The organism is Pseudarthrobacter sp. HLT1-3 (assembly GCF_059383535.1).
Genome location: NZ_JBWZCJ010000003.1, coordinates 1 through 55634, shown reverse-complemented (window position 1 = coordinate 55634; position 55634 = coordinate 1). Strand labels below are relative to the sequence as shown.

The window sequence follows — 55634 nt, the reverse complement described above, 5'->3', positions numbered from 1 at the left end:
TGCGGGCCGCCACGGCGGCCCCGCCCTGGGCGAGTTCCTGCACTTCACCGGCCGGGATCACGGCGGTGTGGCCGCCGTCGAGCACTCCGGCAGCGAGCTGCATCAGCAGCGGCTTCAGCTCTTCCCCGGCCCCGTCCCAGGCGAGCACGCCCGTGGTGTCCGTGATTGCCAGCGCGTCGCACCCCAACAGGCTGCGCAGCTGCCGGCTGGCCTTGGCGGCACCGGCCGGGTTTAGCCCAGTCCGCAGATGCTGACCTGCACGCGACGCCGTGTGCAGGGTCTTGTAGGTGGCCCGTTCCGCATCGGTGCCAAGCTCGCGGAAGGACCGGAGCACCTTCAGCCCCACGGCGACGACGACGGCGATTGCCGCCGCGATCACGGCGATGGCGGCGGCGATGAACAGGGGAGAGTCGGGCATGGGCCCAGCGTATCGCGGCGCCCGCAGCCACGGGAGCGAAGGGTGCTCGACGGCTGCCCCGGCTATGCAGATCGTGCCGTTGAGCGCAGCATCGCGACCGTTGAGCGACGCAGAGTGCGGCGGTTATGGAATGTAAGTCCCATCACGCGAGACAGTGATTGCAGTCACATTGGCCGGTGGGCTGTTGGGAGCAGGCCAAGGCAGCCGGTGTGGACACACAACTCTCAATGAGGAGGAACGATGGGTAACGAAGCCCAAGAACCGGACGCTGCGGCGGCCGTGGACTTTAAAGCAGTCCAGTCGACGAAGCGGTTCCAGGAACTGCGCAAGCGTCACCGCAGCTTTGTCTTTCCGATGGCCGTAGCATTCCTGCTGTGGTACTTCGCCTATGTCCTGCTGGCCGACTACGCGGTGGAGTTCATGTCCATCAAGGTCTGGGGCAACATCAACGTCGGCCTGATCATGGGCCTGGCCCAGTTCGTGTCCACCTTCGCCATCACGGGCGCGTACGTCAGCTACTCGAACCGCAAGCTTGACCCGATCGCAGCGGAAATCCGCCACGAAATCGAAGGCCACGAATTCGACCAGCATGGCAACCAGATCAGCGGGGTTAAGAAATGACGTTTATGGTTCCCGCAGTCAACGTTGCGGCTCTCAAGGAAACCACGCTGCTGAACATGGCCATCTTCGGCTTGTTCGTGGCTATCACGATGATCATCGTGGTCAAGGCAAGCAAAAACAACAAGACGGCCGCCGACTACTACGCCGCCGGACGGTCCTTCACCGGATCTCAGAACGGCACCGCCATCGCAGGCGACTACCTCTCGGCGGCCTCGTTCCTGGGGATCACCGGCGCCATCGCCATCAACGGCTACGACGGCTTTATGTACTCCATCGGCTTCCTGGTCGCCTGGCTCGTCGCCCTGCTGCTCGTGGCCGAACTGCTCCGCAACACCGGCAAGTTCACCATGGCCGATGTCCTCTCCTTCCGGCTCAAGCAGCGCCCCGTGCGCATCGCGGCGGCCATCTCCACCCTCGTGGTCTGCTTCTTCTACCTCCTGGCCCAGATGGCCGGAGCGGGCACCCTGATCTCCCTGCTTCTGGGCATCAGCGACTGGGGCGGACAGGCGCTGGTCATCATCGTCGTCGGCGCCCTGATGATCATGTATGTACTGATCGGCGGCATGAAGGGCACCACCTGGGTCCAGATCATCAAGGCCGTCCTCCTGATTGCGGGAGCAGCCGTGATGACCCTCTGGGTCCTCGCCATCTACGGCTTCAACCTTTCCTCCCTGCTGGGAGGCGCGGTGGAAGCCTCCGGAAACCAGAACCTCCTTAACCCGGGCCTGCAGTACGGCAAGACTGAAACCTCCAAGATCGATTTCATGTCCCTGGCCCTGGCCCTCGTGCTTGGCACCGCGGCCCTGCCCCACGTGCTGATGCGCTTCTACACGGTTCCGACCGCCAAGGAAGCCCGCAAGTCCGTGGTCTGGTCCATCTGGCTGATCGGCCTGTTCTACCTGTTCACCCTGGTCCTGGGCTTCGGTGCCGCGGCGCTGGTTGGCGCTGACACGATCAAGGGTGCCCCGGGCGGCGTCAACTCCGCCGCGCCCCTGCTGGCGTTCCACCTCGGTGGGCCGCTGCTGCTCGGCTTCATCTCGGCGGTAGCCTTCGCCACCATCCTGGCCGTCGTCGCCGGCCTGACGATCACCGCGGCGGCATCGTTCGCCCACGACATCTATGCCAGCGTTATCGCCAAGGGCAAGGCCGACGCCGCCACCGAGGTCAAGGTGGCGCGGCGCACCGTGGTCGTCATCGGCCTACTGGCCATTGTCGGCGGCATCTTCGCCAACGGCCAGAACGTGGCGTTCCTCGTGGCGCTTGCCTTCGCGGTGGCGGCCTCGGCCAACCTGCCCACCATCCTGTACTCGCTGTTCTGGCGCAAGTTCACCACCCAGGGCGCCATCTGGAGCATGTACGGCGGGCTCGGCTCCGCGATCCTCCTGATCGCGCTGTCCCCGGTGGTCTCGGGTGCCAAGACGTCCATGATCCCGGGCGCCAACTTCGCGATTTTCCCGCTCAGCAACCCCGGTATCGTCTCCATCCCGCTCGCATTCTTCCTGGGCTGGCTCGGTTCGGTACTGGACAAGCGGCTGGAAGACACCACCAAGCAGGCCGAAATGGAAGTCCGCTCCCTCACGGGTGTGGGCGCCGAAAAGGCCACCGACCACTAAGCACCAACCGCTGCAACAACAGCAGGTGATCCCCGCCGGCTGACCAACAGCAGGAGCCCCCGTGCAACCGCACGGGGGCTCCTGCTGTTTTTCCGTTCGAAGGTGCCCGGCCGAGCCGCCATTCCAATCCTTCCGGCCCGGCCCGGCCCATCATGCCGCCGTTAGCCGTTAGCCGTTAGCCGTTAGCCGTTAGCCGTCAGCCTTCGGCCGAGCCGCGTTCCAGCAGCGGCTGGAGCCGGAACGGGATCATTTCACTCATGGCCAGGGCGGTATCCGTCCGGTCCACCCCGCCGCAGGCCAGGATCTTGCCGTTGATCCGGAACAGATCCTCGGCGTCGAGCGCCACCACCCGCAACAGCAGATCCGCCGAGCCGGTCAGGCCGTAGCCCTCCAGGATCTCCGGAATATCAGCCAGTTCCACCGCCAGCGTGCCAAGCTTCTGCTGCTGGACGTGCACCGAGATGAAGGCCATCAGCGGGTAGCCCAGCGAGGCCGGGTTGATGCGGCGCTCGAAGGACAGGAAGACGTGATTCTTCTCCAGCTGGGCCATCCGGGCCTGCACGGTATTCCGCGATAAACCCAGCTTCTGCGCCAGGGCCACCACCGTCCGGCGGGGGTCCCGGGCCATGGCTGAAAGCAGTCGGGTGTCGGTGCCATCCAAGGGTTGCATAATGCGCAAGATTAGCACGGTGCACCGATGCCGGACAGTGCAGAATGCTCAACTTTTGCGCGGGTGGTTGTACCCAATGAGCATTGTGAGTAGGGTCACAACTATCCGGGGCAACGGCGCCCGGTCGGCCGGTGCGCACCGGGATCACGAGTCCCGCGAGTTCCGGTCAGACGACGTCAGAAGGTGCGGACAACAGTGTTTACCGACGACGCGGGCAAGGGCGGCATTGCCGCCGGCGGGCCCGGGAACAGTGCAGAATCAAACAGGCGGTCGGGCGGGGATCTCGTCCAACTCATCACCCCCGGGGGTGAACGCGTAAGCCATCCCGAGTTCGACCCCTGGGTCCAGGACGTCACTGACGAGCAGCTTGGCGCGCTTTACGAAGACATGGTGGTCATCCGCCGGATCGATGCCGAGGCCACCGCACTGCAGCGCCAGGGTGAACTTGCCCTCTGGCCGCCGCTGCTGGGCCAGGAGGCCTCCCAGATCGGTTCGGCACGGGCCCTCCGTGACGACGATTTCGTTTTCCCCAGCTACCGCGACAACGGGGTGGCCTATTGCCGCGGAGTCCAGCCGGAGGCCATCGTTAAAGCCTGGCGGGGCAACGCCCTGGCGGGCTGGGACCCCTTCACGGTCAACGTCGCAACCCAGCAGATCATCATCGGCGCCCAGACGCTGCACGCCACCGGCTATGCGATGGGAATCCAGAACGACGGCGCCGATTCGGTCGCCGTGGCCTACTTCGGCGACGGCGCAACGAGCGAGGGCGACGTCAACGAGGCCCTGGTGTTTGCTGCCAGCTTCCAGGCCCCGGTGGTCTTCTTCTGCCAGAACAACCACTGGGCGATTTCCGAGCCGGTCCGGCTGCAGTCCCACATTCAGATCGCGGACCGTGCGGCGGGCTTCGGCATTCCCAGCATGCGGGTGGATGGCAACGACGTCCTGGCCGTGATGGCAGCGACCCGCATCGCCCTCAACCGGGCACGCCATGGCGGCGGCCCGACCTTCATCGAGGCCGTCACCTACCGCATGGGACCGCACACGACGGCGGATGATCCCACCCGCTACCGGGACGCGAACGAACTCGAGGACTGGGCCGCCAAGGACCCGATCGCGAGGCTGAAGACCCTGCTGGACCGCAAGGGCCTGCTCACCGACGAACTCGAAGCCGCCGTCGCCGCCAAAGCCGACGCCGTCGCCAAGGTGCTGCGGTCCGGCACCATCAACATGCCCGATCCGCAGCCGCTGGACACCTTCAAGCACGTCTACAGCACGCCGCATGCCCCGCTGGACCGCCAGCAGGACCACTATTCCCGTTACCTGGCCTCCTTCGGCGATCCCGCGGAAGCCGCTACTGAAGAAGGTGCACGCTGATGACACAGATGACCTTTGCCCGAGCCATCAATTCGGGCCTGCGCAAGTCGCTGGAGAACGACCCCAAGGTAATCCTGATGGGGGAGGACATCGGCGCCCTCGGCGGCGTCTTCCGGGTCACTGACGGATTGCAGAAGGACTTCGGCAAACACCGCGTCGTGGACACGCCGTTGGCCGAGTCCGGCATTATGGGGACCGCCGTCGGCCTCGCCTACCGGGGTTACCGCCCCGTGGTGGAGATCCAGTTCGACGGCTTCATCTACCCCGCGTTCGACCAGATCGTCAGCCAGGTCGCCAAGATGCACTACCGCACCCAGGGTGCGGTCAAGATGCCCATCACCATCCGCGTGCCCTTCGGCGGCGGCATCGGCTCCCCGGAACACCACTCCGAATCACCCGAGGCCTACTTCACCCACACCTCGGGTCTGCGCGTCGTCAGCGTCTCCAACCCGCAGGACGCCCACACGATGATCCAGCAGGCCATCGCCTCGGATGATCCGGTGCTCTATTTCGAACCCAAGCGCCGCTACCACGACAAGGGAGAGGTGGACGAGTCCCTGGACCTCAGCGCCGCCCTGTCGCTGGAGAAGGCCCGCGTCGTCACCGAAGGCAAGGACGTGACGCTCCTGGCGTACGGCCCGCTCGTCAAGACCGCCAAGGACGCCGCGCTCGCCGCCGCCGACGAGGGCATCTCGATCGAGGTCATCGACCTGCGCTCACTCGCGCCGCTGGACTTCGCGACCCTGGAGGCCTCGGTCCGGAAGACCGGCCGGCTTGTCATCACGCACGAGGCCTCCCAGACCGGCGGCCTCGGCGCCGAGGTTGCCGCCAGCATCACCGAGCGCTGCTTCTACCACCTCGAGGCGGCCCCGGTCCGGGTCACCGGCTTCGACGTCCCGTACCCGTACTCCAAGGTGGAAATGCACCACCTCCCGAGCCTGGACCGGATCCTCGACGGCGTCGACCGTGCCCTCGGCCGCCCCAACTCCCTGAGCGGGCTGGAAGGATGAGCGCCACCATGATCAAGGAATTCAGGCTGCCGGACCTCGGCGAGGGTCTCACCGAATCGGAAATCGTCGCGTGGAAGGTCGCGGTGGGTGACACCGTCGCGCTCAACCAGATCATCGCCGAGGTGGAAACGGCCAAGGCCGTCGTCGAGCTTCCCTCCCCGTTCGCCGGTGTCGTCGCGGCCCTGCACGAACAGCCCGGCTCCGTGGTGGAGGTCGGGAAGCCGATCGTTTCCTTCGAAGTCGAGGGCGACGACGGCGGCCCCGGCTCCGCTGCCGGGTCGGCTGCCGGGTCCGCCTCGGACGGGGCTGCCGCCAAGCGCGAACCGAACCTCGTCGGTTACGGCGCCGTTCTGGAGAGCTCCGGCCGGCCGGCCCGCCGCGCCCGCAGCTTCGCCGCCCCGGTGCCAGCCGTGGCGGCGACTACCGTGGCTGTTCCGGTGGCACCTGCTGCTCCGGCCGTTCCTGCTGCTTCGGCCGTTCCGGTGGTCGAGCGCGTCACCACCGAGCCCGCGCCCGAGCCGGCGGAGCGCCCGCGATCCACACCGCCGGTGCGAAAGCTGGCCAAGGATCTCGGCGTCGACCTCGCGTTGGTCACCGGCACCGGGGAGTTCGGGCTTATCACCCGGGAGGACGTCAGCAACTTCGTCGGCGGGGGAGACCTTCCGGCCGCGCCCCGCGACCTCGCGCGCGTGTCCGCACCGGCGCCGGCCCAGGGTGAGCGGGAAACCCGGACGCCGATCAAGGGCGTGCGGAAGTTCACGGCCGCAGCCATGGTCTCCAGTGCCTTCACCGCGCCGCACGTCACGGAGTTCCTGACCATCGACGTCACGCCGACCATGGAGCTGCTGGACCGGCTCAAGTCCAGCCGGGCGTTTGCCGGGTACAAGCTGACGCCGCTGACCATCGTCTCCAAGGCCGTGCTGATTGCGCTGAAGAACCACCCCACGCTGAACACGCGGTGGGATGAGGCGAACCAGGAGATTGTCCAGTACAACTACGTGAACCTGGGCATCGCGGCCGCCACCCCGCGCGGGCTGACCGTGCCGAACATCAAGGACGCCGACCGGAAGTCCCTGATGGAGCTCTCCACGGCACTGACCGAACTGACGGACACGGCGCGCGCGGGCAAGACCAGTCCGGCCGAGCTCTCGGGGGGAACAATCTCCATCACCAACATCGGCGTTTTTGGCATCGATGCGGGGACGCCCATCCTCAATCCGGGCGAGGCCGCCATCCTTGCCCTCGGTGCGGTGCGGAAGATGCCGTGGGAGTACAAGGACGAGGTGGCGCTCCGCCAGGTCATGACGCTCAGCCTGTCCTTCGACCACCGCCTGGTTGACGGCGAGCAGGGCTCACGCTTCCTGCAGGACCTCGGCGCCATCCTGTCCGATCCGGGCATGGCCCTCGCCATGGTCTAGCGAACCTGAACGCACAGATGCTGCCGGCTGCCCTTCCAAAAGGGGCGGCCGGCAGCTGTGTTCTTCCCGGCTTTCCGGGCTGGATGGTCTCCGGGTTGCCTGGTCTGCAGAGGTTGCATCCGTCCGGGGGCACTTTGGGCGCGGAAATCGACTTCGGCGGCATACTCGACGGCGTGTCCGAGCCAATGTGCCCCCGGAGCGCGCTGGGCTCGCGGCTCTGGAAGGAATTAAGGGGCGGCGGGTCCGCAAGGGTGCCACGGGGTTCCTGGCCGCGGGTGCTGAATGCCAGGGCGGTGCCGGCGGCCTTGTTCCCAGGGCCGGGTTCCTCTCCGGGCTATGGCTGGCGGCTGGCAGTATCCGTCCGGGGGCACTTCGGGTTGATAGTTCGACGCCGGCGACAGTATTCAGGGCGTGTCCGAGCCAATGTGCCCCCGGAGCGCGCTGGGCCCGGGGGTTGGGCTGGATTGCGGGGCGTTGGGTCCGCGGGTTGGGCTGGATTGCGGGGCGTCGGGCCCGGGGGTTGGGCTGGATTGCGGGGCGTTGGGCGCGCGGGGTGGCTGCCCGGGGTCGAGTCAGTAGAGCGGAGTGGTTGCCCCGGGGATAGGTTAGCCGAGCGGGGCGGCGGGGGCCATCAGTGCCGCGAGGGCCATGCTCTGCAGCAGCGGCCGGGCCCGCCTGACCGTGATCCGCCGCCCGTGGCTGCGCACCGAGTGCGGGGTGGAGTTAATCAGGCCGAAGGTGGCGTGCGCGCGCATCCGGAGCTCGGCGGCCTCGGTGTCGGGGTGCAGCCCGGCAAGGATTTCAACCCAGAGTTCCACATAGTTCCTCTGCAGCGTGCGGACCTCGGCCTGGTCGTCGTCGGCGAGGTTGCTGAAGTCCTGGTCCTGAACGCGGATGACGTCGGGGTTGCTGAGCGCGAAGTCCACGTGGAACTCGACCAGCCCGCGCAGCGCAACGCCGGCGCCGTCGGAAGCGGCGATCACTTGCCGGCCGCCGTCGAGCAGGTCCTGGCTGACGCTGAGCAGCAGGGCGCCCAGAACGGCCTGCTTGCCGACGAAATGGCGGTAGACCGCTGGGCCGCTGACTCCGGCGGCCGCGCCGAGGTCCTCCAGGGACACGCGGTTGAACCCGTTGGCGGCGAACAGCGTGGCCGCCGCGGAGAGCAGCGCCTGGCGGCGGATCTCCTTGGCTTGGCTGCGCTGGGTGGCGAATACCGGGGCTGCTGAAGAGTGCGTGCCGGTCTGGCCCGCCTCGCTGGGTTCGGTCACCGACACATCCCTCTTCTCAAATATCTGCCCCCGTGGTGGACATCACAGTTAATAGAGACTAACCTAAATCTCAGTTATGCGGTACTAACCGAAGTGGCTGGAACGGCCGCACTACAGGTCACCAGCATGAAGGCCGAGAACGGAAGCAGTCAATGGAGACAATCGCCAGCCAGGTGGACGCCACGAGCGCCGGCTTCGCCGCGAACCGCGAGGCCCAGCTGGGGCTGGCCCGGGAGCTGAAGGAGCGGCTTGCCACGGCAGCCCTGGGCGGGCCCGAGAAGTCCCGGGAACGCCACGTGGACCGCGGGAAGCTCCTGCCCCGCGAACGCATCGACCAGCTGCTGGACGAGGGCAGCCCGTTCCTGGAAATCGCGCCGCTGGCCGCCAACGGCATGTACAACGACGACTCGCCCGGCGCCGGCGTGATTGCCGGAATCGGCCTGGTCCACGGCCGGCAGGTGCTGGTCATCTCCAACGACGCCACGGTCAAGGGCGGCACCTACTACCCGATGACGGTGAAAAAGCACCTCCGGGCGCAGGAAATCGCCCTGGAAAACCGGCTGCCCTGCATCTACCTCGTGGACTCGGGCGGGGCGTTCCTGCCCAAGCAGGATGAGGTCTTCCCGGACAAGGAGCACTTCGGCCGGATCTTCTTCAACCAGGCCAAGATGTCCGCGGCCCGGATCCCGCAGATCGCCTCCGTGATGGGATCGTGCACCGCCGGGGGCGCCTACGTTCCCGCGATGAGCGACGAGACCGTGATCGTCCGCAACCAGGGCACCATTTTCCTGGGCGGACCGCCACTGGTGAAGGCCGCGATCGGCGAGATCGTCACAGCTGAGGAGCTCGGCGGCGGCGACGTGCACGCCAAGATCTCCGGCGTCACCGACCACCTGGCCGAGAACGATGAGCATGCCCTCCAGATCGTCCGGGACATCGTCTCCACCCTGCCCCGCCCGGCCGCCCCCGCCTGGGAGATCGACACCGTCGCCGAACCCCTGGCGGACCCCTCGGAGCTCTACGGCGCCGTCCCCACCGACGTGAACGCGCAGTACGACGTCCGCGAGGTCATCGCCCGCATGGTGGACGGCAGCCGTTTCCACGAGTTCAAGAAGAATTACGGCACCACCCTGGTCACCGGCTTCGCCAAACTGCACGGCCACCCGGTCGGCATCGTGGCCAACAACGGCGTGCTATTCAGCGAGTCCTCGCTCAAGGGCGCGCACTTCATCGAGCTCTGCGACCAGCGCGGCATCCCGCTGATCTTCCTGCAGAACCTCTCCGGCTTTATGGTCGGCAAGGACTACGAGCAGGGCGGGATCGCCAAGAACGGCGCCAAGATGGTCACCGCCGTCGCGACCGCCCGCGTGCCCAAGCTGACCGTCGTGATCGGCGGGTCCTTCGGCGCGGGCAACTACTCGATGTGCGGCCGGGCCTACTCGCCGCGTTTCCTCTGGATGTGGCCGGCGTCCCGGATCTCGGTGATGGGAGGCAACCAGGCCTCCAGCGTCCTCGCGACCGTCAAGCGGGACCAGTACGAGGCCCGCGGCGAGGAATGGTCCGCCGCGGACGAGGAAGCGTTCAAGGCCCCGATCAAGGCCCAGTACGAGGACCAGGGCAGCCCCTACTACTCCACCGCCCGCCTCTGGGACGACGGCGTGATTGACCCCGCGGACACCCGCACCGTCCTGGGACTGGCGCTCGACGTCGTCTCCCGCACCCCGCTGCCGGAGACCTCCTTCGGCCTGTTCCGGATGTGAGCCAGCAATGACCTTTTCCTCCACACCCCAGCCGGCGCCCGTGATGCCCCGGGCCGCCACACCGCTCTTCGGCACCGTGCTCGTCGCCAACCGCGGCGAGATCGCCTGCCGCGTCATCCGCACCCTGCGCGCCCTCGGCATCCGCTCCGTCGCCGTCTATTCCGACGCCGACGCCGGAGCCCGGCACGTGCGGGAGGCCGACGTCGCCGTCCGGATCGGCCCGGCGGCCGCGGCCGAGAGCTACCTCAAAATCGAGGCGATCATCCAGGCCTGCCGCGAGACCGGCGCCGACGCCGTGCACCCCGGCTACGGCTTCCTCAGCGAGAACGTCGACTTCGCCCGCGCCCTGGAAACGGCCGGCATCACGTTCATCGGTCCCGGCGTCGAATCCCTCAATGTCATGGGGGACAAGATCCGCTCCAAGAACCACGTCATCGGCTACGGCGTGCCGGTGGTTCCGGGCATCGCCGAACCCGGGATGACGGACGCGCAGCTGGTCGAGGCCGCGGCCGGCGTTGGCTTCCCGCTGCTGATCAAGCCCTCCGCCGGCGGCGGCGGGAAGGGCATGCACATCGTCGAACGGCCCGAGGACCTCGAGGCGACGCTGGCTACCGCACGCCGGGTCGCGGCCAGCGCCTTCGGCGACGACACGCTGTTCCTGGAACGCCTGGTCCTGACCCCGCGGCACATCGAGGTCCAGGTCCTCGCGGACAACCACGGCAACGTCATCCAACTCGGGGAACGCGAATGCTCGCTGCAGCGCCGCCACCAGAAGGTCATCGAGGAAGCCCCGTCCCCGCTGCTGGAATCACTGCCCGACGGCGCCAGCGTCCGCGCCCGGATCGGCGAGGCCGCGTGCAACGCCGCCCGCAGCGTCAACTACAGCGGCGCCGGAACCGTGGAATTTCTGGTCTCCGACGACGCCCCGGACGAGTTCTTCTTTATGGAGATGAACACCCGTCTGCAGGTCGAGCACCCGGTCACCGAGATGGTCACCGGCGTCGACCTGGTCGAATGGCAGGTACGGATCGCCGCCGGCGAGGAACTGACCGTCCGCCAGGACGACGTCGTCCTCCGCGGCCACTCCGTCGAGGCACGGGTCTACGCCGAAGTCCCGGAACGGAACTTTCTGCCCTCCACCGGACATGTCCTCCTGCTGGATGAACTGCCCGGCCCCGCACCACGGCCCAGCGCCCCGGAAAGGACCGAGGTCGTGGCCGGCCAGGGCCGCGTCCGGGTGGACTCCGCCCTGGTGCAGGGCCTCGAGATCTCGTCGAGCTATGACCCGATGATCTCCAAGGTCATTGCGTGGGGAGAGGACCGCACCGCAGCCCTGGACGCCCTGGACGGAGCGCTCGCCGGGTACACCGCGCTGGGCGTGGACACGAACGTCGAATACCTGCGTCTGCTGATCAACGACGCCGACGTCCGGGCTGGCCGGCTGGACACCGGCCTGATTGAACGCAAGATGCCCGACTTCGGCTTCCGGCGCGTGGACGACTTCGAGCTGGTGGCCGCGGCTGTTTATGCGCTGGCCATGGAAGAGCACAACACCGCCGCCGCTGACGGTCCCTGGCAGCGCCGCGACGGCTGGCGTCTCGGCGCGCAGGCGCCACGCCGGATCAGCCTGGGAACACCCGACGGCGGCGTCGCCTCCGTGTACGTGCACGGCAGCGCAACCTCGGCCGAAGTGACCGTGGCGGTCGGCGGCGGCCCGGAACGCCGGGCGTCCCTGCAGTTCAACAGGCGCAACGACATTGTGCTGACCCTGGACGGTACGGCCCGGGTCTACCGTCTTGCGCCCGTCTACACCGGACCCGTCACACCGAGCTGGGACAACCCGGTGCCCGGCGTGCCCACGGAACTCTTCCTCGGCAACGAGGGCTGGTCCTGCAAGCTCGAAGTGCTCACCCGCGAGACCCGGCTGGCCCGGGTGCTCGCCGCCGTCGAGCGCGAGGAGGGCGCAGCCGACCCGGCGGTGCGCTCGCCGATGCCCGGCACCGTCGTCTCCGTCTCCGTCAGCAACGGCGACACCGTGGAGGCCGGCCAGGTGCTGCTCTCCGTGGAGGCGATGAAGATGGAACACCAGCTGGTGGCGCCGCTGGACGGGACCGTGCACATCAGCATCAGCTCCGGCGACCTCGTGAAGGCGGACCAGGTCCTCGCGACCATCCACCCCGCCGTGCCGGCAGAACAGTCGAAAGCCGAGGACACCATCGAGGAAGCCGTCATCGCCATGGGCGCGGCGGAGTAACACTCAGCAGCTTCAGCACCAGAAGTGGGTTCCGCAGTTCTAAGACAGCAGCACCGACAGCAGAACAGACATCACCACAGACAAAGGAGTCACCATGCCGGATTTTGAACTCAGCGAGGATTACCAGGACCTCAGCAACACCGTCCGCGAATTCGCCGACGAGGTCGTGGCCCCCGTTTCCGCCAAGCACGACGAGGAACACAGCTTCCCCTACGAGGTCGTCTCCCAGATGGCCGACATGGGCCTGTTCGGCCTGCCGTTCCCGGAGGAATTCGGCGGCATGGGCGGAGACTACTTTGCCCTGGCCCTCGCCCTGGAACAGCTTGGCCGGGTGGACCAGTCCGTCGCCATCACCCTGGAGGCCGGCGTCTCGCTCGGCGCAATGCCGATCCACCGCTTCGGCACCACCGCCCAGAAGGAGGAGTGGCTGCCGCTGCTGGCCTCCGGCAAGGCGCTCGCCGGCTTCGGCCTGACCGAACCGGAAGCCGGATCGGACGCAGGCGGCACCAAAACCACTGCCAAGCTGGGCGGCGGTGAGTGGGTCATCAACGGCAACAAGGAGTTCATCACCAACTCCGGCACCGACATCACCCGCCTCGTCACCGTCACCGCGGTCACCGGCCAGGAGGAACGCCCGGACGGCAGCATCAAGAAGGAAATCTCCACCATCCTGGTGCCTACCAATACCCCCGGCTTCAAGGCCGAGAAGGCCTACAACAAGGTCGGCTGGAACGCCTCGGACACCCACCCGCTGACGCTAGACAACGTGCACGTCCCCGAGGCGAACCTGCTTGGTGCCCAGGGCCGCGGCTATGCCAACTTCCTCTCCATCCTCGACGAGGGCCGGATCGCGATCGCGGCGCTGGCCGTCGGCGCGGCCCAGGGCTGCGTGGACCAGTCGGTGAAATACGCCAAGGAGCGCAGCGCGTTCGGGCAGAACATCGGCAAGTACCAGGCCATCGCGTTCAAGATCGCCCGGATGGAAGCCCGGGCCCACACCGCCCGCCTGGCCTACTACGACGCGGCCGCCCGGATGCTCGCCGGAAAGCCGTTCAAGACGCAGGCGGCCATCGCTAAGATGGTCGCAGGCGAGGCAGCCATGGACAACGCGCGGGACGCCACCCAGGTGTTCGGCGGCTATGGCTTCATCAACGAATTCACCGTGGCACGGCACTACCGCGACTCCAAGATCCTTGAAGTCGGCGAGGGCACCACGGAGGTCCAGCTGATGCTGATCGCCCGCGAACTGGGGCTCTAACCGGCCCGCTGGCCGCAACCGTCGAACGAAGGATCAACGATGATTAACAAAGTTGTTGCCAGCGCAGCCGAGGCCGTCGCGGACATCCACGACGGCGCCTCGCTCGCCGTCGGCGGTTTCGGCCTCTGCGGCATTCCGGTCGCCCTGATCGATGCCCTGCACCAGAGCGGCGCCACAAACCTGGAGACTGTCAGCAACAACTGCGGCGTCGACGACTGGGGACTCGGGATCCTGCTCCGGGACGGCCGGATCCGCCGCACGGTCAGCTCATACGTGGGGGAGAACAAGGAATTCGCCCGGCAGTACCTCGCCGGGGAGCTCGAAGTGGTCCTCACCCCGCAGGGCACCCTCGCCGAGAAGCTGCGCGCCGGCGGCGCCGGCATCCCGGCCTTCTACACCCCGGCCGGCGTCGGCACCCAGGTGTCCGACGGCGGCCTGCCGCAGAAGTACGACGCCGACGGCAGCATCGCGATCGCTTCCGCCGCGAAGGAGGTGCGCAGCTTCAACGGCGCCGACTATGTCCTCGAGGAGTCGCTGACCCCTGATTTCGGCCTGATCCACGCCTGGAAGGGCGACCGCCACGGCAACCTCGTTTTCCACGCCACCGCGATGAATTTCAACCCGCTCTGCGCGATGGCGGGAAGGATCACCATCGCCGAGGTCGAGGAACTCGTGGAGCCGGGGGAACTGGACCCCGAACACGTCCACATTCCGGGCATCTTCGTCCAGCGTGTGGTGCTCGTGGCCGACGTCGAGAAGCGGATCGAAAAGCGCACGGTGGCACTCGCCTCAGCGCCCACGCCCGGCACGTCAGCCCCAGCCACAGCAACAGACCAGTCAGGAGCCTAGGCCATGGAATCCAACAGCCTGCAGGGTGCGCCGCCCCGTCCCGAAGCGGTCCGCCACGAATACCGGCCGGCCGCCGTCGAGCACCCTGCCGGGGTTGAGAGCAAAGGTTGGACGCGCAACGAACTGGCCGCACGGGTGGCGAAGGAACTGCGCAACGGGCAGTACGTCAACCTCGGCATCGGCATGCCCACCCTGATCCCCAATTACATTCCCGCCGGCGTCGAGGTGGTGCTGCACTCCGAGAACGGCATCCTCGGCGTCGGGCCGTATCCGGGGGAGGACGGGGTCGATCCGGACCTGATCAACGCGGGGAAGGAAACCGTGACGGTCAACAAGGGCGCGGCATTCTTTGACTCCGCCACCTCCTTTGGCATGATCCGCGGCGGCCACGTCGATGTGGCCGTGCTCGGCGCGATGGAGGTGGCCCGGAACGGTGACCTCGCCAACTGGATGATCCCGGGCAAGATGGTCAAAGGCATGGGCGGCGCCATGGACCTGGTGTTCGGCGCCAAAAAGGTCATCGTCATGATGGAACACGTGGACCGGAACGGCAGGCCGAAAATCGTGGAACAGTGCACCCTGCCCCTGACCGGCAAGGCCTGCGTGGACCGGATCATCACCGACCTTGCGGTCATCGACGTCGTGACCGAAGCCGGACAGTCCCGGCTGGTGCTGCGCGAACTCGCCCCCAACGTGACGGCCGAGGACGTGGCCGCGGCCACCGGCGCCGAACTTTTCGAGGAAGACCAGGAACTGACCGTATGACGGCGAACCCCCAGCACATGGCTGCAGCCCGTGTCATTGAACAGCGCGGACTCTACTTCGACGAACTCGAGGAGGACGTGGTCTACGCGCACCGGCCCGGCCGGACCGTCACCGAGGCGGACAACGTCCTCTTCACCACCATGACCATGAACACCCAGGCGCTGCACCTCGATGCGGCCTGGAGCGCGGAGCAGCCGTTCGGCCAGCGCCTGGTGAACTCCATGTTCACGCTGGCCACGGTGGTGGGGCAGTCCGTGCCGCAGCTGACCCAGGGCACCATCATCGCCCAACTGGGCCTCACCGACGTGTCCTTCCCGCACCCGATGTACCACGGCGACACGCTCTACACGGAGACTGTGGTGACCGGGAAGCGGCTGTCCTCCTCCCGCCCCGGCCAGGGGATAGTCACCATGAAGCACACCGGCCGGAACCAGAACGGCGACGTCGTTGCCCTGGCCACCCGCAGCTGCCTGATGTGGACCCGGGAAGCACACACCGCCGCGCAGCCGGCAAATCAGACCCAGAAAGAACGCGCGCAGAAGGGCAGAATAGAGACATGAGTTTCCTGATGGGCCCCGCCCTGCTGTTTTGCCCCGCTGACCGCCCCGAGCGCTACCAGAAGGCGGCCGAGCGCTCCGACGCCGTGATCGTGGACTTGGAGGACGCCGTCGCCCCGGCGGACAAGCAGCGCGCCCGCGGCGCCATCCTCGCCCAGCTCGGTGCCACCGGGGACGTCCCCGAGCTGGACCCGAGCCGCACCATCATCCGGATCAACCCGGCCGGCACCGAGGAGTTCGAGAAGGACCTGCACTGCCTCAAGCACACGCCGTACCGCCACGTGATGCTCGCCAAGGCCGAAAGCGCCGCCCAGCTCAAGGAGCTTGAGGGCTACAGCGTGATCGCGCTGTGCGAAACGGCGCTGGGGATCGTGAACGCCGCCGCGATCGCGGCCGAACCCAATGTGGTCGGGCTGATGTGGGGCGCCGAGGACCTGATCGCCTCGCTCGGCGGCACCTCCAGCAGGACCGACGACGGCGCCTACCGCGCGGTTGCGCTGCACGCCCGTTCGACGGTGCTGTTGGCCGCCCGTGCCTTGGGCAAGGAGGCCGTCGACTCGGTGTACGTCAATATCCCCGATCTGGAGGGTCTCGGCGTCGAATCCCGCGACGCCGTCGCCTCGGGCTTCAATTCCAAGGCCTGCATCCACCCGAACCAGGTGTCCGTGGTCCGCGGGGCCTACGCGCCGTCCGAGTCCGAGGTCGCGGCAGCCACCCAGCTGCTGGCCGCCGCCGCCGCGGCAGGCTCGGGTGTGTTCCAGTACCAGGGCAAGATGATCGACGGCCCCATCCTCAAGCACGCCGAATCCACGCTCCGCCGCGCGGTGCACTAGGACAAAGGGGCGGAACCAGCCGCTTGCAGCAAAGCCGCAGGCCGGGAGTCGTTGGACTCCCGGCCTGCGGCTTCTTGTTGTTGCCTGCTGTTGTGGTTTTCCGGCCCCCGCCTGCTTCGCGGCGCTTAGGGCTGCTGGCCTGCCTTAACGGCAAGCACGGGGCAGTCCGCCTCAAGGAGGATGTGCTGGGCGGTGCTCCCCATAATCAGTTTCCCTACGGGCGTGCGCCTCCGCAGGCCTATGACGATCAGGTCCGCGCGGTGCCGTTCGGCTGCCTGCAGGACCTCGTTGGCTGCGTCGTTTCCACGAACCGGTTGCTGGACGAGGTGCTCGATGCCTTCCTTCTTGAGACGCTCTTCGATGCCCGAAATTTCCTCGTCCACGGCATAGCGCTTGTCCACGAGGGCGTCGCCCCGTGAGGAATTAATCACCACCAGAAGCTTCGCGTTCTTGCGTGCCTCAGTAATGGCTGCTTCCAGTGCCGCCGTCCCTTCCGGAGAGGGAAGGTAGCCAACGATAATGCTCATGGGTGCTCCTGTCGTCTTGCGGGTGTCTTCTGGCTGGTGTCCGCCCCGCGGTCATCCAGGGCTCGGGTGTCCGCGCTTTCAGCGTCTGTTCTGTCAGCGTCCGTCTCCCTCATGGTGTGCATGCCGGCAAACGCCGGCACCGCCTGCGGGCGGGCCTTGCGCCAGAGACGCATCAGCAGCGGCCAGAGCAGGATGATGGTCACAATGAAGTAGATCCCGACGGCGATCGGTTCGCTCCACAGCCCGGCCGGGTTGCCGGCGCTGAGCTGGAGGGTCTTGCGCAGCTGCCCTTCGAGACGCGGCCCCAGGATCACACCCAGGACCAGCGGCAGCACGGGGAGCCCGAAGCGCCTCATCATGAAGCCCAGCGCCCCAAGCACCAGCAGAAGAACCAGGTCGAACGCCTGCAGGTTGACCGAATAGGCGCCCAGCGTGGCGAAGAACAGGATTCCGGCGTAGAGGTAGGGCCGCGGGAGCTGCAGGAGCTTCGCCCACACCGGTGCCAGTGGAAGGTTGATGATCAGGAGCAGCAGGTTGCCAATGAAGAGGCTGGCAATCAGCGCCCAGACCAGCGGTCCTTCGGTTGCGAACAGCTGCGGTCCGGGCTGGATGCCGTAGGACGTGAACGCTGCCAGCATGACGGCGGCCGTGGCGTTCGTGGGAAGGCCCAGCGCCAGCATGGGAGTCAGCGTGCCCGCCGCCGCGGCGTTGTTGGCGGCCTCCGGTCCGGCAACGCCCTCAATGGCGCCATGGCCGAATTCCTCGGGATGCTTGGAGAGTCTCTTTTCCGTGACATAGGACAGGAACGTGGGGATCTCCGCGCCGCCGGCGGGAAGGGCCCCGAACGGGAAACCGAATGCTGTTCCGCGGAGCCAGGGTTTCCAGGACCGCTTCCAGTCCTGTTTCCCCATCCACGGGCGGCCCACCGGAATGATGTGCAGGGGAGTGCGACGCAGGTGCGCGGCAACCCACAGTGCCTCGCCGACGGCGAAGATGGCCACGGCCACAACAACGATGTCCAGGCCGTCGGCCAGCAGCGGTGCGCCGAAGGTGAGGCGCTGCTGGCCGGTAACGGAGTCCATGCCAACGAGTCCGATCCCAAGGCCGAGGCCAAGGGATGCGAACCCGCGCAGCCGGGAGGAACCCAGCACCGCAGTCACAGCCAGCAGGGCGAGCACCATGATCGCGAAGTAGCTAGGGGAGCCCAGGCTGACGGCGAACTGGACAACGATCGGCGCGCAGACCGCGAGCAGCGTTGTACCGATGGTGCCTGCAATGAATGAACCGATGGCGGCGGTGGCCAAAGCCTGCGCCGCCCTCCCGGCTTTCGCCATCTTGTTGCCTTCGATGGCCGTGACCACCGAAGAGGACTCGCCAGGGGTGTTGAGCAGGATGGAGGTGGTGGAGCCGCCGTACATGCCGCCGTAGTAGATGCCGGCGAACATGATGAAGGCGCTGGTGGGCTCCAGGGCGTAGGTGACCGGGAGCAGCAGGGCCACGGTCATTGCCGGGCCGAGGCCCGGGAGGACGCCCACAGCCGTGCCGAGGACCACGCCGATGACGGCGTAGAGGAGATTCATGGGGGTCAGGGCGGTGGCGAATCCGTCCATGAGGGAGGCGAAGACATCCATTAGAGAACTCCTTCCAGCAAGCCTGCGGGTAGTGCGATGCCCAGGCCCAAGAAGAAGCCGTAAAAGGTCAGTATGGACAGGGCCAGGGAAATGAGGCCGTCACGGACGTAGTGCCGTCCGCCGAGGGCCCATACACTGCCCCAGAACAGCACGGTTCCGGAAATCACCCAACCGGCCCAGTCGATGAGCAGGATGTTGGCGATGAAGGCGCCCACCAGCGGCAGTACCGTCTTCCAGTCCGTGGGGTGCGTCAGGTCAACGTCCTCGCCGCCTTCCGCCTCGCCCTTGCCACCGCGGAGTACGTTTACTGCAAGCAGCACGGCGCAGACGATGAGCAGGCCGGCCACGATGAAGGGGACTGTCTTGGGACCCACCGGGTCTGACCGGGAATAAGGTGTCGCCAGGCCGTTGGCGTCGAGGAAGACCACGACCCCGGCCGCCCCGAGCAGGAGGGCTACCCCCAGCTCGGAGCGGCCTTTGAGCCGAGAGCCCATTAGTGGAGAAGAGCTCACGCCAAGCCGAGCTTCGTGAGGACGTCCGCCACGCGCTTGTCCTGCTCCGTCAGGAAGGTCTTGAATTCGTCACCGGTGACAAAGGCGTCGCTCCAACTGTGCGTCTTCAGCGTCTCCTTCCAGGCCGCGGTGCCGTGCATCTTCTCGAGGGCTGCAATGAGGTTTGCCTTGTCGGCGTCGCTGATTCCCGGAGGGGCGACGACGCCGCGCCAGTTCGTGAACACCAGATCGATGTTGGATTCCTTGAGGGTGGGGGCGTCAACGCCGTCCAGCCGCTCTGCTCCACTGGTCGCCAATACGCGGACCTCGCCCGATTCAATCTGCTTGAGGTACTCACCGGCACCCGAGGCCGCAAAGCCGAGCTTGTTGCCGAGGATGGCCGGGAGCAGGTCGCCGCCGCCGTCGTAAGAGACAAAGTTGACCTTGGTGGCGTCGATTCCCACTGCTCCGGCGAGCTGCATCGGCAGCAGGTGGTCAGGGCCGCCTGGCGAGGACCCGCCTCCGACGGCGATTGAACCCGGATCGGCCTTCCAAGCCGTCACGAGGTCGTCGATGGTCTTGAAGGGCGAATCCTTGCCGACCATGATGGCGCCGGGCTCTTCAATGAGCTTGGCCAGCGGTGTGGTGTCCGTCAGCTTGGAGGTGGACTTGTTGGTGTAGCTGGCGCCCACCACGCCCAGACCCATCAGCATAGTGAGGTCGCCGTTGCCCTTTTCGTTGACCACGCGGGCGAGTCCAACGGTTCCGCCGGCGCCCGCGAGGTTGAAGACTTCGGTGTTGGTGGCGATCTTCTCGTCTTCGAGGACCTTCGCGGCAGCACGTGCGGTCGTGTCGTAGCCGCCCCCGGCCGTATTCGGGACCAGGATCTGCAGCCCGGTGACGGGACCGGCGGCAGCGCTGGAGTTTCCGCTCGTTGTGCTTTTAGCGGTTGCACCGCAACCGGTGGCCATCAGGGCGATGCCGGCAGCGACGGCGGCAATTCGCAATGCGCGGTTCTGGCGCATGGTGTTCCTCTTCTCGATAAAACTGATCAGCAAAACTGACTGGTGCTTTGATGCTAGGCGGCGAAGTGACGGGCATCACTCTTGTGTAAGCAGAGAAAGTTAAGTTCATTTCGTTCACGTTTCCGGCCGCTGACCATGCCGGAACCTGCGCCGGAAGCGGTAGCCGTGGTGGGGTATAGTTCACCCCACCGCGAGGGATTGGGACCTTTGCGGACGCACCTCAGCTTCCGCCTCAAGGAAGCAAGCTTAACCATCACCAAGAATTAGGAAAGACGGCACGTGACTCGACGAAGAGGAATGTCCCTCGCCGGGCAATATCTGGTCCTGCAGTTGCTGATTGTCCTGGCCGTCCTCGTCGGCGTCGTCGCCATCTCCCTGGCCCAGTCGGCCGCCGCGTTCGAACGGATCGAGGGGCGCCGGGCACTGTCCGCGGCTGAAGCGCTGGGCAGCAATCCAACCGTCCGCGCGATGCTTCCCTCGGCCGAACCGCGCGGCAGTGCGGCATTGCCCGCCGTCGCCGAGTCGGTCCGCACCGTCTCCGGGTCCGCGCAAGTGGCCCTCGCCCGGCTCGACCGCACCGTGGTGGCGTCGTCGGACCCCGGGCTGTTGGGCGGACCGCTGGAACTGGGCGCGAGCCGGGTGATGGAGGGCCGGGCCTGGACAGGAGTGGTGGGCGGCACGGCGACTCCCGTGCTTTCGGCCCACGTACCTGTCCTTGACGACTCCGGGACAATGATCGGTATTGCATCCATCAGCCGGAACTATCCGTCCACGTGGGAGCGGCTGGGGGATGCCGTCCCGAACCTGTTGACCTATTTGGGAGTGGCCAGCGTCCTGGGGGTTGCGGGCTCCCTGTTGCTGTCGCGCAGGGTCAAGCGGCAGACCCTCGGCATGGAGCCAAGCGAAATCTCGGGCCTGGTGGAGAACCGCGAGGCGATGCTGCATGGACTCAAGGAAGGAGTCGTGGCGCTGGACCTCCACGGACGGATTACCGTGGCAAACGACAGCGCCCGGGCGCTGTTGGGCCTGCCCGCGGACTGTGTGGGCAAGGATCTGACCGGGCTGCCCGTTGAACCGGCGCTCAAGGAAGTCCTGACCGGGGAACAGCCCGGGCAGGACCAGATGGTGCTGGTAGGGGAGCGACTGGTGGTGTTGAACCGGGTACCCATCCGTTCCAAGGGCCGGGTGATGGGTTCCGTCGCCACCCTGCGTGACCGGACTGAGCTGTCATCCCTGGAGCGCGAATTGGGTGCAACGCGCACAGCAACGGACACGCTCAGGGCGCAGGCCCACGAGTTCGCCAACCAGCTGCACGTCATTTCGGGCTTGATCCAGATTGGCGAATACGACTCCGTGGTGCAGTTCGTCAACGGCGTCACGGTGGACCGGACGAGGCTCAATGACGACGTGACCAGCCGCATCCAGGACCCGGCGCTCGCCGCCCTCCTGATCGCCAAATCAAGCCTTGCAGCGGAGCGGGGAGTGCCGTTGCAGCTGGACCCCGCTTCGTCACTGTCGCCGGTGGGAGACGAACTATCCCTGGATCTGACCACCGTCGTAGGAAACCTCGTGGACAACGCGCTCGACGCCGTCACGGGAGCTGCAGATGCCTCTGTCCGGGTCCTCGTGGAGGACCGTCACGACGAAGTTGTCATCACCGTCCGGGACACCGGCCCGGGCATCGACAGCGCAGCGGCCGATAAGATCTTCCGGCAGGGGTTCAGCACCAAGCAACCCGGGCCGGCTGGGGGACGGGGCTTTGGCCTGGCCCTCTCGCGGGTGGTCTGTCGGCGGACCGGCGGCGCGCTAGAAGTGGCGAACGACGGCGGGGCCGTCTTTACCGCGCGGTTGAAGAGGATGCCGCTGGAACGGGCCCCGGCGGCACAGGCACAGGCCACGGCTAAGGTGACCCAGCTATGATCACTGTTCTGATCGTCGACGATGACTTCATGGTGGCAAAAGTCCATGCCGGCTTCATCCAGCGCACCCCCGGCTTCGCCGTCGTCGGGGTTGCACACACGGGAGCCCAGGCCATGGCGGAAACCGCCCGTTTGCAGCCTGACTTGGTCCTTCTGGACATTCATCTGCCCGACATCAACGGCCTGGATCTCATGGCCAGGCTGCGGGAAACTGCGCCGGATCTGGACGTTCTTGTGATCAGCGCGGCCCGCGAGGTCGAGACCGTGCGCCGGGCCCTGCGCGGCGGAATTGTCCATTACCTGATCAAGCCGTTTTCGCAGTCGGACCTGCAGGAGCGGCTGGAGCATTATCGCAGTGCTTACCAGGGCCTGGACCTGTCCAAGGACGTTGCCGAGCAAGCGGACGTAAACCGGGTCTTTGGGCTGGAACGGACCGAGAGTGCGGAACGGACGGAGGTCCGCCTTCCCAAGGGGTGCAGCGCCGAGACGCTCCGCAGGGTGGTTGATGTGCTGCAGTCCGCCGAGGCGGATCTGTCAGCGGCCGAAGTAGCGGACCTGCTGGGCACGTCCCGGGTCAGCGCTCGCCGCTACCTCGAATACCTCCACGATGAGGCGAGGGTTGAGGTGCGCCTCAAATACGGTGCGGGCCGTCCCGAGCGCCGCTATGAGCTCAAGCCCTTGTGACATCGGCGGGGCATCAGTGCACCATCAGGCCTCCGGCGGCAGGGATAACGGCGGAATGGACTCGTGCAGTGGGATCCGGATCCAGCGCTGGCCCGTGGCACGGAATTCCTGCCGGGTGGCGAAGCGGTAGAGGTAGCTGCGGGCCCGCACCCAGCGGGGCCGGACGCCGTCGAACGGGTCATGCCGCAACAGGCGCAGGGTGGCGCGGTCGGCCTCCAGCAGCTTGGCCAGGAAAGCGTAGAACCATTGCTCGTGCACGGTGCGCAGCGGCAGGAACCACATCAGCCAGTCCAGGCGCAGGTGGTACGGCGCCCACTGCCGTGGGATCCGGTGGACCTCGCCGGGCTTGCCGCGGAAGCCGTATTCGCGCCAGTCGGCAGTGTCGTCGGGCTCCGCATCCAGGGTCCCTTCCACCACGATTTCGATCCGCTGCTTCGTGACCGTGCCGAACGCCCCGTAAGTGTTCCCCAGCTGCCAGCGGTTGAAGCTGGCGTTCATGAGCTGATAGTGGGAGAACAGGTTCTCGACCGGGCGGTAGCTGAGCACCACGAGCAGCACGGTGGCGAGCAGTACCACCACGAGCCACGCCACTGGCGCCTGGCTGCCCGTCGCCGCGGCTCCTGCGGCACCGGCACCCGTGCCGATGCCTGCGGCGGCGGGGTGCCAGTCCAGCGGAATGGCCGGGAGAACGGCATGGGCCACCGGGTCACTGACAGCCGCGAAGGCGAGCAGGATCGCCATCCAGTTCAGCCAGGCGAAGTTCCCTGTTGCTACCAGCCAGAGCTGCGTGAAGATAACGATCCCCGCGGCCGCGCTGGCCAGCGGCTGCGGGGCGAAAAGGAAGAACGGAACCACCAGCTGGGCGAAATGGTTGCCCAGCACTTCCACCCGGTGCCACGCCTTGGGCAGCAGATGTGCCTGCCGGCTGAGCGGGCCGGGCATCGGCTGGGTCTCGTGGTGGTAGTACAGGGCTGTCAGGTCACGCCACTCCCGGCCGCCGCGGATCTTGATCATGCCGGCGCCAAACTCCAGGCGGAACACCAGCCAGGCCAGCAGGATCAGGATGGTCCGCGGCGGGGGAGTCTGGTCGGAACCGAGGAAGGCCACAATGAAGCCGGCCTCGAGCAACAGCATCTCCCAGCCGAAGCCGTAGAAGGTTTGCCCGACATTGACGATCGACATGTACAGCAGCCAGAGCGCCAGGAACGCCAGCAGGGGAACCCACGGCGGGCCAAGCTGCGGAAGGCCGACGACGATGGCCGCCGCAATCCCCATCCCGGCCCAACAGACGGTCCGCAGCAACCGGTCCGAGTAGCGCCAGCTGAAAAGCGTGGGCTTGCGCCGCCGGCCGGAGCGCGCCAGGAAATCCGGCACCGGCAACAGCCCGCGCTCGCCGAGCAGGGCCGGGAACTGGTTCAGCGATGAGAGGAAGGCCACGAAGTAGATCGTGGCGATGCCGCGCTGCAGCACCTGCCGGGCGAACTCGTACTCCGGCGCGTCAAACCAGGCCGTCCACTCCACGATCCCCACGTTACGCCTGCGGTCGGCGGCGTCAATCAGCGGCGGCCCGCCCCGCCATTGAGCCGCGGCACTGGCCACGTTGCTGAGGTGATGAAGGACCGGGAGCGGAACCATGCGAGCGCCGTCGCAGAACTTGGTTCTTGGGCTTGGCAACGACCGCGTCGTCCACCACCCAGAGCCGATGGATGCGCAGTCCTCGCGTTGCTTGAGCCGGGGCGGCGCGGCGCGGCGCATTCCACCCATGATGGCGTGGTCAGGGCGGCTGTCCGGGGCTAGTTTGAGGCCGCAGTTAGGGGACTTTCCGGCCAATTGACGGCGTGTCCGCGGCCAAAGTGCCCCCGGAGGGTTGGGTGTCACTGGTTGGCGGCGGCTGGGGCGGCCATCGCAGTGTCTGGCCGGGGTGCGTTCCACCCGTGATGGCTGGGTCATGGCGGCCGCGCGGGGCTACTTTGAGGCCGCAGTAGGGGACTTTCCGGCCAATTGACGGCGTGTCCGCGGCCAAAGCGCCCCCGGACCGCTGTGCGGCCGCACTGCCGAGGCCGTCTTCAGCACCATGCCGCGCCGGCGCGCTGAACTAAGCCGGCCGGGGCAGAGCCATGAAATCGCTTGGCTCCAGGACGCAGCTGGTGTCCAGACTTCCGCGCAGGGGGAACCACCCCGGCCCGTTGCCAAAGTTGAATACGCGGACCAGATGGTAAACGTCGGCGCGGTCCCTGGACACCTTCAGTTCATTGCGGCTGACGAAGAAGGGCGTTTCGGCCCGCGACCTCGTCGTCTTCACTTCGATCAGCCGCTCCTCGCCGGTCTCCTCGAAGGACAAGATATCGAAGCCGTGCCCGTCACCATCCGTCAGGCTGACGTGATCAATCCGCGCCGCGAGCTTGGCCTTGCCCGCTTTCACGAGACGCCGGTACTCCAGGTCGGCCACGGCGAGTTCGCCGGCCAGACCCAGGGCACGGTTTCGAGCCTCAATCGCGGCGTAGTCAGGGCGGCCCACTCTGGCTTGGGAGGCTCCGGAATGCTCGGGGAAAATGATGGTCGGAGTGCCGGCGCTGGTGAAATCCAGAACCCCATCAACTGCCCGATCGGGGGCCCGCAGCGCCTCGGCCAGGATCAGCTCAACGAGCGAAGGGCTGGAGGACAACTGACGCTGCACTTCCGGGACCAGCGACTTCTGGTAGTTGTGTGCGGGCTGGTAGCCCCGGATAGGTCGGAGTCCCAGTTTCATCAGCACGGCCGAGATGTTCTGGTGTTTGAACTCAATGGCCGACTCGGACCGTTTGGAGAGCTGCGGCAGGAGTGATTTCCTGAACTGGCTCTTCACGTATGGCTGGCCGGAGACCTCGCGCCGCAGCATCTCCAGGTAGCTCGCCACCGTGGCCGCGACTTCGGAGTTCGACCACGCCGTCTGTTTTTCGGCCACAGCCGCCCCCCAAGTTCTCAATTGCCCGCTTTCGGCCCAGGCTACAACACCAGACTGTGTCTGCCCGCCGTCTGGCCGACGTCTGGCGCCGTCTGCCGGCCGCGCGCCGTCGCGCGGCGCAGAGCACGGAACGCGGTGCGGGATACTGGAATCATGCAGCCGCGCAAGATCGTCCTCCTCGGGTCCACCGGTTCCATTGGCACGCAGGCGATTAACGTCGTCGACGGCGCCCCGCACCTTTTCGAGGTCGTGGCGCTCAGCGCGGGCGGCGGCAACCTCGAACTCCTGGCCCGGCAGGCCGTCCACACCCGCGCCCAGGCCATTGGCGCCGCGTCCGGCGACCCAAAAGCCCTTCAAGCGCTGGTCGACGACGCCGCCAGCGCGGCCGGCGTCACGGGCTACCGTCCCGAGATCTTCACCGGACCGGACGCCTCCACCCGGATCGCGGAGATCGAGGCCGATGTGGTCCTCAACGGCATCACCGGGTCCATCGGCCTGGCGCCCACCCTGGCCGCGCTCAAATCCGGCGCAACCCTGGCCCTGGCCAATAAGGAGTCCCTGATTGTCGGCGGCGCCCTGGTCAAGGCCGCGGCCCGCGAAGGGCAGATTGTCCCGGTCGACTCCGAACACTCCGCCATCGCCCAGTGCCTGCGCTCCGGCACCGCGGCGGAGGTGGACCGGCTGATCCTTACGGCGTCTGGCGGACCCTTCCGCGGCATGACCCGTGAGGAGCTGCACGACGTATCCCCGCAGGACGCCCTGGCCCACCCCACCTGGGACATGGGCCTCATGGTCACCACGAACTCCGCCAGCCTGGTCAACAAGGGGCTGGAGGTCATCGAGGCCCACCTGCTCTTCGACATCCCGCTGGAGAGGATCGACGTCGTGGTCCACCCGCAGTCCGTCGTCCACTCGATGGTCCAGTTCATCGACGGCTCCACGATCGCCCAGGCCTCCCCGCCGGACATGCGCCTGCCCATCGCCCTGGGACTGGGGTGGCCGGACCGCGTGGCCCAGGCGGCCAGGCCCTGCGACTGGAGCAAAGCCACCAGCTGGACCTTCGAGCCGCTGGACACCGCGGCGTTCCCCGCCGTCGGGCTGGCGAAGGATTCCGCAAAGCAGGGGAGCACCTACCCGGCGGTGTTCAATGCCGCGAACGAGGAGGCAGTGATCGCGTTCCACGCCGGCCGGATCCGGTTCACCGACATCGTCGATACCATCGAAGCAGTCCTCAGCGAACACACAGGATCCTCCCGGCTGACGGTGGAGTCCGTGCTGGATGCTGAAAGGTGGGCACGCGCCCGCACCCACGAACGTTTAGCCGTCAGAAGCGTCTAGGAAGCAGCAGATCAAAGCATGAGTCCCGTCCTCCTCTTTATCCTCGGTGTCGTCTTTGTGGCGATCGGCATCGCCGTGTCCATTGCCCTCCACGAGGTGGGCCACCTGCTGCCGGCCAAGCTGTTCAAGGTCCGCGTCACCAAATACATGATCGGCTTCGGGCCCACTCTCTGGTCCCGCAAAAAGGGTGAGACCGAATACGGCTTCAAGGCCATCCCGCTGGGCGGCTTCGTCTCCATGATCGGAATGTATCCGCCGAACAAGGAGGACGGCACCGTACGGACCTCCAGCACCGGCATGTTCCAGTCCCTGGCCTCGGACGCCCGCTCCATGGCGCACGAGGAGGTCGGCCCCGCCGACGCGAACCGGGTCTTCTACAAGCTGCCGGTCTGGAAGAAGATCATCATCATGCTCGGCGGCCCGGCCATGAACATGCTGATCGGACTCGCGCTGACGGCCGTGCTGCTGATGGGCTTCGGCATCGCCACCCAGACCACCACCATCGCCGACGTCTCCAAATGCCAGGTCAAGGCCGGCGAAACCGTGGACCCGGAATCCGCCGACTGCAGGCTCACCCCCGCCGCCGCCGCCGGACTGCTGCCCAACGACGTCATCACCTCCTTCGACGGAAAGGCCGTGACCAACTGGGATGAACTCACCGGCTGGATCCGCGCCTCCGCGGACCGGCAGGTCAGCATCACCGTGGAGCGCGACGGCGTCCCGGTCACCACCACCGTCACACCCGTCCTCTCCGCGCGCCCGGTCGTGGGCGACGACGGCCGCCAGGCCAAGAGCGCCGACGGCACCCTGCAGTACCAGGACGTCGGTTTCCTGGGCATCGGTGCGCAGACCGCGCTGGTTCCGCAGCCGGCGTCGACCGTTCTGCCGATGGCAGGCGAAAACATCAAGCAGATCGCCGGCGTCGTCGTCAACCTGCCGGCCCGCGTGGCCGGCGTGGCGCAGGCAGCATTCAGCGAGGAACCCCGCGACCCCAACGGGCCGATCAGCGTAGTCGGCGTGGGGCGGGTGGCCGGCGAGGTCGCCGCGATGGAGGAAGTGCCGATGCAGTCCCGGGTGGCGACCCTGGTGGGGCTGCTGGGCGGACTCAACTTTGCCCTGGCCGTCTTCAACCTCATTCCGCTGTTGCCGCTCGACGGCGGCCATGTGGCCGGCGCGCTGTATGAAGGGGCCCGCCGCAGGATCGCCAAGCTGTTCGGCCGCCCGGACCCCGGCGCGTTCGACATCGCCAAGCTGCTTCCGGTGACCTACGTGGTGGCGGTGCTGCTGATGGGCATGGGCGCCCTGCTGATCTACGCGGACATCGTCAAGCCGGTCAACCTCTTCGGCTGACGCCGAGGCGGCCCGGCCTGCTGTGTCCCGCAGCGTGGGCCGGGCCAGGGGGAGCTGTCAACCGCGGTGACAGTATTCCCGGGTTGCGATTTTCCAGGGGGTGCCCGGGCGGGGCGGCCCGGGTGGCATCGGCCCTGCCGTCCGGGGGCACTTTGCGGCCGCCCGGGGCCGGAATGGACGACCGCGGCGGCGTGTTCGTGCCAAAGTGCCCCTGCACGGCTGCGGATCCGTCGGACCTGCCTGCCCCGGCAGTGTGGGCTGGCAGGTTGGGCCCCTGTCCTCGGCATTAACCGTATGAGGCTGTATATGAATCATCAGCCGATTATGGCTTATTTGTGGTAATCAGTTGAAAATGATTGATTATGGCGGATCAGTCCTTGTAGGGTTGGGGCTATGTACGTGATGACCATCGACCAGCGCGGCAGCAGCGCCGACGTCGACCGTGTTCCGGGCTTACTCGCGGAACTGGCAGCGCTGTCCACCGCAGGGCGCTTCGAGCGGTCCGTGGGCGATGAAGTCCAGGGGGTCGTCGAGCGCCCGGACGAGGTCGTGGACATCGCCCTGCACGCCCTGCGCAGCGGCCGCTGGTACGTGGGCATCGGGGTCGGGGCCGTGGACCTCCCGCTGCCTGCCAGCCCGCGCGAAGGATCCGGGCCGGCCTTCGTGGCGGCCCGCGCAGCCGTCGAGAGGGCAAAATCCGGGTCCGCCCATGTGCCGGTTGCCGTCGTCTCGGGAGGCCTGCGCCGGGGCGAGGCCGCGCCCTCTCCCGCGGGCTCTGCCGGCGCCCGCGCCTGCGCCAACGCCGAGGCGGTGCTGCGGCTGATCGGACGGCTGGTCCAGGAGCGGACGGCCGCCCAGTGGAAGGTCGTTGATGTGCTGCGCCCGTTGCAGCACGGGCACTCCGGCACCCACGGCACGCAGAAAGTCGCCGCGCAAAAACTGGGAATCACCGAACAGTCGGTGAGCCGTGCGCTGCTGCGCTCCGCCTGGCAGGAAGAATGGGCCGCTAGACCCGCGGCGGAAATGCTGCTGGACTTCGCCCATGGAATTATCACGGGCAACCACGACGCCGGCGGGCCCACGGACGGGGCCCGGAACCCGGCTCCGACGCAGCGCCCGACCCGCCCCGCGGACAGTACAGAAGGAGACCGGTGAACGCCCTCTGGATCACCCTGGCCCTGCTCACCGCAGGCTTCGCCGGCTGGCCGGTGACGGCCCTGGTCTTCCGGCTCGCCCGGACCATCGACGACCGGCAGGACGCCAATGCCGGCGCCGACCCGGCGAATGACCCCTCGGCTGATGCCACCGTGGATCCCCCGGCCACAATTGAAACCACCCCTGGCTCGCCCGCCACCCCCGGTTCGCCCGCCACCGCCGGTACGACCGGCGCCAGCGGCACGGCAGGCGACGCAGCCCCGGCCGCGGGATCTGCGGCAGGCTCCACCCCGGGCTCCGCCGCCGCCGCGGTCAGCAGCGTCCGGATCCTGCGCGGCGGCGCCATCATCGGTGTGCTGGAGCGCTTGGCGGTCTGCCTCGCGATTCTCGCCGGCGAACCCGTCGCGATCGCCTACGTCGTCGCGATCAAGGGCCTGGGCCGCTTTGCCGAACTAAAGGAGACTCCGGTCGCCGCGGAGCGGTTCATCATCGGCACCCTCACCTCCCTGCTGTGGGCGGCCGGCGTCGCCGTCCTGGCCAAAGTGCTCGTCCTCGGCTGAGACCACCCGCACACCCGGATGGGTCACCGGCCCGCGGGGCGATAGTGTATCCGTATGACTGTTTTTGCTGTTGAGTACGTATACGACGCCGAATCCTCCGAAGCCCGCGACGCCGCACGCCCCGCGCACCGCGCCTGGACGGCAGGACTTGCCGAGGAGGGAACGCTGCTCGCCAGCGGCCCCTACGGTGACGGCGCCGGCGCCCTGCTGATCTTCAAGGCCGCCGACGAGCAGGCCCTGAACGAGGTCCTCAAGCAGGACCCCTTCGCCGCGGCCAGTGCCATCTCCGGCACCCGCACGACGGCCTGGGCGCCCCTGACCGGCCTCCTGGCCGGCCACGCAGCCTAACCGTCCCGCCCGACCTACTTCGATCCAAGGAGTCCATGTGACCTCGGTCAGCCTGGGAATGCCGTCAGCACCGCCACCCGTCCTCGCGCCGCGCCGCAAGACCCGCCAGATCAAGGTGGGCTCGGTCGGCGTCGGCTCCGATTCACCCATCAGCGTGCAGTCGATGACCACGACGCCCACCACGGACATCAACGCCACGCTGCAGCAGATCGCCGAGCTCACCGCCTCCGGCTGTGACATAGTGCGCGTCGCCTGCCCGTCCGCGGACGACGCCGAGGCCCTGCCGATCATCGCCCGGAAGTCCCAGATCCCGGTGATCGCGGACATCCACTTCCAGCCGAAGTATGTCTTCGCCGCGATCGAGGCCGGCTGCGCCGCGGTGCGGGTGAACCCCGGCAACATCCGTAAGTTCGATGACCAGGTCAAGGAAATCGCCCGCGCGGCGAAGGACCACGGCACCTCGATCCGGATCGGCATCAACGCCGGATCGCTGGAACCCGGAATCCTGAAGAAGTACGGCAAGGCCACCCCGGAAGCCCTCGTGGAGTCCGCCGTCTGGGAAGCCTCGCTGTTCGAGGAGCACGGCTTCAACGACTTCAAGATTTCGGTCAAGCACAACGACCCCGTCGTCATGGTCGCCGCCTACGAAATGCTCGCCGAACAGGGCGACTGGCCGCTGCACCTCGGCGTCACCGAGGCCGGCCCGGCCTTCCAGGGCACCATCAAGTCGGCCACGGCCTTCGGCGCCCTGCTGTCCCGCGGCATCGGTGACACCATCCGCGTGTCGCTCTCCGCCCCGCCGGTGGAGGAAATCAAGGTCGGCAACCAGATCCTGCAGTCGCTGAACCTGCGCCCGCGCAAACTCGAGATCGTTTCCTGCCCGTCCTGTGGCCGCGCCCAGGTGGACGTGTACACGCTGGCCGAGCAGGTCACGGCAGGGCTGGAAGGCATGGAGATCCCGCTGCGCGTGGCCGTGATGGGCTGCGTCGTCAACGGCCCGGGCGAAGCCCGCGAAGCCGACCTCGGTGTCGCCTCGGGCAACGGCAAGGGCCAGATCTTTGTGCGGGGTGAAGTCATCAAGACTGTCCCCGAGGACCAGATTGTTGAGACACTGATCGAAGAAGCCATGCGTATCGCCGAAGAGATGGGGGAGGCCGATGGCGAAGATGCTGTCAAGGGTAGCCCCGTGGTTAGCGTCTCGTAAGGACGGCGCCGCTCCCGGCGTCGTAGTCCGGGCCCTTGCGGGGTCGGACACATCCCAGCTGATTGACCTGGCCCGGCAGGACGCCGTCGCCAATGTCTTCATCCTGTCGCACCTGGCAACCGCGGGTTCGGCGGCTCCCACCACCGGCGGCGCCAGCATCTTCGGCGTGTTCGACGGCGGCACCCTGCTCGGTGCCTGCTGGGCCGGCGCCAACCTGGTGCCGGTGCAGCTGGCCCCGGAGCTTGCCGGCCTGGTCGCGGCGGCTGCGCACCGCTCGGGGCGCCGGTATGCCTCGATTTTCGGCCCGGCCGACACGGTCCTGGCCCTGTACGCCGGGCTGGAGCAGTACGGCCAGACCGCCCACGAGATCCGCGGGGACCAGCCGCTGATGACGATTTCCGGGCCGCCTGCGGTCCCCGCGAATCAAGAGCTGGGCTTTGGCCAGCTGGCGGACTTCGAGCGGATCCTGCCCGCGTGCGCGGCGATGTTCGAGGAGGAAGTGGGCTATTCACCCTTCCTCGGCGGCCGGGAGTACTACAGCCGCCGGGTCAGGGGCCTGATCCGCGCGGGACATTCCATGGTCCACCTGAACCCCGGCGGCGAAGTGGTCTTCAAGGCCGAGCTCGGCGCGGTCACCCCGGAGGTGACCCAGGTCCAGGGTGTCTGGATGAACCCGGACTACCGGGGCCAGGGCCTCAGCGCCGGCTACATGGCCGCCGTCGTCGGCCTGGCCCAAACCCTGGCCCCGGTCACCAGCCTGTACGTCAACAACTTCAACACCCGCGCCAGGGCCACTTACGAGCGGGTGGGCTTCCGTCAGGTCGGCACGTTCGCGACAGTTCTTTTTTAACTCCAGCCATCTTCTGCACCAGCAGTTTCACCTGTTGCACGACGAAATATGTGGGTGGACGCTCTTGTTTTAGTGCCGTGGGTCACATAGGTTCGAACTAACCGTGTCGCTTGGGCACGTGTTTCCACGGGAGCAACAGCCGGGGATGCAGAAGCCCTTGGGGGCAACAAACGGAACTCACTTCCAAGATATTGGTGGTGCTGGGGCCGCAGAGCCACGCCATGACAGGATGACCAGCCGGCAACGGCCAGGGGCTTCCGTCAGTTATGGCGTGGCTCTTCCGCGTCCGGGCTGGCGGTAGATTAGTACCTAGACGCGTGCGCCGGTTCTCCGGTTCCACAGTTTTGCCCGCAACTTCCCAGAAACGGATAGATACCCAGTGGTCCTTCGACTTTCCAAGCTGTTCCTGCGCACCCTGCGTGAAGATCCTGCCGACGCCGAAGTGGCCAGCCACCGGCTCCTGGTCCGCGCCGGATACATCCGCCGGGCCGCCCCGGGCATCTACACCTGGCTCCCGCTGGGGCTCAGCGTGCTGCGGAAAGTCGAGACCGTCATCCGCGAAGAGATGTCTGCCATCGGCGCCCAGGAAGTGCACTTCCCGGCCCTGCTGCCCAAGGAACCCTACGAGGTCACCAACCGCTGGACCGAGTACGGCGACGGGATCTTCCGGCTCAAGGACCGCAAGGGCAACGACTACCTGCTGGCGCCCACCCACGAGGAAATGTTCACCCTCCTGGTCAAGGACATGTACTCCTCGTACAAGGACCTGCCGCTGAGCATCTACCAGATCCAGAACAAGTACCGCGACGAGGCACGCCCCCGGGCAGGCCTGCTGCGCGGCCGCGAATTCATCATGAAGGACTCCTACTCCTTCGACGTCGACGACGCCGGCCTGGACGCCAGCTACGCGGCGCACCGCGGCGCCTACCTGAAAATCTTCGAACGCCTCGGCCTCGAGGTCATCCCGGTTGCGGCCACCGCCGGCGCCATGGGCGGCTCCAAGAGCGAGGAATTCCTGCACCCCACCGAGATCGGCGAGGACACCTTCGTCCGTTCAGCCGGCGGCTACGCGGCCAACGTCGAGGCCGTCACCACGGTGGCCCCCGCGGACATCGACTTCAGCAACGCCCCGGCCGCCGAAGTCCGCGACACCCCGGACACCCCGACCATCGACACCCTCGTGGACGCCGCCAACGTGCTCGTTCCGCGCAGCGAGGCCGACGGCGGCGCCTGGACTGCCGCCGACACGCTCAAGAACGTCGTCCTCGCCGTCACCCTGCCGACCGGCGAACGCCAGTTCGTCGTCATCGGCGTTCCGGGCGACCGCGGCGTCGACCTCAAACGGGTGGAAGCGAACATCGGATCCTTCCTGCCGATCGCCGGCGAGATCACCCTCGAGGCCGCCAACGAGGAGGACCTCAAGAAGCAGCCCCTCATCGTCAAGGGCTACCTCGGCCCCGGCCTGTCCCTGGACGCGCCGCTGCTGGGCACCGAGGGCGCCGCCAAGATCCTCTACCTCGTGGACCCGCGCGTCGTCAGCGGCTCCGCCTGGGTCACCGGCGCCAACGAGGCCGGCAAGCACGTCTTCGGACTGGTCGCCGGACGCGACTTCGGCTGGGACGGCGTCATCGAGTGCACCGAGGTGCGCGCCGGCGACGAGGCCCCGGACGGCTCCGGCCCGCTGGAAACCGCCCGCGGCATTGAGATGGGCCACATCTTCCAGCTCGGGCGCAAGTACGCCGAGGCCCTGGAACTCAAGGTCCTGGACCAGAACGGCAAGCAGGTCGTCGTCACGATGGGTTCCTACGGCGTCGGTGTCACCCGCGCCGTCGCGGCCCTCGCCGAATCCAACCACGACGACAAGGGCCTCGTCTGGCCGCGCGCCGTCGCTCCGGCCGATGTCCATGTGGTGGCCGTTGGCCGCGGCGAGGAGATCTTCGCCGCCGCGGAGAAGCTGGCCCTGGACCTGGAAGCCGCCGGCCTGGACGTCATTTACGACGACCGGCCCAAGGTCTCCCCGGGCGTGAAGTTCGGCGACGCCGAACTCGTCGGTGTGCCGACCATCCTCGCCGTCGGGCGCGGCCTGGTCGACGGGGTCGTCGAGATCAAGGACCGCCGCAGCGGCATCGCCGAGAACATCGCCGTTGAGAAGGCTGTCGACTACGTGGTCGACGCCGTCCGCAGTCACTAGCGCGCTGCCCCTTCAGGCGTGCTTTCCGGACTCGAGTCGATAGAGCTCAGCACCCTCATCCTGATTGTGGTCGCTGGCTTCGCCGCGGGCTGGGTTGACGCTGTCGTCGGGGGCGGGGGACTGATCCAGCTCCCGGCGATGCTGCTGGTGCCGGGCATCAGCCCGGTGCAGGCACTGGCGACCAACAAAATGGGGTCGATCTTCGGCACAACGACCAGTGCTGTCACGTACTACCGTCGCGTGCGGCCGGATCTGCGCACCGCGCTGCCGATGGCCGTGATCGCCCTGGCCGGCAGTTTCGGCGGGGCGGTGCTCGCGGCGAACCTTCCGGCGAGTGTGTTCAAACCCATCATCGTGGTCGCGCTCATCGCCGTCGCGCTGTTCACCGCCTTCCGGCCGAACGTCGGGGAGCTGACGAAGCTGCGGCATAACGGCCACCGGCACTATGTGCTGGCGTGCCTGATCGGTGGGGTGATCGGCTTCTATGACGGCCTGATCGGCCCGGGCACCGGGTCCTTCCTGATCATCGCGCTCGTCTCGGCGATGGGGTACGCGTTCCTCGAAGCGAGCGCCAAGGCCAAGATCGTGAACATGGCCACCAACGCCGGCGCCCTGCTCTTTTTTGTGCCGCACGGCGCCGTGCTGTGGGGACTCGGGCTGGTCCTGGGGATGGCGAACATGGCCGGCGGCTATCTCGGCGCCCGGACGGCCGTCAAGCAGGGGAACAAGTTCATCCGGATCGTGTTCCTCACCGTAGTGGGGGCGCTGATTATCAAACTCGGCTCGGACATCTGGCAGGACTCCTTCTAGTGCCCTTGCGGGCCCTCCCGGGAAGGCGGCCCCCGGCGTAGCATGCAGCTATGTCAGCACCAGAAGAGCATTTCCGCGATGCCCTCGCGGCGGCGGCCCGGCACGCCCGCGAGTGGCTTACGAGCCAGGAAACGCGGCACGTCGCCCCGCGCAAGACCGCCGCGGACCTCGCAGCCGACTTTGGCGGTCCGCTGCCCCGGACCGGAATGCCAGCGGCTGACGTGGTGGACTACCTAGCAGCGAAGGCCGAACCCGGGCTGATGGCCATGCCCTCCGGACGGTTCTTCGGCTGGGTCATCGGCGGGACGCTGCCGGCCGCGCTGGCCGCGGACTGGCTGGTCAGTGCCTGGGACCAAAACGCCGCGCTCCGCGTGGCCTCACCTGCCACCACGGCCATCGAGGAAGCCGCCGGCCAATGGCTGCTGGAGCTGCTGGGGCTTCCCAAAGAGTCCAACGTCGGCTTTACCACCGGCGCGACGATGGGGAACTTCACCGGACTGGCCGCGGCCCGGTGGCGCCTGATGGCCAACGCCGGCTGGGACCTCGACGCCGACGGCCTCTCCGGTGCGCCCCGGATCCAGTGTTTCGTGGGCCAGGAACGCCACGACACCATCGACCTCGGCCTGCGGTATCTGGGGCTGGGCAGGCCCACGGTGGTCCCCGCGGACCGGCAGGGCCGCATCGACCCGGCGGAGCTGGACTGTGCCCTGGACCGCGCCCTGGTCACTGTCGCGGGCAGTGCGTCGGGCAGTGCGCCGGGCAGTGCGCCGGGCGGTGGGCAGGACGGCGCGCCCGGTGATCCGCCGGGCGGTTCCCCGGCCCGTGACAGCGGATCCCGCCCGGCCCCGCTGCTGGTCTGCCTGCAGGCCGGGAACCTGCATTCCGGGGCCTTCGATCCCTTCCTGGAGGCCATCGCCGTCGCCAAAGCGCACGGAGCCTGGGTCCATGTGGACGGTGCGTTCGGACTTTGGGCCGCCGCCGTCCCTGAGCTCTCGGGCCTGACCGCAGGGCTGCAGGGTGCTGATTCCTGGGGCACGGACGCGCACAAGACACTGAACGTCCCCTACGACTGCGGCGTCGCGGTGGTCCGCGACGCCCAGGCGCTGCGCTCCGCCATGGGCCTGCACACCAGCTACCTGATCCACGACGCCGACGGTGCGGCGGACCCCTTTGAAAAGGTTCCCGAACTGTCCCGCCGGGCCCGCGGAGTGCCGGTCTGGGCGGCGCTGAAATCCCTCGGCCGTGACGGCGTCGCCGCCCAGGTCCGCGGGCTCGTGCAGCGCGCCCGGGAGCTGGCGGCGAATCTTTCCGCGCTGGACGGCGTCGAGGTGCTCAACGATGTCGACTACACCCAGGTCTCGCTGGCCTTCGGCGACGACGCCACCACCCGCGCGGTCACGGCACGGATCATCGCTGACGGCCGCGTGTGGATGTCCGGTTCGCGCTGGCAGGACCGCGACATCCTGCGGATCTCCGTCAGCAACTGGAGCACCGACGACGCCGACGTGGCAGCCGCCGTCGACGCTGTCCGGGACGCCCTGGCAGCAGTCCGCGGGCCTGCCCCCGGCTAGCTGAGGTCTGCGCCCGGGACCGGCAACTCGTGCGGCGCAGGCAGGTCCGGCAACGTCCGGCCGGCGAGCGTGCTGGCCACCCAGAGTGAACGGGCCAGATCGCCGTCGTGGCGCCGCTTCGAGGCGTACCAGAGGGCGTTCTCGACCTCGCGGGCAAGGCCCCACTGTCGGGCCACTTCGGCGTCGAGCCCGGCGGCCAGGCTGAAGTCGCGGCAGCGCTCCCGCAGGCCCTGTTCCGGATCGGCCCGGGACAGCTCCGGGATCCGGTTCCACAGCAGGGGCGCCACGGCGAACTCCGCCTCGCCGATCATGGGCTGCGGATCAATCGCGGCCCAGCCATCGGCCCGCCCCCGGCCGCTGCCCTCCGGTCCCTCCCCATCGGGCCGCGCCAGGACATTCAGGTAGTGCAGGTCGGTGTGGACCAGCACATCCCGCCCCGAGCGGCGGCCAACGGCCCCACGGGTCTGGCAGACCTCCAACGCGGCTTCCAGCAGCCAGCGCGGGAAGGGCCGGCCCAGCTGTTCCCAGCTCTCCGGCAGCTCATCGCTCCACTGCTCGGCCCGGGCCGCCACGTGGCCGAACTCCTGCCAGTCCGGCCGTTCGTCCGGGAGCAGGCTCAGCCGGCGAACCAGTCCTCCCCAGACCGGAATCGCCACGTCCATCGGCGCGTCCTGGAGGGAACGCGCGGCGTCCAACCGCTCCAGCAGCAGCGCACCGGCACCGGCGTCGTTGGCCAGCAGCCGGACCGCCCCGTGCCCGTCCCAGAGGGAGAGCGCGTGCGGTTCGAGGACGGCTTCGTCGTGCGGATAGGCGACCTTCAGGACGGCAGCCGCGCTGGCGGCCGCGGCTGTGTCAGTATTCGCGTCACCGACGGCGCGGCGGCGGACCGGGACCACGATGGCCCCATGGCCGTGCGCCGGCAGCGCGCCTGGAGCGAGGTCAACGTCGAGCTGCCACTGATCCAGGTTGTGCCGGATCAACAGGGGGAGCGACGCCAGCCAGTCGCGACCGGTTGCGCTCCGGCCGTAGCGGCGGCTGAGGTCGGGCGGGATCGGGACGTCTGCGGACTGGCTCATCGGAACCAGCCTAGTTGGTCGGAACCCGCGCGGTTCAGGACATGCCCTTACCGCGGCCGTTGGCCAAAGGGGTGGCGCTTCAGGAGGGCTTGTTGGACGCCTTGTTTGACGAGGTGGTTCAGGCGCCCGGACCTTGCGCGGGATGCCATTTTCGGCAGACTCTTTAGGGACACCTGTATTCCCGGCCAGATCGAGAACCCACGTTGCTTACACGGTGGTTAGGAGCACGAGATGACGATTCAACGCCTGGACAATGTAGGCATCGTGGTCGAGGACCTCGCAGACGTTATCAGCTTCTTCGTCGATCTCGGCCTGAGCATGATCGGCGAAGACACAGTGGAAGGCGAATGGGTCGACCGCGTCGTTGGCCTCCACGGCGTCCGCACCCAAATCGCCATCCTCCAGACGCGCGACGGCCACGGACGACTGGAGCTGATGAAGTTCCACAGCCCGCAAGCGCGGCCCGGCGACCGGAACGCGCCCCCTAATACCCTTGGGATCCGGCGTATCGCCTTCGCCGTCGACGACATCGACGCCGACGTCGCCGCACTGCAGTCCCGGGGCATTGAGCTCCTGGGCGACGTCGTGCGCTACGAGGACGCTTGGCGCCTCTGCTACGTCAACGGGCCCGAGGGCATCATCGTGATGCTGGCCGAGGAGCTGCATTGAGCCTGCGGAGCTGACCGGTGTGGTGACGTGGACGAAACGCTCTCGGCCGAAACAGGACGGTTAGACCGTAATGCCGCTGGCGCCGAGCCAGCTGCCGATCAGGAAGGTCGCGACAAGAGCCGCAGCACCGCCGATCACCACGCGAATGGCCGCCTTCATCTTCCCGCCGCCGCCGATCCACGCGCCGATGGCCCCGGTAAATGCAAGCGCCACCAGTACCGCCACGAAGGTCAGTGGAACGCGGATATTTTCCGGCGGCAGCAGGATGGCGAGCATGGGAAGGATCGCGCCGACCAGGAACGCCGCGGCGGAGGCGAATGCGGCGTGCCAGGGGCTGACAATGTCCGTCTCGTCAATGTGCAGTTCCGCGGAAAGGTGGGCGCCAAGGGCATCGTGGGCGGTGAGTTCCTTGGCCACCGTGCGGGCGGTGTCGGCGCTGAGGCCCTTGCCCTGGTAGATGGCCGCGAGTTCCTCGAGTTCCTCTTCGGGCTGTTCCTCCAGTTCCCGGCGTTCCTTCTCGATCAGGGCCTGCTGGCTGTCCTTCTGGCTGCTGACTGAGACGTATTCGCCCAGGGCCATCGAGATGGCGCCGCCCACGACGCCGGCGGTGCCGGCGATGAGGATGGGGCCGGACTCCGTGGTGACGCCAGCGACGCCGACCACAATGGCTGCGACGGAGACGATGCCGTCATTGGCCCCCAGCACGCCCGCGCGGAGCCAGTTGAGGCGGTGCGCAATGTCGTTGTGGTGAGGCTCGTTCTCATGCTGGGTGGGTGCGGCTTGACTGTCCATTGCTACAGCAAATCACCGCCGCCGCCGCGTCACCAGTATCACGAGCCTAAGTAAGCCGCGGCTTTCCCGGGTTTTCTGGCCAGGGAGTCCCCACGAGCGGTGCAGTCTTCCCGCTGCGGACCTCGTCCGGTCGCAGTGGGGGCACTTTGACGCGGGGCACGCGGAGTTGCGGGCAGAATTCGGGGTCCACGCGGCCCAAAGTTGCCCCGCTCTGTCGAGACAAGGACGTGGGAGCGGGACGGCCGCGCGAATTGTGGGGGCAGACGCCCGCAGCCGGGACCCCAGCCGGGCCTCAGAGCCGAAGCCGGAAGCCGGAAGCCGGAACCCAGCAGCCGGGACCAAGGAGCCGGGACCCAGGAGTCGGGCGCTACGGACCCGGGCTGGGCGCAGGCAGCTCGGGCAACTGGTCCGGGTCAGCCGCCAGTCCGGGGAGGGCGCCGGCGTCGGCCCCCCACAGTGCGGTCCGGCGGGCGGCTCCCACAAGGCCGGAAATTGCCCACTGCCGGGTCTCACCCTCGCTCAGGGCCACCAGGTCGCCGTACACAGGAAGGGCCGAAGCCTCCAGGGCTCCCAGACCAGCGGCAGGTGCGGCGAGGAACTCCTGGTCCATCGTGTACCCGGCTTCCCGCAGGGGCGCCTCGGCGCAGTGCATCCTGCTCAGCGCTTCGGCGTCGGCGGCGAGTACCTCGTGCCGGCCGAGCAGTTCCGGCGCCGGACCGGCCGCACCGCCGAGGCGGGTCAGGGCCACCTGGTAGCCGTAAACCATCTCGAGTTCAGTCGCCACGGTGGCCGCCAGCGCGCCGGGCAGGGACGCCGGAGCGGGCGCGGGCGCGGATGCCGGCGTCGAAACAGACGCCGGCACGGAGGCAGCCGGGGAACTGGGGGGAGTCCCAGTGCCCGCCGCGGCACCCCCAGGGACGGCGGACGGCGACACCGACGGCGTCGGGCAGGCGCCCAATACCGCCGGCGCGGCCGGGTCGGGCACCGCGGGCGCCGGCACCCCGACAGCCGCGGCGAGGGTGGACGCCTCAAGCAGCTGGGCGGTCCCGACGGCGGCAAGCAACCGGGCGATGCCGCCGTCGGCCACGGCAGCATCGGCGAGCCGTTGCGAGGCGCTGGCCGCCAGTTCGGTGGCCAGCGCGGCCGCCGAGGCAGGCAGGGGAACGGCGGTCGGGGTGGCGGACGCAGAGGTAGTGGCTGGCGCATCAGGAGAGACAGCCGGCGAGGCGGCGACAGAAGGTGTGGCCGGACCCGGCGAACTGAGAGCCAGCGCCGGTTCGTCCTGGCCCGGCACCAGGAGGGCCCGCGCATGGCTTGTCAGCAAACTCACAGTGCGCGCCACGGCGGCCTGACCCCCGTTGGCGGGGACCTGGCCAAGTTGCTCGCCGGCGGCCCGCAGCCGCAGGGTTTCAGTCAGCGCGGCGGACCTCGCCTGTTCGGAAAAGGGCGGTTCGGCGGGTTCTGGCGGGCTTCCAGGGCTCAGCGCAACGCCGAGGCTGACGACCACCAGCGCGAGACAGGCCAGCAGCGCCACGCGGGGAACGAGCCCGCGCCGCCGATTTTCCCTGGTGTCGTCATTCACAACAGACCATGTTGTCATGCCGGCCGGGAACTCCGTGCACCAAGGTGCCCGGAAAATCGCTAGGCTAGTACACACAACATCATCTAGCGGGAGGCGGCCGGCATCATGACCAACGCAGAAGCCACGACTTCAACAGACCGGACCGGAACGGGTAAGGCTGAAGCCGCACCCGCCCACAACTTCGAGGCCGAGCGGCTGTATGCCCTCCTGGAGCCCGAAGTCCTGGCAAACCGGCTGTTCCTGGAGGACGTCTCCATTCACGTCGCCGGCGCCAACCGTGTGGTCCACGTGGTGGTGGACCTGCCGCAGGAGGAAACGGGCGGCGTCGGCCTCGACGTTATCGCAGAGATTTCCAAGTCCCTCTCCGACATTCTCGACAACGATCCCAGCACCGACGCACGGCCCTACGAGCTTGAGGTGTCCTCGCCCGGCGTCGCGCGTCCCCTCACCGATGAGCGGCACTGGCACCGCGCCCGCGGCCGGATGGTCAAGGTCAACGTCCTGCAGGGCGAGAACGTCACCGGCCGGGTCCAGTCCGTCGACGACGACGGCGTCACCCTGATCCCCGAGATCGCCGTCAAGAAGGGCATGAAGCCCAAGCAGGGCGAGCCCATCAAGCTTCCTTTCGACAGGATCCGCAGCGGAAAAGTCGAGATCGAGTTCAGCCACCTCGAAGAGGCAGGCCTGGAGAACGCAAACAATGGACCTTCTGAGGAGGCCTAATGGATATTGACATGAGCGCACTGAGACTCCTGGAGCGTGAGCGTGAAATCCCCCTGGATCTCCTGATTCCGACGATCGAACAGGCCCTGCTGGTGGCCTACCACAAGACGCCCGGAGCCTTCGAAAAGGCCCGTGCCGAACTGGACCGCAAGAGCGGGCACGTGACCATCTGGGCCACGGAGATCGACGACGACGGCGCCCCCATCGGTGAATTCGAAGACACCCCGGCGGGTTTTGGCCGGATCGCCGCCAGCACCGCACGGCAGATCATCCTGCAGCGCCTGCGCGATGTTGAGGACGACAACGTCCTCGGCGAGTTCAAGGGCCGCGAGGGCGAGCTGGTGGCCGGAACCATCCAGCAGGGCAACAACCCGCACATGATCCAGGTCAACCTGGGCACGGTGGAGGCGCTGCTGCCGCCGCCCGAGCAGGTGCCGGGGGAGAAGTACACCCACGGCAACCGTCTGCGCGCCTTCGTGATCGACGTGCACCGCGGCACCAAGGGTCCCTCCATCACGCTCTCCCGGTCGCACCCGGGCCTCGTGCGGAAACTCTTCGAAATGGAAGTTCCGGAAATCGCGGACCGCTCCGTGGAAATCGTCGCACTGGCCCGCGAAGCCGGTCACCGCACCAAGATGGCCGTCAAGGCCAACCACCCCGGCATCAATGCCAAGGGTGCCTGCATCGGTGAAATGGGTTCGCGCGTCCGTGCGGTCATGAACGAACTCAACGACGAGAAGATCGACATCGTCGACTACAGCGACGACCCGGCGACCTTCATCGCCAGTGCTCTGTCCCCGTCCCGGGTGAATTCGGTCACCATCACGGACGAGGCAACCCGCTCGGCCCGCGTGGTCGTGCCGGACTACCAGCTTTCGCTCGCGATCGGCAAGGAGGGCCAGAACGCCCGCCTCGCCGCGAAGCTCACCGGCTGGCGGATCGACATCGTCTCGGACGCTGCGGTCAGCCGCGACAAATAGGCGTTCAACCCCGTGCCCCTGAACCTAAGGGGCCGCAATTCAGACCTGGCCGTCGTCGTCCGTGTCCCCACAAGTTCGGGGCCCGGGCGACGGAGGGGCTAGAATAGACATGACCGCGCCTAACGGCCGGTATCCGCGTGTTCCAACGTGTCCGGTGTAAGTCCGGCGAAGGTGTTGTTCACAACCCCTTGGCCAGACTCGTCCGGACACCGGGGACCGGCAGATATGTACTGGCAGGAAGATACTCGTAAGTGGCACACGTGCAACACCTCGAGGATCAACCGCAGCGTACCTGCATCGGATGCCGGAAAAAGGGCCCGCGGTCACAGCTCTTGCGGCTCGTCGCCGATGGCAGCGGTTCATCCGCCGTCGTCCTGGATGAACGACGCCGGATGGCTGGCCGGGGTGCATGGCTGCACCCCAGCGAAAAGTGCCTGGCACTGGCGGTCAAACGTCGGGCGTTCGGACGCGCCCTCAACGGCGCTACCGTGACAGCCGACGTCGAACGCCAGATCCTGGCAGGCACGCAAGCCGTGGACACCCCGGTGGCCGCAGCAACAACCGTCCAACCTGAAAGCGGGTCAGAAAACTGATGGAAACCCGATGAGTTCCCAGCGATGAGTGCGCAACGATGACATCTTTGTTGCGCTCTGCAATGGACCTTTCAGCTGCACTCGCGGCGGAGGTCCGCAGTAAGAAGTAGACGGTTCGTGCCTGGCTCGGTGCGGACCGAGACAGGAGAAATGTGGCCAAGGTCCGCGTACATGAGCTTGCTAAAGAGCTCGGTATTACTTCCAAAGATGCAGTAACCAAACTGCAGGAACTGGGCGAATTCGTTCGCTCTGCCTCTTCCACCATTGAGGCCCCCGTTGTGAGGAAACTCCGCAACGCGTTCCCCGGCGCAGCACCCGCTTCGAAGTCCGAAGCGCCCGCGTCCGCCCCCAAGGCACCCGCCAGCCCCTCGGCAACCCGTCCGGCGCCCGCGCCGGCTCCGGCTGCCCCCAAGGCTGCTCCGGCAGCAGCCGCACCGGCACCCAGTGCCGCCCCGGCTGCCCCGGCAGCTCCCGCTGCCCAGGCCCCGGCTGCGCCCTCGACGGGCGCCAAGCCCGGCGCACGCCCGGCACCCAAGGCAGAAGCCCCGGCTGCTCCGGCACGCCAGGGTGGCTCGGCACCCCGTCCGGGCGGTCCCCGTCCCGGCAACAACCCGTTCGCAACGTCCCAGGGCATGCCCCGGGGCCGCGGCGGCGACAACGATCGTCCTTCGCGTCCGGGTAACAACCCGTTCGCACCTTCCCAGGGCATGCCGCGTCCGGGCGGAAGCCGCACCGAGGGCGAACGCCCCGGCGGCCCCCGTCCCGCAGCAGGCGCTGGTGGTCCCCGTCCGGGTGCTCCCCGCACCGGCGGCGCCCCGGGTGCACGCCCGGGCGCTCCGCGTCCGGCCGGCGCAGCAGGCGCTGGCCGTCCGGCAGGAGCCGGCGGAAACCGTCCGACTCCCGGCATGATGCCTAACCGCACCGAACGTCCCGCACCCGCTGGTGCAGGCCGTCCCGGCGGCGGAGCCCGCGGCCCCGGCCGTCCGGGCGGCGCTCCAGGTACCGGTGCTCCCGGGGCCGGTGGCGGCGCTCCGGCCGGCGGTGGCTTCGGCAAGGGTGGCCGCGGTCGCGGTGGCACCCAGGGTGCCTTCGGTAAGGGCGGCGCAGGCCGTGGCAAGCAGCGCAAGTCGAAGCGTGCCAAGCGCCAGGAACTCGAGCAGATGAGTGCTCCGTCGCTGGGTGGCGTAAGTGTGCCCCGCGGCGACGGCAACACCGTAGTCCGGCTTCGCCGTGGTTCGTCCATCACGGACTTCGCCGACAAGATCGAGGCGAACCCCGCAGCACTGGTGACCGTCCTCTTCCACCTCGGCGAAATGGCTACCGCCACGCAGTCGCTGGATGAAGAGACGTTCGCCCTGCTGGGCGAGGAGCTTGGCTACAAGCTCCAGGTCGTGTCCCCGGAGGACGAGGAGCGCGAGCTGCTCTCCGGTTTCGACATCGACTTCGACGCCGAGCTGGAAGCCGAAGGCGACGAGGAACTTGAGGCTCGTCCTCCGGTTGTCACCGTCATGGGTCACGTTGACCACGGTAAGACCCGCCTGCTCGATGCCATCCGCAAGTCCGACGTTATGGCGGGCGAGCACGGCGGCATCACGCAGCACATCGGTGCTTACCAGGTCACGCATCCCCACGAGGGTACCGATCGCAAGATCACCTTCATCGATACTCCGGGCCACGAGGCGTTCACCGCCATGCGTGCCCGTGGTGCGAAGGTCACCGACATTGCCATCCTCGTGGTGGCGGCGGACGACGGCGTTATGCCGCAGACCATTGAAGCCCTTAACCACGCGCAGGCGGCCAACGTGCCGATCGTCGTGGCCGTGAACAAGATCGACAAGGAAGGCGCCAACCCGGAAAAGGTCCGCGGCCAGCTGACCGAGTACGGACTGGTTCCGGAAGAGTACGGTGGCGACACCATGTTCGTGGAGGTCTCTGCCCGCCAGAACCTGAACATCGACGAGCTGCTCGAGGCTGTCCTGCTCACCGCAGACGCAGCCCTGGACATGCGCGCCAACCCGAACAAGGACGCCCGCGGTATCGCGATTGAAGCCAACCTGGACAAGGGCCGCGGCGCGGTTGCTACCGTCCTGGTTCAGTCCGGTACCCTGCACGTCGGCGACACCATCGTGGCAGGCACGGCCCACGGCCGCGTCCGTGCGATGTTCGACGACGACGGCAGTGCACTGACCGAGGCTGGCCCGTCCCGCCCCGTGCAGGTACTGGGTCTGTCCAACGTCCCGCGCGCCGGCGACACGTTCTTCGTGACCGCTGACGAGCGCACCGCCCGCCAGATCGCCGAGAAGCGTGAAGCTGCGGACCGCAACGCCGCACTGGCCAAGCGCCGCAAGCGCATCAGCCTGGAAGACTTCGACCAGGCCGTCGCCGATGGCAAGATCGACACCCTCAACCTCATCCTCAAGGGTGACGTGTCCGGTGCCGTGGAAGCCCTCGAAGACGCACTGCTCAAGATCGACGTCGGCGAGGGTGTCCAGCTCCGCGTTATCCACCGCGGTGTCGGTGCGATCACGCAGAACGACGTCAACCTGGCTACCGTCGACAGCGCCGTCATCATCGGCTTCAACGTCAAGCCCGCCGAGCGTGTTGCCGAACTGGCAGACCGCGAAGGCGTGGACATGCGCTTCTACTCCGTCATCTACGCAGCAATTGATGACATTGAGGCAGCCCTCAAGGGCATGCTCAAGCCGGAGTACGAAGAGGTCCAGCTTGGTACCGCCGAGGTCCGCGAAGTGTTCCGTTCCTCCAAGTTCGGCAACATTGCAGGCTCGATCGTTCGCTCGGGTGTTATCCGACGCAACGTCAAGGCCCGGGTCAGCCGCGACGGCAAGGTCATCGGCGACAACCTCACCGTTGAGACGCTCAAGCGCTTCAAGGATGACGCCACCGAGGTCCGCACGGACTTCGAGTGTGGTATCGGTCTTGGCTCGTTCAACGACATCAACGAAGGTGACATCATCGAGACCTTCGAGATGCGCGAAAAGCCGCGCGTCTAAGTCGGTCCGCCTTCGGGTGAGTCAGCAGTAAAAGGTGCGGGGCCGTTGGATTCTTCCGGCGGCCCCGCCCCTTCGCAAAACCCAACAGTTGTGCGGGAGCCGTTCCGGCGCCGTCGCACATCCAAATTTTTAGGAGTGGAAATGGCTGATCCCGCACGGGCTGCCAAGTTGGCGCAGCGGATAAAGGTTGTGGTTGCTGAGGCGCTGGGCCGGAGGGTCAAGGATCCCCGGCTCGAGGGCGTCACTGTGACCGACGCGCGCGTGACCAACGATCTGCAGCATGCCACGATCTACTACACCGTGTTCGGTGACGAGCTGGTCCAGGCCGAGGCCGCGAAGGGGCTTGAAAAAGCCAAGGGCGTGCTGCGCCAGGAAGTCGGCCGGAACGTCACTGTCCGGCTGACCCCGACCCTGGAGTTTGTGGCGGACCAGATCCCGGTCAACGCCTCCAACCTGGAGGAACTGCTGCGGGCCGCAAAGAAGCGCGACGCCGAGGTGGCAGCACTCGCTGCCAGCGCGAAGCACGCCGGTGACGCCGACCCGTACAAGAGTGACACTCCGCAGGACGTGGAGCTCGACGAGGACGATTTCGACGAAGAGGACCTGGACCTCATCGACGAGGACGACGTCGACGAGGACAGCAACAAGTAATCCAGTAAGAAAAGCAGTCCAGTAACAGCCCGGGACTGCTAACAGCGCAGGACTGCGAGGAAATGGCCGGCCCAGGTAGGGGACCGGCCATTTTTCGTCCGGGCGCGGGCCGTGTGGCTAGTCCGTCAGCTTCACGTACATGACCTGGCCGTCCGGCGGGCCCTCGGGTCCGGGCAGGGCGTTGACCGTGGCGTAGAGCGTGTGTCCGCGGAGGTCCACGTCGGCCGCGAAGCCGGCGGCGAGCACCACCGTCTGGTCGCCAGAGTCCGGGTCGATTTTCAGGACGCCCTCGCCGAACAGCGAGGCAACATACAGGTCGCCGTGGTCGTCCAGGGCGAGCCCCGTGGGCGACATGATGTCCTCGGCCACGAGCTTCACGTCGGCGTTGTCCGGATGCACCCTGTAGACCGCGCCGCGCGGGCCGAGGGCCGGGTCTTCCGGTCCGCCCGGGAGCAGGGTGACGTACAGCCAGCCGTCGGACCCGACGACAACATCAGTGGGGACAGCCTCGAAGTCATACGTCGTTCCCACGACGCAGTCAGGCAGGCCGTTGGAGGCCGCGGCGTCAGCGGTGATCTCGTAGGGCCGCGGTGGCAGTACCGCGACCGTCTCGGTCCTGCCGCTGCGGGCGTCAACTGACACCACACTGTTGGCACCGGCGTCGGCGACGTAGATGGTCTCGGCCGTTACGGCGATGCCGTACGGATGCGAATCAACCTCACCCTCGTAGCTGGCAGGCATATTGGGCGGCAATTGGGCCTCGCAGCCGTCAGGCAGGTCGCGGTAGCCGTACCGGGTATTGCCGTCGGCGTTGTCCTCGATTTCCAGTGCGGCAAAGTCGCCAAGAGTCCGCTGGTGCCCGTCGTCGCCGATGATCCGGATGTGGCCGGCCATCTCCGCAGGGTCGGGCCCGGCGCCCTGGCTCTCCAGGAAGTATGTCGAACCGTCCCGCTGGGCGTTCCCCGCAACACTCCAGTCCGGGGTTTCGTAGAGCACCTCCTGGTTCCCTCCGGAGTCGACCCGGGTCAGCCGGCCGGCGAACGTTTCACTCACCGTGACTGAGCCGTGCGGGCCTGCGCTGACGTGCAGCGGGCCCACCAGCCCGCCGGTGAGCAGCACCGGTTGGTTCCGTCCGGAGCCTCCGGCGGTGGTTGTGCCGGCGGCACCGCCACTGGCCGTGCCGGGGGCGGCACCGGCAGCTGTCCCGGCCGTGAGAAACACGGCCGCGGCAGTGGCCGTGGCTATCATTGACAAACTCTTTCTCATGGTTGGCTCCCGTGCCGAGTAATGAAATATTCAACCTCGTTGAGACCACTGAGACCACTGAGACCCGTGTAGTGGCGGCCGGAGCATGCACGGCGGCCCCCCATATGCGGATATTAAGCCCTCGCTGATCCAAAGTCGATGCCCGCGTTGCGAGCCGGAATCTTCCGCGGCGCCCAACGTTTGATGGCTATGATCGGACCATGGCCACGGCACCCGCAGCTCAAGAAATCAACCGCTTCCTGGATCAGGCCATCCGGCTGGCCGCCGCCAACGTGGCCGCTGGCGGCGGACCGTTCGGTGCGCTCGTGGTGACGCCCGACGGGCGGGTCCATGAAGGCGTCAACCACGTCACGCGGGACAACGATCCCACCGCCCACGCCGAAGTCGTGGCCATCCGAGCGGCCGCAGCCGCATCGGCCAACTTCGATCTCAGCGGCTCCGTGCTCTATGCCAGCTGCGAGCCGTGCCCGCTGTGCCTCGCCGCTGCCCTGTGGGCCCGCGTGGACCGGGTCTATTTCGCCGCGGACCGTCAGGCTGCCGCTGCCGCCGGCTTCGACGACGCGCTTTTTTACGAGTACTTCGAAGGAACCCAGCCGGATCTGATGCCGGTGCGCCATACGGCCGTCCCGGCGTCGGACGTTCCGTTCCTGGCCTGGCGCGACAACCCGGACCGCGTTGAGTACTGAGGCGGCTTCGGGGTGCCGGGGTCTTTGGACTCTAGGCCGGCTCCACGCAGCGGCGTCCCATGGAACCATGACGCCGGGGACTTGGGAAGGCTGCGGACCGTGGCCTCCAGCCTGATTAAGTGCCCCCACTGCGGGAAGACCAACCGGATTCCAGCGGCAGCTGCCGGCCATCCGCGATGCGGGAACTGCCGCAAGGACCTCCCCTGGATTGTCGACGCCGGGGACGCGGACTTTGCGGCAATCGCCGAGCAGTCCTCGACGCCTGCCCTGATCGACTTCTGGGCGGCCTGGTGCGGTCCCTGCCGGATGGTCAGCCCGGTGCTGGACAAGCTGGCCCAGGAGCGCGCCGGCCGGGTCAAACTGGTGAAGGTCGACGTCGACAAGTCCCCGTTGCTCTCCCGGCGCTTCGACGTCCAGGCCATTCCGACCATGCTGCTGATCAGGGACGGCAAAGTTGTGGCCCGGCAGACGGGGGCGCCGCCGGCCGTCGCCCTGCGCGAGTGGCTTGACGGGGCGCTGGCTGGCCAACCGTGACCGACCCACAGGCGAGATGGAGGAAATCATGACCGAAATACTGCGCTACGAGGTGGGCTCCGGGACGGTGCTGGTCGAGGTCGCGGATAACAGCTTCGGCGTCGAACGCCCGTCGCGGAACGAGCAGGGCATCACTGACGCCGGGCGGCGGCTTGAGGATGCCCTGGCAGCCATCCGGCCCGCCGCGAACGCTGCGGCGGAGGTCCTGAAGGAAGTCGGGGCGGAGCATCTGGAGCTTCAGTTCGGCGTGAAGCTCGCCGGCGAGGCCGGGGCCATCATTGCGCAGAACTGCTCCGAGGCCCACTTCATCGTCAAGCTGTCCTTCTCCCACACGCCCCCGGCGCAACCGTCCCCGGAGGACGAGATCATGCTCTGAGGCCCCGCCGACCGTGGCGAACCGAGGCTGCGGGCCGAACCGGAACGGACGACTATGCCGAACCGGAACGGCCGACCGTGCCGAAACGAAACTGACGGAGGATGCGTGAGCGGGTGCGTCAGCGGCGGCTCCGGCGGGCGCCCAGGCCACCCAGCACGGGCGAACCCATCCCCACCAGGAAGCCGAAGTCGTACCAGTTGCCGGCGCGGGCCGTGTTGTAGAAAGGGAACTCGTTCCACTGCCCGAAGACGTGGACGATCAGCACGATCCACGCCGTGAGCCCGTTCCAGACGCCCCATAACAAGTCCTGCCACCACATGTGAACCTCCACGACAACCCGAACCCCAGTCCCGGGGCGGCGCCCCGGGCCGCACGCGAAATCCACGCGCTGCGCTCAGGTTAGGCGTTGGACTGCCGCGGCGGTAGGGGACTGCGGCCCGGTGGCTGAGCCGTCAGACGACCCTGGCCGGGAGCCGGCCGAGTCCTTCGACGAGATCAGCCTGGCTGCTGCAGAGGGCAATCCGGATCCACCCCTCGCCGATCGAGCCGAACGCCGTGCCGGGGGCAAAGGACACGCCGGACTCGGCCAGGAAGCGCCGCACCCAGGAGCGGACGTCGCCGCCGCTGACGTGGGACACGTCCGCCCAGAGGTAGAACGCTCCCTGTGCCGTGAGGAACGGGATTCCCCGGGATGTCAACACCGCCGAGGCGGCGTCCCGGTTGGCGCGGTAGTGCGCGTGGGCGTGGCTGACGTAATCCTGTGGGCCGGTCAGGGCGGCCAATGCCGCGTACTGGGACGGCGAGGCGACGCAGGAGACGATCGCCTCCATCACGTTGTTCATTCTCTGCTCCAGGCCGGGCGGGCAGATCAGGGCTCCGATCCGCAGCCCGGTCAGGCCGTAGGTCTTGGAGAGCGTGAGCGAGGTGAACACACGTGCTTCGCCCGGGACGTCGCTGTCAAAGCGGGCGGGGCTCACATGCGGCACGTCGTATGTGAACGCCTCGTAGCATTCGTCCGAGATAATCCACAGGTCGTGCCGGACGGCCAGGGCAACGAGGCTGCGGGTGAGGTCCTCGCCCAGCACGGCGCCCAGCGGGTTAGATGGCGAATTGAGGATCAGCACCTTGGTACGCGGCGTGATGAGCTCCTCGATGTCCGCGATCCGGGGCTGGAAGTCGTGCTCGGGATACAGCGGATACCTTACCGGGACGGCATGCAGCAGGCTGCTGGTCATGGTGAAGGTCGGGTAGCCCGGATTGGGGATCAGGATTTCGTCGCCGGGGGACAGGAGCAGGCTCATCGCGAAATGCAGGCCCTGCTGGGCGCCGTCGACAACGTAAACGCGGTCCGCTGCAACCGGCGTCGCGTTATGTTCCCGGAATCTGGCCGCGAACGCCTCGCGCAGGGCCGGGATGCCGGCATTCGGGGTGTAATTCGTTTCGTCCCGGTCCAGGCAGGCCATCCCGGCTTCCAGGATATGGCGGGGGACGGCGAAGCCTGGTTCGCCGATGCTCAGTACGATGGCGCCCGGCGTTTTCCAGGCGGCTTCGGTGATTTCGCGGATCTGGTTGATGGGGACGTCGCGGACGTGCGGGGCAAGCTCGGGCATGTCAGCCATCCTAACCGGCGCGGCCCGCGGCGCCGGGGGGAGCATCCGCGCAGATATACTGGGGAGCGTGCTTTCTGGACTGGTAATAGTGGACAAGCCGCAAGGCTGGACCAGCCACGATGTGGTTGGACGGATGCGGCGGCTCGCCGGTACCCGAAAGGTCGGCCATGCCGGAACGCTGGACCCCATGGCGACGGGCGTCCTGGTGGTCGGCATCAACAAAGCCACCCGCCTGCTGACCTACATTGTGGGCACCTCCAAGACCTACACGGCCACCATCCGGCTGGGCGAATCGACGGTCACCGACGACGCCGAGGGCGAGGTTGTGGCCACGCACAGCGCTGCTTTGGTCACCGAGGAAGCGGTCCGGTCCGGCGTCGAAGCCCTGACCGGGGAAATTGAACAAGTCCCCAGCAGCGTCAGCGCCATCAAGGTCAACGGGGAGCGCGCCTACGCGCGGGTCCGCTCCGGCGAAGAGGTCAAGCTGGCCGCACGCCCCGTCACCATCCACCGCTTCGAAGTCCACGGCCTCCGCCCGGTGCGCGGCGGCGAGGCGCTCGACGTCGACGTCACCGTGGAGTGCTCCTCCGGCACCTACATCCGAGCCCTCGCCCGCGACCTTGGCAACGCGCTCGGCGTCGGCGGTCACCTGACGGCCCTCCGCCGGACCCAGGTGGGGCCCTACACGCTGGACCAGGCGCACACGCTCGAACAGCTCGCCGAAGAGCTGGACGTGCTGGAAATGTCCCAGGCCGCGCGGGCACTGATGCCCAACCGTGAACTCAGCGACGAGGAAACCACCGAGATTTCCTTCGGCCGCAGGATCGCCGCCGGAGCGGCCGCCGGCACCCCCCGGGCCGCCACACCGGAGAATCCGGCCGCAGCGTTCGCCCCGGACGGGACGCTCGTGGCACTGCTCGCCGACAAGGGAAGTTACGCCAAACCGGTACTGGTCTTCGCGCCGGACAATGAGAAGCGTGCCCCGAAGCAGCCGGCTGCGGAACAACAGGCCGGGCAGTAGTGGACGCGTATTTCTACATCATTTTGGTGGTCGGGCTGGTCTCGACCGTTATCTGCCTGACCGCCGGCATCCTCAAGAAGGCCCCGAACGACACGACGATCCTCTCCGTGGCCGCCGTCGAACTGTCCCTGCTGGTGTACCTGGTCGGTTCGATCATCCGGGTCGCGGGCGGGGAGCCGATCGCGGGGGAGCCCTGGGAGTTCTGGGGCTACCTGCTGACGGCCCTCCTGCTGCCGGTCGGTGCGGTGTATTGGGCCATCCTGGAGCGCACCCGCTGGAGCAACTTCGTGCTGGCCGCCGTCGGCGTCACCGCGCTGGTGATGGCGGCCCGAATGAATCAGATTTGGTACTGACGTGGAAGAGGCAAAGAACGTGACCGCGAAACCTTCGCATTCGGACATCGAAACGACGCCGGACGCAACGGCCGCCCCGTCGGCTGCGGCCGCTCCGGCGGCGGCCGGAACTGCGCGGGATACCCGCAACACCGGCCCCGGCCGGCTGCTCATCGCGGTCTACGCCGTGTTCGCCATCTCGGCAACGGCCCGGGCGGGATTCCAGATCCTCACCAAGTTCTCCGAAGCTCCGTTGGCCTACCTGCTGTCGGCATTCGCCGCCGTGGTTTATCTCGTGGCGACGGTGTCGCTCGCGAAGGCCGGCCGCACCTGGTTCAGGGTCTCCGTAGCGGCCGTGCTGGTGGAACTTGTGGGTGTGCTGGTGGTCGGGGCGCTCAGCTTGTTCGATTCGGTGAATTTCCCGCATGAGACCGTCTGGTCCCTGTTCGGCCGCGGTTATGCGTTCATCCCGCTGCTGCTGCCGGTTCTTGGCCTCATCTGGCTGTACCGCCGTCGTCCCGCGCCAAAGCAGGCCTAAGCGTTTAACCGGGGTTGTCCCGACCATAAGTGCCGAGGCCTTGCTCCTGGTGACGGTCCGCCGGCGGGATTACTGGGGAGGCTGCGCAGGGTCCCTTGGCTGGTCCAGTTCCTGGAACAGCGTTATTTGTAGCCCTGCCGGGCCGGTGAGCCGGGAGTTCACGGAGCGCCACGGCGTTTCCCGCGGTTCCGCGATGAGGCTGCCGCCGGCGCCCACAAGGTCGCGCGTGGCTGCTGCAGCGTCATCGACTTCGAAGGCGACCCGGATTTTCGCGCTTGGCTGACCGTCGGCCTCCACTCGATCGATGTACTTGACCTGGGCCGGGTTGGAGAGCTCCAGGGTGGCCCGGCCTGCTTCCAGGATCGTGATGCGGGCTTCGCCCTCGCTGGGAACGACCTCCCGTTCCACGAGCCCGAGAACGTCGCGGTAGAAGGTCAGGGCGGCCTCATAGTCGTCCGTCTCAACAACGAGCCGCAGCTGCCGGACGGGAGGCGGGGGTCGGTTTTCAGTAGTCATACCCGAACCCTAGGACGATCTGGCGTGTCGCGGAATGCCCGTCGTTCCTAGGTTCCGTCCGGGATGGCGTCCGCGGCGCTGTCAGTCCCGGCGAGGCCCAGGAGCCTGCGGCGCAGTCCCGGCCAGGCTGCTCCGAAGCCCGGGTGCAATTTCTTGTCGCCGACCAGTTCGACCGGCACCCACTGCAGCTCCAGGCTTTCCGGGTCGCTGATCACCGGGTCAAACGCCTCCACAACCTCGGCCGCGACTGTGGTGTATGTCCAATAGCCGACGTCGAACACTGAGGTAAACAGCACCCGGACGTTCTCCGGGGGGACGGCAGCTTCTTCGTTGGCCTCGCGAAGAGCGCCGTGGACTGCCTCTTCGCCCTGGTGCAGGGCTCCGCCCGGCAGTCCCCAGGTTCCGCCCTGATCGCTCCAGAGGGCGCGGTGCTGGAGCAGGACGCCCTTGGCTGCGTCGTGGACCAGCAGGCCGGCCGAGCCGAAGCGGCCCCAGAACCGTCCGCGGTCGCCTTCGACCCACGCGTCACCGGGATCGCGGGGCCCGAGCGGGCGGCGGAGTTCGAGCGGAAGTTCGTGGGAGTCCGCTCCAACGGGGCGGGATTCGCCGGGCTGCGCAATGTGGGTATTCGCCGGACTGGATGTCGGGGCAACGGGGCTGTCCATGCCCTCAGTTTCCCACGGGCACTGCTCGTCCCGGCCGAAGTGTGACCCCGCAGGACCCGCAGGAAGCTCGGGAGGCTTCCTGGGTTGGCCCAGAACGGTCATTCCAACTCGCGGGTTGTTGAGCAGGCCTCTGCAGGAGTGCCGAATTTATCAATACTGTCACACCCCAAATCTAGAGTTTAGGTATGGAAGACGTTGGAGATTTCATCCCGGTTCAGGCCACCTGGCCTGGCACCGAAATGCTCCTTGGAATTCCCCGGCTGTCGCCCGTTCCAAACAAGGCGGAGGACGTGGACTGCGCCCTCGATGCGGCGCTGGTACTGCTGCGCTCTGCAAATGGGACGGCAGTTCCTGATGCAGCGCTGTTCGGAGTGACCGAAGCCTCGGACTTTGCCGGCCGCGTGGAGGAGTTGTCCCGTGTGGTGGACTTCCTGCAGCTTGTGGCCGCGGCGGCGGTCGACCGGACCCGAAGCCAGGCTGCAGCTGGAGCCAGGAACGCGGCTGCGAAGTTTGGTTCCGGCGCCCCGGCCGGCTGGTTGACCGGCTGGAACACTGAGGCGACGGCGACGGCGGCTACGACGGTTACGACGGCGCCGACTGCTACAACTGAGACCACGAATGCGGCTGCGGCTGCGGATGTGAAAGTCGCTGCGGGGGATGCCGGGCCGGAGGCAGGCTGGCACGGGCCGGGTGGTGCGGATCGTGCGCCGGGCTGGGTTGATGACGGGTACCGGAACACCACCGAGT

Annotated in this window: 53 protein-coding genes and 1 pseudogene (1 of these 54 running past the window's edge); 37 read left to right on the top strand and 17 right to left on the bottom strand. The window is 67.4% G+C overall.

Going from position 1 to position 55634, the window contains the following annotated elements; translation table 11 throughout:
• A protein-coding gene (locus tag AC50X9_RS03560) for a sensor histidine kinase (protein ID WP_494890306.1) crosses the window boundary here: on the bottom strand, nt 1-418 show its 5' end (the start). It extends 800 nt beyond the left edge of the window; the window shows 418 of its 1218 coding nt (coding positions 1-418); it begins with the start codon at nt 416-418; the stop codon falls past the left edge of the window.
• A gap of 240 nt (nt 419-658) precedes the next feature.
• On the opposite strand from AC50X9_RS03560, the gene AC50X9_RS03555 reads away from it, so the two are divergent.
• Both AC50X9_RS03555 and AC50X9_RS03550 read left to right on the top strand, forming a co-directional pair.
• On the top strand, nt 659-1039 hold the full coding sequence (locus tag AC50X9_RS03555; protein ID WP_494890304.1) for a DUF485 domain-containing protein: 381 nt from the start codon (nt 659-661) through the stop codon (nt 1037-1039).
• Nucleotides 1036-2652 carry a monocarboxylic acid transporter gene (locus AC50X9_RS03550; protein ID WP_494890302.1) on the top strand — a complete coding sequence of 539 codons (1617 nt, stop codon included), beginning with the start codon at nt 1036-1038 and terminating at the stop codon, nt 2650-2652. Before AC50X9_RS03555 ends, AC50X9_RS03550 begins: the two co-directional genes overlap by 4 nt.
• A gap of 196 nt (nt 2653-2848) precedes the next feature.
• Here the strand turns inward: AC50X9_RS03550 and AC50X9_RS03545 are convergent, their stop codons facing one another.
• Complete coding sequence (locus AC50X9_RS03545) at nt 2849-3322, bottom strand: Lrp/AsnC family transcriptional regulator (RefSeq protein ID WP_494890300.1); 474 nt, start codon at nt 3320-3322, stop codon at nt 2849-2851.
• 195 nt (nt 3323-3517) lie between these two features.
• On the opposite strand from AC50X9_RS03545, the gene pdhA reads away from it, so the two are divergent.
• Genes pdhA through AC50X9_RS03530 form a run of 3 tightly spaced genes read left to right on the top strand, consistent with a single transcriptional unit; the run spans nt 3518 to nt 7124 of the window.
• A complete protein-coding gene (pdhA, locus tag AC50X9_RS03540; RefSeq protein WP_494890298.1) occupies nt 3518-4696 on the top strand; it encodes a pyruvate dehydrogenase (acetyl-transferring) E1 component subunit alpha in 1179 nt (392 codons plus the stop codon).
• Nucleotides 4696-5706 (top strand): alpha-ketoacid dehydrogenase subunit beta, encoded by a 1011-nt coding sequence (locus AC50X9_RS03535; protein WP_494890296.1) that lies wholly within the window; start codon nt 4696-4698, stop codon nt 5704-5706. Before pdhA ends, AC50X9_RS03535 begins: the two co-directional genes overlap by 1 nt.
• On the top strand, nt 5703-7124 hold the full coding sequence (locus AC50X9_RS03530) for a dihydrolipoamide acetyltransferase family protein (RefSeq protein WP_494890294.1): 1422 nt from the start codon (nt 5703-5705) through the stop codon (nt 7122-7124). The genes AC50X9_RS03535 and AC50X9_RS03530 overlap by 4 nt, the downstream gene beginning before the upstream one ends.
• A 605-nt stretch (nt 7125-7729) precedes the next feature.
• Here AC50X9_RS03530 and AC50X9_RS03525 read toward each other — a convergent pair.
• Nucleotides 7730-8392: an SACE_7040 family transcriptional regulator gene (locus AC50X9_RS03525; RefSeq protein WP_494890292.1), complete on the bottom strand. Its 663-nt coding sequence runs from the start codon at nt 8390-8392 to the stop codon at nt 7730-7732.
• Between the two features lie 152 nt (nt 8393-8544).
• Here AC50X9_RS03525 and AC50X9_RS03520 point away from each other — a divergent pair, with 152 nt between their 5' ends.
• The 7 genes from AC50X9_RS03520 (at nt 8545) to AC50X9_RS03490 (ending at nt 16668) form a co-directional block, all read left to right on the top strand.
• Entirely contained in the window at nt 8545-10152 is a 1608-nt protein-coding gene (locus AC50X9_RS03520; protein ID WP_494890290.1) for a carboxyl transferase domain-containing protein, read from the top strand.
• Between the two features lie 7 nt (nt 10153-10159).
• Complete coding sequence (locus AC50X9_RS03515) at nt 10160-12406, top strand: acetyl/propionyl/methylcrotonyl-CoA carboxylase subunit alpha (RefSeq protein ID WP_494890288.1); 2247 nt, start codon at nt 10160-10162, stop codon at nt 12404-12406.
• Between the two features lie 94 nt (nt 12407-12500).
• Nucleotides 12501-13664, top strand: coding sequence for an acyl-CoA dehydrogenase family protein (locus AC50X9_RS03510; protein ID WP_494890286.1), 1164 nt, complete (start codon nt 12501-12503; stop codon nt 13662-13664).
• Between the two features lie 39 nt (nt 13665-13703).
• On the top strand, nt 13704-14513 hold the full coding sequence (locus tag AC50X9_RS03505) for a CoA transferase subunit A (protein ID WP_494890284.1): 810 nt from the start codon (nt 13704-13706) through the stop codon (nt 14511-14513).
• Nucleotides 14514-14516: 3 nt separating this feature from the next.
• Entirely contained in the window at nt 14517-15278 is a 762-nt protein-coding gene (locus AC50X9_RS03500; protein WP_494890282.1) for a CoA transferase subunit B, read from the top strand.
• Nucleotides 15275-15838 (top strand): MaoC family dehydratase, encoded by a 564-nt coding sequence (locus AC50X9_RS03495; RefSeq protein WP_494890280.1) that lies wholly within the window; start codon nt 15275-15277, stop codon nt 15836-15838. The genes AC50X9_RS03500 and AC50X9_RS03495 overlap by 4 nt, the downstream gene beginning before the upstream one ends.
• On the top strand, nt 15835-16668 hold the full coding sequence (locus tag AC50X9_RS03490) for an HpcH/HpaI aldolase/citrate lyase family protein (RefSeq protein WP_494890278.1): 834 nt from the start codon (nt 15835-15837) through the stop codon (nt 16666-16668). Before AC50X9_RS03495 ends, AC50X9_RS03490 begins: the two co-directional genes overlap by 4 nt.
• Nucleotides 16669-16793: 125 nt before the next feature.
• Here AC50X9_RS03490 and AC50X9_RS03485 read toward each other — a convergent pair whose 3' ends face one another.
• Genes AC50X9_RS03485 through AC50X9_RS03470 form a run of 4 tightly spaced genes read right to left on the bottom strand, consistent with a single transcriptional unit; the run spans nt 16794 to nt 20342 of the window.
• Nucleotides 16794-17195, bottom strand: coding sequence for a universal stress protein (locus AC50X9_RS03485; RefSeq protein WP_494890276.1), 402 nt, complete (start codon nt 17193-17195; stop codon nt 16794-16796).
• The gene (locus tag AC50X9_RS03480) at nt 17192-18826 is read right to left on the bottom strand and encodes a tripartite tricarboxylate transporter permease (protein ID WP_494890274.1); all 1635 of its coding nucleotides are present in this window, start codon (nt 18824-18826) and stop codon (nt 17192-17194) included. Before AC50X9_RS03480 ends, AC50X9_RS03485 begins: the two co-directional genes overlap by 4 nt.
• Nucleotides 18826-19320, bottom strand: coding sequence for a tripartite tricarboxylate transporter TctB family protein (locus AC50X9_RS03475; RefSeq protein ID WP_494890272.1), 495 nt, complete (start codon nt 19318-19320; stop codon nt 18826-18828). The genes AC50X9_RS03480 and AC50X9_RS03475 overlap by 1 nt, the downstream gene beginning before the upstream one ends.
• A gap of 14 nt (nt 19321-19334) precedes the next feature.
• Nucleotides 19335-20342, bottom strand: coding sequence for a Bug family tripartite tricarboxylate transporter substrate binding protein (locus AC50X9_RS03470; RefSeq protein WP_494890270.1), 1008 nt, complete (start codon nt 20340-20342; stop codon nt 19335-19337).
• Nucleotides 20343-20639: 297 nt separating this feature from the next.
• Between AC50X9_RS03470 and AC50X9_RS03465 the strand changes: the two genes are divergently transcribed.
• Together AC50X9_RS03465 and AC50X9_RS03460 are read left to right on the top strand one after the other, a co-directional pair.
• The gene (locus tag AC50X9_RS03465) at nt 20640-22262 is read left to right on the top strand and encodes a sensor histidine kinase (RefSeq protein ID WP_494890725.1); all 1623 of its coding nucleotides are present in this window, start codon (nt 20640-20642) and stop codon (nt 22260-22262) included.
• A complete protein-coding gene (locus AC50X9_RS03460) occupies nt 22259-22945 on the top strand; it encodes a response regulator (protein WP_494890268.1) in 687 nt (228 codons plus the stop codon). The genes AC50X9_RS03465 and AC50X9_RS03460 overlap by 4 nt, the downstream gene beginning before the upstream one ends.
• Nucleotides 22946-22969: 24 nt before the next feature.
• Here AC50X9_RS03460 and AC50X9_RS03455 read toward each other — a convergent pair whose 3' ends face one another.
• Both AC50X9_RS03455 and AC50X9_RS03450 read right to left on the bottom strand, forming a co-directional pair.
• The gene (locus AC50X9_RS03455) at nt 22970-24466 is read right to left on the bottom strand and encodes a lipase maturation factor family protein (RefSeq protein ID WP_494890723.1); all 1497 of its coding nucleotides are present in this window, start codon (nt 24464-24466) and stop codon (nt 22970-22972) included.
• A 574-nt stretch (nt 24467-25040) separates the two neighbouring features.
• On the bottom strand, nt 25041-25889 hold the full coding sequence (locus AC50X9_RS03450; protein ID WP_494890266.1) for a protein NO VEIN domain-containing protein: 849 nt from the start codon (nt 25887-25889) through the stop codon (nt 25041-25043).
• Between the two features lie 153 nt (nt 25890-26042).
• Here AC50X9_RS03450 and dxr point away from each other — a divergent pair, with 153 nt between their 5' ends.
• From dxr to AC50X9_RS03400, 10 genes are all read left to right on the top strand, one after another.
• A complete protein-coding gene (gene dxr, locus AC50X9_RS03445) occupies nt 26043-27227 on the top strand; it encodes a 1-deoxy-D-xylulose-5-phosphate reductoisomerase (protein WP_494890264.1) in 1185 nt (394 codons plus the stop codon).
• Between the two features lie 18 nt (nt 27228-27245).
• A complete protein-coding gene (locus AC50X9_RS03440) occupies nt 27246-28577 on the top strand; it encodes a M50 family metallopeptidase (RefSeq protein WP_494890262.1) in 1332 nt (443 codons plus the stop codon).
• Nucleotides 28578-28970: 393 nt separating this feature from the next.
• Nucleotides 28971-29732, top strand: a complete 762-nt coding sequence (locus tag AC50X9_RS03435; RefSeq protein ID WP_494890260.1) for a MarR family transcriptional regulator — start codon at nt 28971-28973, stop codon at nt 29730-29732.
• Nucleotides 29729-30292: a hypothetical protein gene (locus AC50X9_RS03430; RefSeq protein WP_494890258.1), complete on the top strand. Its 564-nt coding sequence runs from the start codon at nt 29729-29731 to the stop codon at nt 30290-30292. The genes AC50X9_RS03435 and AC50X9_RS03430 overlap by 4 nt, the downstream gene beginning before the upstream one ends.
• 54 nt (nt 30293-30346) lie before the next feature.
• Complete coding sequence (locus AC50X9_RS03425) at nt 30347-30640, top strand: YciI family protein (protein ID WP_494890256.1); 294 nt, start codon at nt 30347-30349, stop codon at nt 30638-30640.
• 37 nt (nt 30641-30677) lie between these two features.
• Nucleotides 30678-31844, top strand: a complete 1167-nt coding sequence (gene ispG / locus AC50X9_RS03420; RefSeq protein ID WP_494890254.1) for a flavodoxin-dependent (E)-4-hydroxy-3-methylbut-2-enyl-diphosphate synthase — start codon at nt 30678-30680, stop codon at nt 31842-31844.
• Nucleotides 31807-32694 (top strand): GNAT family N-acetyltransferase, encoded by an 888-nt coding sequence (locus AC50X9_RS03415; protein WP_494890721.1) that lies wholly within the window; start codon nt 31807-31809, stop codon nt 32692-32694. Before ispG ends, AC50X9_RS03415 begins: the two co-directional genes overlap by 38 nt.
• Before the next feature lie 379 nt (nt 32695-33073).
• Nucleotides 33074-34885, top strand: coding sequence for a proline--tRNA ligase (locus tag AC50X9_RS03410; protein WP_494890252.1), 1812 nt, complete (start codon nt 33074-33076; stop codon nt 34883-34885).
• 18 nt (nt 34886-34903) lie between these two features.
• The gene (locus tag AC50X9_RS03405; RefSeq protein WP_494890250.1) at nt 34904-35695 is read left to right on the top strand and encodes a sulfite exporter TauE/SafE family protein; all 792 of its coding nucleotides are present in this window, start codon (nt 34904-34906) and stop codon (nt 35693-35695) included.
• A gap of 50 nt (nt 35696-35745) precedes the next feature.
• Nucleotides 35746-37266, top strand: a complete 1521-nt coding sequence (locus tag AC50X9_RS03400) for a pyridoxal phosphate-dependent decarboxylase family protein (RefSeq protein WP_494890248.1) — start codon at nt 35746-35748, stop codon at nt 37264-37266.
• Here the strand turns inward: AC50X9_RS03400 and AC50X9_RS03395 are convergent.
• On the bottom strand, nt 37263-38342 hold the full coding sequence (locus tag AC50X9_RS03395; protein WP_494890246.1) for an aminoglycoside phosphotransferase family protein: 1080 nt from the start codon (nt 38340-38342) through the stop codon (nt 37263-37265). The genes AC50X9_RS03400 and AC50X9_RS03395 overlap by 4 nt on opposite strands.
• A 231-nt stretch (nt 38343-38573) precedes the next feature.
• Here AC50X9_RS03395 and AC50X9_RS03390 point away from each other — a divergent pair, with 231 nt between their 5' ends.
• Entirely contained in the window at nt 38574-39011 is a 438-nt protein-coding gene (locus AC50X9_RS03390) for a VOC family protein (protein WP_494890244.1), read from the top strand.
• A gap of 60 nt (nt 39012-39071) precedes the next feature.
• Here the strand turns inward: AC50X9_RS03390 and AC50X9_RS03385 are convergent, their stop codons facing one another.
• Nucleotides 39072-39803: a VIT1/CCC1 transporter family protein gene (locus tag AC50X9_RS03385; protein ID WP_494890242.1), complete on the bottom strand. Its 732-nt coding sequence runs from the start codon at nt 39801-39803 to the stop codon at nt 39072-39074.
• Nucleotides 39804-40170: 367 nt separating this feature from the next.
• Entirely contained in the window at nt 40171-41403 is a 1233-nt protein-coding gene (locus AC50X9_RS03380; RefSeq protein ID WP_494890240.1) for a DUF4439 domain-containing protein, read from the bottom strand.
• A gap of 87 nt (nt 41404-41490) precedes the next feature.
• Between AC50X9_RS03380 and rimP the strand changes: the two genes are divergently transcribed.
• From rimP to rbfA, 5 genes are all read left to right on the top strand, one after another.
• Nucleotides 41491-42108 (top strand): ribosome maturation factor RimP, encoded by a 618-nt coding sequence (gene rimP / locus AC50X9_RS03375; protein WP_494890238.1) that lies wholly within the window; start codon nt 41491-41493, stop codon nt 42106-42108.
• The gene (nusA, locus tag AC50X9_RS03370) at nt 42108-43088 is read left to right on the top strand and encodes a transcription termination factor NusA (protein WP_494890236.1); all 981 of its coding nucleotides are present in this window, start codon (nt 42108-42110) and stop codon (nt 43086-43088) included. Before rimP ends, nusA begins: the two co-directional genes overlap by 1 nt.
• Before the next feature lie 251 nt (nt 43089-43339).
• On the top strand, nt 43340-43681 hold the full coding sequence (locus tag AC50X9_RS03365; protein WP_494890233.1) for a YlxR family protein: 342 nt from the start codon (nt 43340-43342) through the stop codon (nt 43679-43681).
• A 152-nt stretch (nt 43682-43833) separates the two neighbouring features.
• Entirely contained in the window at nt 43834-46692 is a 2859-nt protein-coding gene (infB, locus tag AC50X9_RS03360; RefSeq protein WP_494890230.1) for a translation initiation factor IF-2, read from the top strand.
• 141 nt (nt 46693-46833) lie between these two features.
• On the top strand, nt 46834-47343 hold the full coding sequence (gene rbfA / locus AC50X9_RS03355; RefSeq protein WP_494890228.1) for a 30S ribosome-binding factor RbfA: 510 nt from the start codon (nt 46834-46836) through the stop codon (nt 47341-47343).
• A gap of 117 nt (nt 47344-47460) precedes the next feature.
• Here the strand turns inward: rbfA and AC50X9_RS03350 are convergent, their stop codons facing one another.
• Nucleotides 47461-48591 (bottom strand): ScyD/ScyE family protein, encoded by a 1131-nt coding sequence (locus AC50X9_RS03350; RefSeq protein ID WP_494890227.1) that lies wholly within the window; start codon nt 48589-48591, stop codon nt 47461-47463.
• A 218-nt stretch (nt 48592-48809) separates the two neighbouring features.
• On the opposite strand from AC50X9_RS03350, the gene AC50X9_RS03345 reads away from it, so the two are divergent.
• The 3 genes from AC50X9_RS03345 (at nt 48810) to AC50X9_RS03335 (ending at nt 50205) form a co-directional block, all read left to right on the top strand.
• Nucleotides 48810-49295 (top strand): nucleoside deaminase, encoded by a 486-nt coding sequence (locus AC50X9_RS03345; RefSeq protein WP_494890226.1) that lies wholly within the window; start codon nt 48810-48812, stop codon nt 49293-49295.
• Between the two features lie 99 nt (nt 49296-49394).
• Nucleotides 49395-49829, top strand: a complete 435-nt coding sequence (gene trxA, locus AC50X9_RS03340; RefSeq protein ID WP_494890225.1) for a thioredoxin — start codon at nt 49395-49397, stop codon at nt 49827-49829.
• Nucleotides 49830-49857: 28 nt separating this feature from the next.
• Nucleotides 49858-50205, top strand: a complete 348-nt coding sequence (locus tag AC50X9_RS03335; protein WP_494890224.1) for a CU044_2847 family protein — start codon at nt 49858-49860, stop codon at nt 50203-50205.
• A gap of 118 nt (nt 50206-50323) precedes the next feature.
• Here the strand turns inward: AC50X9_RS03335 and AC50X9_RS03330 are convergent, their stop codons facing one another.
• The gene (locus AC50X9_RS03330; protein ID WP_494890221.1) at nt 50324-50524 is read right to left on the bottom strand and encodes a hypothetical protein; all 201 of its coding nucleotides are present in this window, start codon (nt 50522-50524) and stop codon (nt 50324-50326) included.
• 133 nt (nt 50525-50657) lie between these two features.
• Nucleotides 50658-51815: a pyridoxal phosphate-dependent aminotransferase gene (locus AC50X9_RS03325; RefSeq protein ID WP_494890218.1), complete on the bottom strand. Its 1158-nt coding sequence runs from the start codon at nt 51813-51815 to the stop codon at nt 50658-50660.
• 67 nt (nt 51816-51882) lie between these two features.
• On the opposite strand from AC50X9_RS03325, the gene truB reads away from it, so the two are divergent.
• The 3 genes from truB to AC50X9_RS03310 are packed head-to-tail and all read left to right on the top strand — an operon-like array spanning nt 51883 to nt 53706.
• A complete protein-coding gene (gene truB, locus AC50X9_RS03320; protein ID WP_494890214.1) occupies nt 51883-52836 on the top strand; it encodes a tRNA pseudouridine(55) synthase TruB in 954 nt (317 codons plus the stop codon).
• Entirely contained in the window at nt 52836-53189 is a 354-nt protein-coding gene (locus AC50X9_RS03315; protein ID WP_494890212.1) for a hypothetical protein, read from the top strand. Before truB ends, AC50X9_RS03315 begins: the two co-directional genes overlap by 1 nt.
• Nucleotide 53190: 1 nt before the next feature.
• The gene (locus tag AC50X9_RS03310; protein ID WP_494890210.1) at nt 53191-53706 is read left to right on the top strand and encodes a hypothetical protein; all 516 of its coding nucleotides are present in this window, start codon (nt 53191-53193) and stop codon (nt 53704-53706) included.
• A 69-nt stretch (nt 53707-53775) separates the two neighbouring features.
• Here AC50X9_RS03310 and AC50X9_RS03305 read toward each other — a convergent pair whose 3' ends face one another.
• Nucleotides 53776-54222 carry a VOC family protein gene (locus AC50X9_RS03305; RefSeq protein WP_494890208.1) on the bottom strand — a complete coding sequence of 149 codons (447 nt, stop codon included), beginning with the start codon at nt 54220-54222 and terminating at the stop codon, nt 53776-53778.
• Nucleotides 54223-54269: 47 nt separating this feature from the next.
• On the bottom strand, nt 54270-54887 hold the full coding sequence (locus AC50X9_RS03300) for an NUDIX domain-containing protein (RefSeq protein WP_494890206.1): 618 nt from the start codon (nt 54885-54887) through the stop codon (nt 54270-54272).
• A 185-nt stretch (nt 54888-55072) separates the two neighbouring features.
• On the opposite strand from AC50X9_RS03300, the pseudogene AC50X9_RS03295 reads away from it, so the two are divergent.
• A pseudogene (locus tag AC50X9_RS03295) lies at nt 55073-55634 on the top strand (hypothetical protein); the annotation flags it as partial.

What these genes read in the sequence shown, in the direction of transcription:
- AC50X9_RS03350 (WP_494890227.1), bottom strand. Translation starts at nt 48,591, where the DNA reads ATGATAGCCACGGCCACTGCCGCGGCCGTGTTTCTCACGGCCGGGACA.
- AC50X9_RS03510 (WP_494890286.1), top strand. Translation starts at nt 12,501, where the DNA reads ATGCCGGATTTTGAACTCAGCGAGGATTACCAGGACCTCAGCAACACC.
- AC50X9_RS03335 (WP_494890224.1), top strand. Translation starts at nt 49,858, where the DNA reads ATGACCGAAATACTGCGCTACGAGGTGGGCTCCGGGACGGTGCTGGTC.
- AC50X9_RS03390 (WP_494890244.1), top strand. Translation starts at nt 38,574, where the DNA reads ATGACGATTCAACGCCTGGACAATGTAGGCATCGTGGTCGAGGACCTC.
- AC50X9_RS03490 (WP_494890278.1), top strand. Translation starts at nt 15,835, where the DNA reads ATGAGTTTCCTGATGGGCCCCGCCCTGCTGTTTTGCCCCGCTGACCGC.
- AC50X9_RS03415 (WP_494890721.1), top strand. Translation starts at nt 31,807, where the DNA reads ATGCTGTCAAGGGTAGCCCCGTGGTTAGCGTCTCGTAAGGACGGCGCC.
- AC50X9_RS03480 (WP_494890274.1), bottom strand. Translation starts at nt 18,826, where the DNA reads ATGGATGTCTTCGCCTCCCTCATGGACGGATTCGCCACCGCCCTGACC.
- AC50X9_RS03550 (WP_494890302.1), top strand. Translation starts at nt 1,036, where the DNA reads ATGACGTTTATGGTTCCCGCAGTCAACGTTGCGGCTCTCAAGGAAACC.
- AC50X9_RS03530 (WP_494890294.1), top strand. Translation starts at nt 5,703, where the DNA reads ATGAGCGCCACCATGATCAAGGAATTCAGGCTGCCGGACCTCGGCGAG.
- rimP (WP_494890238.1), top strand. Translation starts at nt 41,491, where the DNA reads ATGACCAACGCAGAAGCCACGACTTCAACAGACCGGACCGGAACGGGT.
- AC50X9_RS03345 (WP_494890226.1), top strand. Translation starts at nt 48,810, where the DNA reads ATGGCCACGGCACCCGCAGCTCAAGAAATCAACCGCTTCCTGGATCAG.
- AC50X9_RS03555 (WP_494890304.1), top strand. Translation starts at nt 659, where the DNA reads ATGGGTAACGAAGCCCAAGAACCGGACGCTGCGGCGGCCGTGGACTTT.
- AC50X9_RS03435 (WP_494890260.1), top strand. Translation starts at nt 28,971, where the DNA reads ATGTACGTGATGACCATCGACCAGCGCGGCAGCAGCGCCGACGTCGAC.
- AC50X9_RS03545 (WP_494890300.1), bottom strand. Translation starts at nt 3,322, where the DNA reads ATGCAACCCTTGGATGGCACCGACACCCGACTGCTTTCAGCCATGGCC.
- AC50X9_RS03485 (WP_494890276.1), bottom strand. Translation starts at nt 17,195, where the DNA reads ATGAGCATTATCGTTGGCTACCTTCCCTCTCCGGAAGGGACGGCGGCA.
- AC50X9_RS03505 (WP_494890284.1), top strand. Translation starts at nt 13,704, where the DNA reads ATGATTAACAAAGTTGTTGCCAGCGCAGCCGAGGCCGTCGCGGACATC.
- AC50X9_RS03395 (WP_494890246.1), bottom strand. Translation starts at nt 38,342, where the DNA reads ATGAGCCAGTCCGCAGACGTCCCGATCCCGCCCGACCTCAGCCGCCGC.
- AC50X9_RS03470 (WP_494890270.1), bottom strand. Translation starts at nt 20,342, where the DNA reads ATGCGCCAGAACCGCGCATTGCGAATTGCCGCCGTCGCTGCCGGCATC.
- rbfA (WP_494890228.1), top strand. Translation starts at nt 46,834, where the DNA reads ATGGCTGATCCCGCACGGGCTGCCAAGTTGGCGCAGCGGATAAAGGTT.
- AC50X9_RS03400 (WP_494890248.1), top strand. Translation starts at nt 35,746, where the DNA reads ATGTCAGCACCAGAAGAGCATTTCCGCGATGCCCTCGCGGCGGCGGCC.
- AC50X9_RS03425 (WP_494890256.1), top strand. Translation starts at nt 30,347, where the DNA reads ATGACTGTTTTTGCTGTTGAGTACGTATACGACGCCGAATCCTCCGAA.
- AC50X9_RS03385 (WP_494890242.1), bottom strand. Translation starts at nt 39,803, where the DNA reads ATGGACAGTCAAGCCGCACCCACCCAGCATGAGAACGAGCCTCACCAC.
- AC50X9_RS03465 (WP_494890725.1), top strand. Translation starts at nt 20,640, where the DNA reads ATGTCCCTCGCCGGGCAATATCTGGTCCTGCAGTTGCTGATTGTCCTG.
- dxr (WP_494890264.1), top strand. Translation starts at nt 26,043, where the DNA reads ATGCAGCCGCGCAAGATCGTCCTCCTCGGGTCCACCGGTTCCATTGGC.
- AC50X9_RS03515 (WP_494890288.1), top strand. Translation starts at nt 10,160, where the DNA reads ATGACCTTTTCCTCCACACCCCAGCCGGCGCCCGTGATGCCCCGGGCC.
- AC50X9_RS03500 (WP_494890282.1), top strand. Translation starts at nt 14,517, where the DNA reads ATGGAATCCAACAGCCTGCAGGGTGCGCCGCCCCGTCCCGAAGCGGTC.
- AC50X9_RS03325 (WP_494890218.1), bottom strand. Translation starts at nt 51,815, where the DNA reads ATGCCCGAGCTTGCCCCGCACGTCCGCGACGTCCCCATCAACCAGATC.
- AC50X9_RS03535 (WP_494890296.1), top strand. Translation starts at nt 4,696, where the DNA reads ATGACACAGATGACCTTTGCCCGAGCCATCAATTCGGGCCTGCGCAAG.
- AC50X9_RS03305 (WP_494890208.1), bottom strand. Translation starts at nt 54,222, where the DNA reads ATGACTACTGAAAACCGACCCCCGCCTCCCGTCCGGCAGCTGCGGCTC.
- AC50X9_RS03440 (WP_494890262.1), top strand. Translation starts at nt 27,246, where the DNA reads ATGAGTCCCGTCCTCCTCTTTATCCTCGGTGTCGTCTTTGTGGCGATC.
- nusA (WP_494890236.1), top strand. Translation starts at nt 42,108, where the DNA reads ATGGATATTGACATGAGCGCACTGAGACTCCTGGAGCGTGAGCGTGAA.
- AC50X9_RS03475 (WP_494890272.1), bottom strand. Translation starts at nt 19,320, where the DNA reads ATGGGCTCTCGGCTCAAAGGCCGCTCCGAGCTGGGGGTAGCCCTCCTG.
- AC50X9_RS03380 (WP_494890240.1), bottom strand. Translation starts at nt 41,403, where the DNA reads ATGACAACATGGTCTGTTGTGAATGACGACACCAGGGAAAATCGGCGG.
- AC50X9_RS03460 (WP_494890268.1), top strand. Translation starts at nt 22,259, where the DNA reads ATGATCACTGTTCTGATCGTCGACGATGACTTCATGGTGGCAAAAGTC.
- AC50X9_RS03300 (WP_494890206.1), bottom strand. Translation starts at nt 54,887, where the DNA reads ATGGACAGCCCCGTTGCCCCGACATCCAGTCCGGCGAATACCCACATT.
- AC50X9_RS03495 (WP_494890280.1), top strand. Translation starts at nt 15,275, where the DNA reads ATGACGGCGAACCCCCAGCACATGGCTGCAGCCCGTGTCATTGAACAG.
- AC50X9_RS03520 (WP_494890290.1), top strand. Translation starts at nt 8,545, where the DNA reads ATGGAGACAATCGCCAGCCAGGTGGACGCCACGAGCGCCGGCTTCGCC.
- AC50X9_RS03330 (WP_494890221.1), bottom strand. Translation starts at nt 50,524, where the DNA reads ATGTGGTGGCAGGACTTGTTATGGGGCGTCTGGAACGGGCTCACGGCG.